The organism is Okibacterium fritillariae (genome assembly GCF_052783725.1).
This window is the reverse complement of sequence record NZ_CP199917.1, coordinates 2,679,387-2,736,027: the sequence shown is the minus strand read 5'-3', so window position 1 is coordinate 2,736,027 and position 56,641 is coordinate 2,679,387. Positions and strand designations below refer to the sequence as shown.

Sequence of the window (56,641 nt, the reverse complement as noted above, 5' to 3'; positions counted from 1 at the left end):
ACCGTCTCAAGCTGCAGAAGCACCTCGACTCCATGCTCGCGCTCTGCGAGACCGTCGACTGCCGACGGCAGAACCTGTTGCGTTACTTCGGCCAGGACGCCGAGCCGTGCGGCAACTGCGACACGTGCATCGAGAAGCCCGAGACGTGGGACGGCACGATTCCTGCCCAGAAGCTCCTCTCCACGGTCGTGCGCCTCAAGCGTGAGCGCAACCAAGAGTTCGGTGCGGGCCAGATCGTCGACATCCTGCGCGGCAAGCGCACGCCGCGCGTCGAGCAGTTCGGTCACGACCAGATCGCCACCTTCGGCATCGGCCAAGACCTCAGCGATCAGCAGTGGCGCGGCGTCGTGCGCCAGCTCCTCGCCGCCGATCTCCTGGCCGCGCGCGGCGAATACGGCACGCTCGTCATCACACCCGCGAGCGCCGAGGTGCTGAGCGGCAACCGCACGGTGCGCATGCGCAACGAGCCGCTGCGTCAGGCCTCCTCCGGCCGGTCTTCCTCGTCCTCCCGCCGGGCCGTCGTCGACCTCGCCGAGGCCGATATCCCGCTGTTCGAGGCACTGCGCGCTTGGCGTGCGGCCGAAGCGAAGGAGCAGGGCGTTCCCGCCTACATCGTCTTCGGCGACGCCACCCTGCGCGCCGTCGCCGAGCTGCGCCCGCAATCGCTCGCCGACCTCGACGGCGTCAGCGGCATCGGCGAGAAGAAGCTCGCCGCCTACGGCGAGGGCCTCTTGAGCGTCGTCGCCGAGCAGGCCTCCGCCTCGGCTTAGCCAACCGCCGGTATCGCCCGCATCCCTGTAGAAATCGACAGCGACGGCCGCGAGCGGCTCGCGCACCTTTGTGGCAATCCCACGCATCGCTTCACGGATCATTAGCGGACTCCTACTATCGACACAGATTTCAGTGTGGAAAGGCAGATCTCAATGAGCAACCGAACCGACGCAACCCCTAACGACCTCGCCGCGCAAAACACGGGCCCCGAGGCATCCGACCGCGCATCGGCCGAGCTGACCGCTCCCGGTGCGTCCGAAACCGTCGCCCCCGACGCGCTCGTCGACCCCGAGGCCGTCTCCCACCTCCCCGGCCCCGGCGGCGTCGACGCCGAAAGCCCGACGCAGGCCGCCACCGAAGCACCGCGCCCCGAACGCTCGCGTTCCGCGTCCGACGACGGCGATGGGCCGCGCGTCGACATCCCCTCGCTCGCCCACACCCTCCTCGGCAGCTGGCCCGAGGCGCGCCTCGCCTCGCGGGCCCTCGCCGGCCGCCCCGACATGCAGCGCGACGAAAGCCTCGGCATGGTCGAGCACCGCCAGCGCGTCTTCGAGCAACTGCACAAGCTCGTCGAGAACGGCCAAGTCCACCGCGCGTTCCCCACCCGTCTCGGTGGCCACGACGACCACGGCGGCAACATCGCCGGCTTCGAAGAACTCGTCCTCGCCGACCCGTCGCTGCAGATCAAGTCGGGTGTGCAGTGGGGCCTCTTCGGGGCAGCCATCCTGCACCTCGGCACCGAGAAGCACCACACGGCTTTCCTGCCCGGCGCCATGAGCCTCGAGGTGCCCGGCGCGTTCGCCATGACCGAGACGGGCCACGGCTCGGATGTCTCGAGCATCGCCACCACGGCCACCTACGACCCCGACACCCACGAGTTCGTCATCCAGACCCCGTTCCGCGCGGCCTGGAAGGACTACCTCGGCAACGCGGCCGTCCACGGCACCGCCGCCACCCTCTTCGCGCAGCTCATCACCAACGGCGTCAACCACGGCGTGCACTGCTTCTACGTGCCGCTGCGCGACGCCGACGGCGCCTTCCTCCCCGGCGTCGGTGGCGAAGACGACGGCCTGAAGGGTGGCCTCAACGGCATCGACAACGGCCGGCTGCACTTCGACGACGTGCGCATCCCGCGCGAAAACCTGCTCAACCGCTACGGCGACGTCGCCGAGGACGGCACCTACTCCTCGCCCATCGCGAGCCCCGGCCGCCGTTTCTTCACGATGCTCGGCACCCTGGTGCAGGGACGCGTCTCGCTTGACGGCGCGGCCACCGCGGCATCCGCCCTGGCCCTGCAGATCGCCATCACCTATGGCAGCGAGCGTCGGCAGTTCAACGCCGGCAGCGACACGCATGAGGAAGTCATCCTCGACTACCAGCGCCACCAGCGCCGGCTCCTGCCCCGTCTCGCCACCACCTACGCGCAGATCTTCGCCCACGACGACCTGCTCGTGAAGTTCGACGGTGTCTTCAGCGGCGCCGCCGACACCGACGACGACCGCCAAGACCTTGAAACGCTCGCGGCCGCGCTCAAGTCACTGTCCACGTGGCACGCGCTCGACACCCTGCAAGAGGCGCGCGAGGCCTGCGGCGGTGCCGGCTTCCTGGCCGAGAACCGGCTCACGGGCCTGCGCGCCGACCTCGACGTCTACGCCACCTTCGAGGGTGACAACAACGTGCTCCTGCAGCTCGTCGGCAAGCGGCTGCTGGGCGACGTCGCCAAGCGCTTCAAGGGCGCCGACGCCAAAGTTCTCGCCAAGTATGCCGCCGGTCAGGTCGCCGACCGCGCCGTCCACGGCACGGGACTCCGCTCGCTCGCGCAGACCGTCGCCGACCTCGGCTCCACGGCGCGCTCCGTCGGACACCTCCGAGACACCGACACGCAGCGCGAACTCCTCACCGGCCGCGTCGAGACCATGGTCGAGCAGCTCGCCGCCAAGCTGCGCCCCGCCGGCAAGCTCGGCCCCGTCGAGGCCGCCGCGCTCTTCAACGACAACCAGAACGAGCTCATCGAGGCGGCCCGCGCCCACGCCGAGCTCCTGCAATGGGAGGCCTTCACGGCCGGTCTCGACAAGATCGCCGACAGCGACACGCGCCAGGTGCTCACCTGGGTGCGCGACCTCTTCGGCCTCGGCCTCGTCGAGAAGCACCTCGCGTGGTACCTCATCGCCGGGCGACTCTCACCCCAGCGCGCCGGCGCCGTCGGGCCCTACATCGACCGGCTCATCGCGCGCCTGCGCCCCCACGCCGCCGACCTCGTTGAAGCCTTCGGCTACGGCCCCGAGCACGTGCGCGCACCCATCGCCACGGGCGCCGAGCAGGCCCGCCAAGAAGAGGCCGCGTCCTACTTCGCGCGCAAACGCGAAGCCGGTGAGCTGCCGATCGACGAGAAGACGCTCAAGGCTCGCGCGAAGAAGATCCAGGTGAGCTGACGTCGTCACGCTCTCGCGCCGGTCGACCCGACCCCAGCGAGAGCGTGGCGATGAAGCCGAGGGTCAAGAAGCCCGCGGCGGCGAACGCCGAGAACTTCGTTCCCTCGCTGAAAGCCTCGCGTGCGTCATCCGCAATCGCAGCGGTTCGAGGATTGTCCGCCAGACCGGGCAGGGCCGAACCCGCGCTATCGACCACGGCAGACACCACCTGATCGCGCTGCTCGGCCGGCACCCCCGCGTCGTCGAGCTTGCCGCCCAGGATGCCGCCCGTGCTCGTGAACAGGATCGTGCCGAGAATAGCGATGCCGAGAGCCGAACCCACCTGGCGCGCGGTGGACTGCGTGCCCGACCCCTGCCCGGAGCGTTCCACCGGCACATCGCGCAACACCACACCCGTCAGCTGAGCGGTCGCAAGACCCACGCCGAAACCGTAGACGAACAGGAACGGTACGAGCGCCGCCCACGACGTATCCACACCGATCACGAACCCGAGCCCCGCGACACCCACGATCTCGGCCGCCAAACCCACGCGCACGATCGTGACCGCCGCAACCTTGTTGCCGAACGCGCCCGCAAACCCGCTCGCCACGAACGACCCGATGGCCAACGCCAGCAGCACGAGACCCGTCTGCAAGGCGCTGTAGCCGATCACATTTTGCAACCACAACGGCAGCGACAGGATGATGCCGAACTCACCCAGCGACACGATCAGGGCCGCGATGTTGCCATTGCGGAACGACGGGATGCCGAACAGCCCGACGCTCAACATGGTCGGTTTGCCGGCCCGCTCCTTGCGCCGCTCGCTCCACACGAACAGGAACCCGGCCACGGCGGACACCACGAAGGCCAGCGGAATGGGCGACAACCAGAACGGCCACACCCAGTCCCCGAACGCGAGGCCGTCCTCCGCCCGCCACCACCCGAACGTGCGCCCCTCGATCAAACCGAACACCAGCGCGGCAAACGTGATCACCGACAGCAGTGCGCCCACCAGGTCGACCCGCGTCTGCCCCGAGCCCCGAGACTCCTTCACCGTGACGACCACGCCGATGACGATCAGGATGCCGAGAGGAATGTTGATGCCGAACGCCCACCGCCACGACGCATACGTCGTCAGGTAGCCGCCCAGCAGGGGACCGAGCGCCGTCATGCCGCCGATCGTCGACCCCCACACCGCGAACGCGATCGCGCGCTCCTTGCCGCGGAACGTTGCGTTGATGAGCGACAACGTCGTCGGCAGCACCATCGCGCCGCCCACACCCTGCACCACGCGCGTCGCGATGAGGACACCCCCGGTCGGCGCCAGGGCCGCGGCGATCGACGCCAGCGCGAAGATCGTCACGCCGATGAGCAGCATGCGCTTCCGGCCGATGCGATCGGCGAGCGTGCCGAACACGAGCAACAGGGATGCGAACACCAACGTGTACGACTCCTGCACCCACTGCACCTCGGTCGAGCTGATGCCGAGGTCGTCGACGATCGACGGGATGGCGACATTCACGATCGTGGAATCGACGATGATGAGCGCGACGGCGATGCTGATGAAAACCAACCCGAACCAGCGGGTGCGCGGAGAACTCACGGTGTGCCTTTCCGGCCGACGTGACGTCGACGTGAAAATAGTAAGCCTGCTGACTGTTTATTACCAGGAGTACATTAGTCCCATGACACCCGAGCCGCGCAACACCCCTCAACAGGGCGTTGCCGCGGGTTCTGCGCCCCACGACTCGGCTTCTGCTTCTGCTTCTGCGCATGCTTCAGCTTCTGCTTCGGCGTCCTCGTCGTCCACGGCATCGCCCACGCCGCCGGCCAGCGTGAACCCCGAGGGCGGCCCGATGGATGCCTGGCCCACCGGCCGTCTCCTGTCCACGGCCTCGCGCCTCGTGGAACACGCCTGGGCCGAGGCGCTCGAAAGCCACGGACTCACGCACGCGGGCCTCATCGTGCTGCACTTCCTCTCGACCGGACCCGCCAGCCAGATCGAATTGGCCCGCCGCGCCCGCGTGCAGACGCAGACCATGTCGCGCACCCTCGACCGGCTCGAGCGCGACGGTTATGTGGAACGCAGTGCCGACGCATCCGACCGTCGTCGCCACGTGGTCGTGATCACCCCCGAGGGTGCCGACGCCTTCCGCCGCGCGCACGACCTCGAGGCCACGATCTTCCCCGAGCTGCCGCAGCACGACGTTCTGCGTGAGGCGCTCCTCCACCTCATTGCGGCGACCGAGACCCGCCGCTGGGGCGACCTCGACGACTGAGATCACCGCGGAGCGCCGCTCGCCTCCCAGCGGTTTCTGAGTCCCTCCTGATTAGATTCGGTGAACGCACAACCGCGTCACCCCGCGCATCCCGCGCCACTTCAGTGAGGAATCCGCAATGAACTGCCCGGTCGACAATGTCCCCCTCGTCATGAGCGAACGCTCCGGCGTCGAGATCGACTACTGCCCCACCTGCCGTGGTGTGTGGCTCGATCGTGGCGAGCTCGACAAGATCCTCGACCGCGCCAGCCGCGAGTTCGGCGGAGCCGCCGCAGCCGCCTCGGCCGAGGCCGCGTCCGTGCAGCAGGGCCCGGCCAACGGGATGCCCGGCGGCCACACCGATGCACCCAACCCCTACACGGGCCTTCCGCGCGACGCCGACCGCCCCTTCCCGGGCCGCGGCTCCGACCGCTGGGACGACGGGGCCCGCGGCTACAGCAACGGTCGCGATAACCGCTCGCCGCGCGACCGCGACCGCGACGACCACCGCCGCCGCGACGACAGCGACGACTTCGGCCGCGGGGGACTGGGCGGCCTGCTCGGCGGCATCACCGGCAACCGCGACAACAACGGCTACGGCAGCCGCGACAGCGACCGCCGCTACGACGACGACCGCCGCTACAACAACGACAACCGCAACGGCCAGGGCCGCAAGCGCAAAGACAACTGGCTGAGCGAGCTCTTCGACTGATCGGCGTCTGCCTCGCACGACCCGCTTAACGAGAAATCCCCCGGCGCCGCGAGGCGTTCGGGGGATTTCGCATTGAGATTGCTTCGCTGTGGTGGCTCCGACGGGCGTCGATCCCGTGACCTCTCGATTTTCAGTCGAACGCTCTACCAACTGAGCTACAGAGCCGAAGGCTGTCGCCTCCATGGTGAAATGCCCCTCCAAAAGGAGAGGCATTCGACCTGGCGACCCTGACGGGACTTGAACCCGCGACCTCCGCCGTGACAGGGCGGCACGCTAACCAACTGCGCTACAGGGCCTCGATATTGTGTTGCTGTGTTTTCGTGCTTTTCGCACCTGACCATTATGCCGTATGTTTCGCTCCGTTTTTTACACGGGAGTTTCGAGCTGGTTTTGTGCGGTGTTGCTGTTCTTCAGTGTAGTAGTACCGTGACCCCAACGGGATTCGAACCCGTGCTGCCGCCGTGAAAGGGCGGTGTCCTAGGCCACTAAACGATGGGGCCGGTGTGCCCGAGGGCACTGAACTACCGACGACCAAGCATACGGATTCGGCGGCACTTTGGCAAAACGTATCGAGGCGGACCGGGAGCGACCTCGGAGTGACACGACGAGCCCGGTCAGGTGCGCCGCAACGGATCGGCGGGCAGATGCGACGCGGCCGGCGAGGCCGGCGAGGCCGTGCACCGTGAAAACCGGCGGGCGCAAAGACGGATGCCCCCGCCGCACACGCGAGCGAGGGCATCCCCAAATGAAAGCCAGCGACTAGTGGCCGCCCTCTTCTTTCAGCTTGGTGAAACCGTCTTGCACGATCTGCTCGGCCTCGGCCGCGTTGCCCCAGCCCTCGATCTTGACCCACTTGCCGGGCTCGAGGTCTTTGTAACGCGTGAAGAAGTGCTCGATCTCGTTGCGCGTCTGCTGCGGAACGTCGTCGATGTCCTGGATGTGGCTCCAGCGCGGGTCTTTCACGGGAACCACGACGACCTTGGCGTCGGAACCGGCCTCGTCGCTCATGTTGAGCACGCCGACGGGGCGAACCTTCACGCCCACGCCCGGGAACACGGGGTATTCGAGCAGCACGAGCGCGTCGACGGGGTCGCCGTCGAGGCCCAGCGTGTTCTCGAAGTAGCCGTAGTCGGTCGGGTAGACGAACGACGTGAACAGCACGCGGTCGAGGTAGACGCGACCGGTCTCGTGGTCGACCTCGTACTTGTTGCGGCTGCCCTTGGGAATTTCTACGACGACGTCGTAACCTGCCATGAGTTTCTCCTTGCTCGTGAAGTCTGGAATAACGTTACTGGATGCCTCCCTCCGCGCGCCCTGAACATCGCCGTCCCCTCGATCCGGCAACGGCCGAGGTGCGCGCGGCCGTGCGGCGTTCGCTCGCCGCACACGTGGCCGAAGAGGGCAGCCCTCTCGTCCTCGTCGCCCTGAGCGGTGGCCCCGATTCTCTGGCCCTCGCGGCGGCGGTCGCGTTCGAGGCGCCCAAGCTCGGCATCCGCGCCGGCGCCGTCATCGTCGATCACGCCCTGCAGTCCGGCTCCGAGGATGTCGCGGCCCGCGCCGCCGAGCAAGCCTCGGCTCTCGGCCTCGCCCCCGTCATCGTCAAACAGGTCGTTGTGTCGAGCGGCGCGGGTCCCGAAGAAGCAGCCCGTCACGCACGGTATGACGCCTTCGCGGAGGTGTTCGCCGAGACAGGGGCGTCCCACATCCTCATCGGTCACACGCTCGACGACCAGGCCGAAACCGTGTTGCTCGGTCTCGCCCGGGGTGCGGGACCGGCGAGCCTGCGCGGGATGTCTGAGCTCGCCGACCGTTACCTGCGACCACTCCTCGGGGTGCACCGTGAAACCACGCACGCCTCGTGCGACGCCCTGGGCCTCGACGCGTGGACCGACCCCCACAACGATGAACACCGCTTCAGCCGCGTGCGCGTGCGCAAGGCCGTGCTGCCCGTCCTGGAGCGCGAGCTCGGGCCGGGCGTGGCCGAGGCGCTCGTGCGCACCGCCGACATCCTGCGCGAAGACAGCGAGGCGCTCGACCGCATGGTCGACGAGATCATCGAGGAGATCTGCGAGCCGGCCGAGGCGGGCATCGCGGTCGACGTGCGCGCTCTGGCCGTGAACCCGGCGGCCCTGCGCAACCGGATCATCCGCGTGGTGGCCGCAGGCGAGTTCGGCCAATACCTGAACCGCGCCCACACCCTCGAGATCGCACGCCTCGTCACCGACTGGCGCGGCCAGGGCCCCATCGACGTGCCGGGCATCAGCGTCACGCGCGAAGGTGCACTCCTCGTCTTCACGGCGCGCACCTCCGAGGGGGCTGACGCGTAACCCAGGAGGCCCGAGACATCCGTACACTCGAATCATGGAATCGACGGACGTTCAGGGCGACCTCGCCCAAGTTTTGGTGACCGAGGAGCAGATCCACGACAAGCTGCGCGAGCTGGCGCGGCGCATCGAGGCCGACTACGAGGGCGAAGACCTGCTCCTCGTGGGTGTGCTCAAGGGCGCCGTCATGGTGATGGCCGACCTGAGCCGCGAGCTGCGCAACCACGTCGAGATCGACTGGATGGCCGTTTCGTCCTACGGCAACAGCACCAAGTCGTCGGGTGTCGTGCAGATTCGCAAGGACCTCGACACCCCGCTCGAGGGCCGCCACGTGCTCATCGTCGAGGACATCATCGACTCCGGGCTCACGTTGTCGTGGCTGCTCGAGAACTTCGCGGCGCGCGGTGCCGCCTCCATCGAGGTGTGTGCACTTCTTCGCAAACCGGATGCCGCCAAGGTCGAGATCGACTGCCGCTACGTCGGTTTCGACATCCCGAACGAATTCGTCGTGGGCTATGGCCTCGACTACGCGGAGCGTTACCGCAACCTGCGCGATGTGGCCGTGCTCGCGCCGCACGTCTACGCCTGATCCGGGCGCTTTACGCCCACGGGGAACACAGAGTGGGCGCTCAGACTGTTAGAGATACCCTGGTGCGACACGGGCGATTGTGGCCCTCTTCGACCCACCTGCAGAAAGGTGACGGGCTGCGGCCCGGAGCAACATGAATTTCAAGCGCATCTTCAAGGGACCGCTTCCCTACATCCTGCTCGCCGTCGTCGTGTTCTTCGTCGGTTCGAGCCTGCTCAACATCAACGGGTTCAAAGAGGTGTCCACCGAGCACGGTCTGCAGCTCTTGAAGGACGACAAGGTCAAGGAGGTCATCCTCACCGAGGGTGACAACCGAGCTGACCTCACGCTTGCGTCGGCCGATGGTGACAACGGCACCATGGTGCAGTTCTACTACCTCAATGCCCGCGCCGCCGATGTCGTCGATGCCGTCGACTCCGCCGCGCCCGCCGAGGGCTTCAACGACAAGGTGCCCCAGCCCAGCTGGTGGGGCAGCCTGCTGAGCCTGCTCATCCCGCTGCTGCTCATCGGTGTCTTCTTCTGGATCATGCTGTCGAGCATGCAGGGTGGCGGCAACAAGGTCATGCAGTTCGGCAAGTCCAAGGCCAAGCTCGTGTCGAAGGAGGCCCCCAAGGTCACCTTCCAAGACGTGGCCGGCAGCGACGAGGCCATCGAAGAGCTCGAAGAGATCAAAGACTTCCTGAAAGACCCGGCCAAGTTCCAGGCCGTCGGCGCCCGCATCCCCAAGGGTGTGCTGCTCTACGGCCCTCCCGGAACGGGTAAGACCCTGCTCGCGCGTGCTGTCGCGGGCGAGGCCGGTGTTCCGTTCTACTCCATCTCGGGTTCTGACTTCGTCGAGATGTTCGTCGGTGTCGGCGCCAGCCGCGTGCGCGACCTGTTCGAGCAGGCCAAGCAGAACGCCCCCGCCATCATCTTCATCGACGAGATCGACGCCGTCGGCCGCCACCGTGGCGCCGGCATGGGCGGTGGACACGACGAGCGCGAGCAGACGCTCAACCAGCTGCTCGTCGAGATGGACGGCTTCGACCCCAAGGCCAACGTCATCCTGATCGCGGCGACGAACCGCCCCGACATCCTCGACCCCGCTTTGCTGCGCCCCGGCCGCTTCGACCGCCAGATCGGCGTCGACGCACCCGACCTGCAGGGTCGCCGCCAGATCCTCGAGGTGCACGGCCGCGGCAAGCCGCTGTCGAAGAACGTCGACCTCGAGGTCGTCGCGCGCAAGACGCCCGGCTTCACGGGTGCCGACCTGGCCAACGTGCTGAACGAGGCCGCGCTTCTGACGGCCCGCTCCAACGCCCAGCTCATCGACAACCGCGCGCTCGACGAGGCCATCGACCGCGTCATCGCCGGCCCGCAGCGCCGCACACGCATCATGAACGACCGCGAGAAGCTCATCACGGCCTACCACGAGGGTGGCCACGCGCTGGCCGCCGCCTCGATGCGCAACACCGACCCCGTGACCAAGGTCACGATCCTCCCGCGCGGACGCGCCCTCGGTTACACGATGGTGCTGCCGCTCGAGGACAAGTACTCGGTCACCCGCAACGAACTGCTCGACCAGCTGACCTACGCCATGGGCGGTCGCGTGGCCGAAGAGCTCGTGTTCCACGACCCCACCACGGGTGCGTCGAACGACATCGAGAAGGCCACGGGCATCGCGCGCAAGATGGTCACCGAATACGGCATGACGACCGATGTGGGCGCCGTGAAGCTCGGCCAGTCCTCGGGCGAGATGTTCCTCGGCCGCGACATGGGCCACCAGCGCGACTACTCCGAGTCGATCGCCGAGCGCGTCGACCAGCAGACGCGCCGCCTCATCGAGCAGGCTCACGACGAGGCCTGGCAGGTCATCACCGAGAACCGCGACATCCTCGACCGCCTCGCCGCCGAGCTGATGGAGAAGGAGACGCTCGACCACACCCAACTGGCCGAGATCTTCACCGACGTCAAGAAGCTGCCCGAGCGCCCGCAGTGGCTGTCGAGCGACAAGCGTCCCGTGTCCGACCGCCCGCCCATCGTGGTGGCCGCGAAGACCAAGATCCCCGTCGACCCCGGTGTGACCGACGGCGGCGTGGAGTCCGAGGAACGCCCCGACCTGCGGACGAACCCCAACCCGCGTCCCGCGACGGCGTAAACCGCATGACGGGCGTCGACAGGCCCCGGATCGAGGCGGCCGTGCGCGAGCTCCTCGCCGCTATCGGTGAGGATGTCTCGCGCGAGGGTTTGGCTGAAACGCCACGTCGCGTGGGCGAGGCGTACGCTGAGTTCTTCGGCGGACTGCACGTCGACGCCGAGGCGTTTCTCGCCAACACCGTGCCGGTCGGCGACCGCGCTGGCGAGGTCGTGCTCGTGCGCGACATCGCGTTCCGCTCGATCTGCGAACACCACCTCCTGCCCTTCCTCGGCACGGCGCATGTCGCCTATGTGCCGGGTGAGCACGTGGTGGGGCTCGGCAGCCTGCCGCGCGTGGTCGACGCCATCGCGTCGCGCCCGCAGATGCAGGAGCGCCTGACCGAGGAGATCGCCGACACGCTCGAACGCGGGCTCCAGGCGCGCGGCGTGCTCGTGGTGCTCGACGCCGTGCACGGCTGCGTCGTGGCCCGCGGGCAGCAGCAGCGCGACAGCTCGACCGTGACGGTCGCGAGTCGCGGCACGCTGGGCGACCCGGCTGCCCGGGCCGAGATCTTCGCGCTGATCGGTGCGCGTCCAGCGCCGGATGCCGGGGCGACACCGTGATGACTTCCGAGACGCCGCATGTGATGGGCGTCGTCAACGTCACGCCGGACTCGTTCAGCGACGGCGGCCAGTTCATCGACGCCGATGCCGCCCTGTCGCACGCGCTCCAACTCGCGGCCGACGGCGCCGACATCATCGACGTGGGCGGCGAATCGACCCGCCCCGGGGCAGACCGCGTCACACCGGCCGAGGAACAGCGCCGCGTGCTGCCGCTCGTGCGCGCGCTGGCAGGCCGCGACATCGCCGTGAGCGTCGACACCATGAACGCCGAAACGGCGGCGAGGGCCGTGCACGAGGGCGCGGTCATCGTGAACGATGTGTCGGGCGGGCTCGCCGACGCGGGCATGGCCGCGGCCATTGCATCCACGCCGGCGATCTTCGTCATCGGGCACTGGCGCACGCACTCGGCCACCATGAACGCCTTCGCCGACTACGACGACGTCGTCACCGAGGTGCGCGACGAACTCTCGAAGCGGGTCGACGACGCCCGGGCCGCGGGCATCTCGGGCGACCGCATCGTGCTCGACCCGGGGCTCGGTTTCTCGAAGAACGGCTCGCACAACTGGGAGCTCCTGGCCCGCCTCGACGAGCTGCTCGAGCTCGGCTACCCCGTGCTCGTGGGCACGAGCCGCAAACGGTTCCTCGGCGCGCTGCTGCCCGACGACGCTCCCATGACCGAGCGGGACCTGCCGACGGCCGTCACGAGCGTGCTGGCCGCGCAGGCCGGGGCGTGGGGGGTGCGCGTGCACGACGCATCCGCCACCCGACTCGCCCTCGACACCTGGCGCGCATGGCAGAGTGGACGACGTGGCTAGCCTCGACACCATCCAGCTGACCGGCCTGCGGGTGCGCGCGCACCACGGCGTCTACGACTTCGAGCGCGAGAACGGGCAAGACTTCGTCATCGACGTGACGGTGTGGCTCGACCTGGCTCGGGCGGCTGCGAGCGACGACGTATCGACCACCATCCACTACGGCGAGCTGGCCGAAAGCATCGCGCGGGCCGTGGCCGGCGACCCCGTCGACCTCATCGAGACGGTCGCCGAACGCGTCGCGACCCTCGTGTTGAGCTACCCGGCTGCCGAGCGCACGCGCGTCACCGTGCACAAACCCGATGCGCCCATCTCGGTGCCCTTCGCCGATGTCGCGGTGAGCATCGAGCGTGAGCAGAGGGCGCCGTCCGCATCCGGCGATCACGCCACGCGCGACGATCAGGCCACCCGCGACGACCACGCCACGGGCGCGCGACCGGGCCGACACGGCTCAGCCGACCGAGCGGATGCCGACGCATGACGCCCATCGCCAAGCCACCCGTTCATCCGCCCGTCCGTCGGCCCTCGCAACTGTCTCTCGGCGTGACGAGCGCCGTCGTGGCCTTCGGCGCCAACCTGGGCGATCGCGAGACCACCATCCGCCACGCCCTCGCCGACCTCGACGCAACCGACGGCATCACGGTCACGCGCATCTCGCCGCTGCACGAATCGGTCGCGGTCAAACCCGACGGAGAAGACCCGGACGCGCCCGGCTATCTCAACGGCGTCGCCCTGCTCTCGACCACCCTCAGCCCGCGAGCGCTGCTCACCGAACTCAACCGCGTCGAACGCGAACACGGCCGCGTGCGCACCGAGCGGTGGGGCGACCGCACGCTCGACCTCGACATCGTGGCCTTCGGATCGCTGACCGTCGACGAACCCGACCTCACCATCCCGCACCCCCGCGCCGCCGAACGCGACTTCGTGCTCGCGCCCTGGCTCGACGTCGACCCGGATGCCGCGCTCCCCGGTCTCGGGCGCGCCGACGCCTTGCTCGCCGCCCTGCGAAAGGACCGCCCGTGACCCGCACGCGTGCCACGCCCATCATCGGTCTCGCCATCGTCGGCCTGGCGATCGGCTACCTCATCGAATACGCGTCCGCCGCTGGGGGGCGCCCGCTCGTCATCCCGCCCGTCACCTTCTCCGCCACGCTTCTCGCGGTCGCGGCCATCGTGGTCGGCTTCGCCATCCCGATCCGTCGCGCCGTCACGGGCAAGGCGCAGCGCATGATCGACCCGTTCCGGGCGATGCGCGTCGTCGTGCTCGCCAAGGCCTGCAGCCTGGTCGGTGGCCTGCTCATCGGGGTCACCCTCGGAGCGCTCGGCTTCCTCCTCACCCGGCCGGTGATGCCCGCGGTAGGCTCGACGTGGTTGACGATCGCCGCACTCGCAGCAGCCGCAATCCTGCTGGCGGCCGCCCTCGTTGCCGAGCACCTCTGCACGCTTCCAAAGGATGATGACGACGATGACACTGCCGGAGCCGCACCCTCACACTGAGCCCGCCTCGCGCGGCGAGTTCGCGCCGCAGCCTGCCGGGTCGCCCGACGAGTTCGCCCCACAGCCCGCCGGCGGCGCCGTCGACGAGGCCGCCCGAGAGGACCTCGCCGCGCACACGCCCGACGACCTCGGGCGCCTCGACCTGCCGCATGAGGGCTGGCAGCGCGTGTCGAAGCGCTTCATCGTCGTCGAACTCATCGGCTCGGTCATCACGCTCGCCGTGCTGGCCGCCGCCGCGATCTTCATCGCCGTCATCAGCGAGGCCGTGTGGCAGTGGTGGGTGGCGGGCCCGATCGCGCTCATCACCCTCATCTACATGATCTTCACGCCGCGCCGCGTGCGCTCGATCGGCTATCTGCTGCGCGACGACGACCTGCTGTTCCGCCGCGGCATCATGTGGCAGCGTTTCGTGGCCGTGCCCTACGGCCGCATGCAGCTCATCGACGTCAACCGCGGGCCCGTGGCCCGCGCCTTCGGGTTGTCCGAGCTGAAGTTCGTCACGGCATCCGCCACCACGGGTGTCGTGTTGCCGGGCCTGCCCGCCGACGAAGCCGACCGCCTGCGCGACCACCTCGTCGCGGTCGCCGAGACCCGACGGACCGGACTGTGACGAACGAGGCCCCCGAGCGACCGTCCTCCTCCCACATCCTCGCCGACGGCGAGTGGCACCGCCTGCACCCCGCAACACCCCTCCTGCGCGGCGGCATCTTCTTCATCGCTGTCGCCGGTTTCGTCATCGCCAACCTGCGCGAGCGCCTCGTCGAACTCTTCCTGCCGCAGTTCGGCGACGAGGAGTACCGCGAATACGGCGACCCCGTCTCGTTCGTCTGGGAGCAGGGCCTCGTCGGCTGGGCGCTCCTCGCGCTCTTGGTGCTCCTCCTGATCATCATCGGCACCTTCTTCCTGTCCTGGCGCATGCACACGTTCCGCATCACCAACGAGGCCGTGGAGGTGCGCTCGGGCATCGTGTTCCGCACCAACCGCAAGGCCAAACTCGACCGCGTGCAGGGCGTCAACATCAACAAGCCCTTCCTGGCCCGCCTGTTGGGCGCCGCCAAGATGGAGGTCAGCGTCGCGGGTCAAGACGCCAACGTCAAGCTCGAATACCTCTACGCACGTGACGCCGACGGCCTGCGTCGGGATGTCCTCACCCTCGCCTCGGGCGCCAAACTCGCCGAGCGGGGCAGCGCTCCGGTCGTGAGCGTGGGGCCGGCGGGCCTCGTGCGCAGCGACGATCCCGCCATCAGCCGCGTCGTCACCGAGCGCGTCAACGACTTCCTGTCGCCGGAGCTCGACCCCGACCAGGCGCCGCCCGAGTCGGTCGTGCGCATTCCGGTCGGCCGCCTCGTGGCCTCGACGATCATCGGATGGCCGACCCTCATCGGTCTGGCCGTCATCGTCGCCGCCGCCATCCAGATCGCGAACGACCAGTTCTTCACTCTCTTCTGGACCATCCCCGCCGTCTTGGGTGTGGCCGGCTACATCTGGTCGACCATCACCAAGTCGCTGCGCTACTCGATCGCGGGAACCCCCTCGGGCGTGCGCGTGGGCTTCGGCCTGCTCTCGACCAGCAATGACACGATCCCGCCCGGGCGCGTGCACGCCATCGAGGTGACCCAGTCGATCCTCTGGCGTCCGTTCGGGTGGTGGCAGGTGCGCATCAACAAGGCCGGCGTCTCGCTCACCGACGCCAACGCCGCCCGGGGTAACACCACCATCCTGCCCGTGGGAAAACTCGACGATGTGACCCGCGTTCTCGGCCTCATCGTCAACGACGCGCAGACGGATGGCCTGCTCACCGACTTGCGCGCGGCCATCACCGACCCCGCCTCCCACGGCTTCACCATCGCCCCCCGCCGCGCGCGCTGGCTCGACCCCTTCGCCTGGAAGCGCACCGGGTTCGCGCTGCGCGGGGGAGTGCTGCTGTTCCGCCGCGGCGTGGTCTGGCGCAAACTCGACGTGCTGCCGCTCGCGCGTCTGCAGTCCATTCAGGTGACCCAGGGGCCGCTCGAGCGACTCTTCCGGCTGTCGTCGGCGCAGGCCCACACCGTCATGGGGCCCGTCACGGCGACCGTTCCCACGATGTCGACGGCGAACGCCGTGCTGCTGCTCGAGACCGTCTCCGAGGCGGTCGTGCGCGCGGCCGCGGCCGACCGCAGCCATCGTTGGGGCGAGAGCGGCGAGCAGCGATGAGCGCACGCGCCGGGCGTCTCGGCGTCGGCATCATCGGCGCCGGCCGGGTCGGTCCCGTGTTGGGCGTCGCCCTCGCGGGTGCCGGCCACGCCATCGTGGGCGTCAGTGCCATCTCCGATGAGAGCCGCGATCGCGCCGAGGCCATGCTGCCGGGCGTGCCGGTGCTCGACATCCCGGTCATCGTCGAGCGCAGCGAGCTGGTCATCCTGGCGGTGCCGCAGAGCGAGTTGCCGCAGCTGGTGGCGGGTCTCGCCGCATCCGGAACCTGGCAGCCCGGCCAGCTCGTCATGCACACGGCGCCGCTCTATGGCATCGGGGTGCTGCAGCCGGCGTTGGCCGCCGGTGTGATCCCGCTCGCCATCCACCCGGCCATGGAATTCACGGGGTCGAGCATGGATGTCTCGCGACTCACCGAAACCTCGTTCGCCGTCACGGCGCCCGCCCCGGTTCTGCCGATCGCGCAAGCCCTGGTCGTGGAGATGGGCGGCGAACCGGTCGTCGTCGACGAGAAGGACCGCGCGGCCTATGCCGAGGCCGTCTCGATCGCCTCGGAGTTCTCGCGCTCGATCGTCACGCAGGCCACGGGCATCCTCGCCGAGATCGGCGTCGACAACCCCGGCGGGTTCCTCTCCTCCCTCGTGCGCTCGACGGTCGACAACGCCCTGCGGCGCGCCACGCCGCCCGGCGCGCTGCCGGGGCTCGACGAGCTGCGCTGAGCGCCTCGACTACGATCGGCCTGTGCCCCACTCCGATACCCCGCTCCTCCGCACCGCCCTCGACGCCGCCGAATCGGCCGCCGACCGGGGTCTCGACGCCGTCCTCGCCGCCGCGCAATCGGCCATCATGGGCGAGTCGCATGTCACGCTCACGCGCTTGGCCCTCGTTAACCCGGAGACGAACTCACCTCTCGACGACGGCTATCGCGGCGTGGTGCGTGCCGTCATCCAGCTCGCCGTCGGCGGGGAACGGGTCGACGGCTCCCGCGACTTCTACGTCAACTAAACTGTGGTGACCCCACAAGGAGACGCTTCCGCAATGAGTGACGACCGCCACGACGCCCCCCGCACCCCCGCCCAGGCCGACGCCGCCGCATCCGACCCGACGAGCGCCGCCGCGACCGCCGCCGGCGACAACGGTTTCACGGCCGACGAGGTCAGCGAGCAGAAGGCCGTGCGCCTGCAGAAGCGTGAGCGCCTCATTCGCGAGCGAACGGATGCCGCGGGCGGCGCTTATCCCGTGCAGCTGCCCATCACCACCACCATTCCTGCGGTCCGCGCCGAGTTCGGTCACCTCGAGGCCGACGCCACGACGGGTGTCACGGTCGGACTCGCCGGGCGCCTCGTGCACCTGCGCAACACGGGCAAGCTGTGCTTCGCGTCGCTGCAATCGGGCGACGGCAGCCGCATCCAGGCCATGGTCTCTCTCGCCAACGTGGGCGAAGAATCGCTGGCCGCCTGGAAGGAACTCGTCGACCTGGGCGACCACGTCTTCGTCACGGGCGAGGTCATCTCGAGCCGCCGCGGCGAGCTGTCGATCATGGTCAGCGACTGGGCCATCGCCTCGAAGGCGCTCCTGCCGCTGCCCAACCTGCACAACGAGTTGAGCGAAGAATCGCGCGTGCGCAGCCGCTACCTCGACCTCATCGTGCGCGACCAGGCCCGGCAGACCGTGCGCGCCCGCGCCAAGGCCGTGGCCTCACTGCGCGCCACGTTCGACGCGCACGACTTCCTCGAGGTCGAGACGCCCATGCTGCAGACCATCCACGGTGGTGCAGCAGCCCGCCCGTTCTCCACGCACTCCAACGCCTTCGACACCGAGCTCTTCCTGCGCATCGCGCCCGAGCTGTTCCTCAAGCGCGCCGTCGTCGGCGGCATCGACCGTGTGTTCGAGATCAACCGCAACTTCCGCAACGAGGGTGCCGACTCCACGCACAGCCCCGAGTTCGCCATGCTCGAGGCCTACCAGGCCTACGGCGACTACAACCAGATCGCCGACCTCACGCAGGAGCTCATCCAGAACGCGGCGTTCGCGGTCTCGGGTTCGCACGTGGTCACCTGGGCCGACGGCACCGAGTTCGACCTGGGCGGCGAGTGGGATCGCCTGTCGATGTACGAGTCGCTGTCCGAGGCATCCGGTCGCACCATCACGCCGCAGACGCCCCTCGACGAGCTGAAGGCCCTGGCCGACGAGGTCGAACTCGAGGTGGGCGTGCCCACGCACGGCAAATACGTCGAAGAGCTGTGGGAGCACTTCGTGAAGGGTTCGCTCGAGCGCCCCACGTTCGTCATGGACTTCCCGCTCGACACGTCGCCGCTGGTGCGCGAGCACCGCTCCATTCCGGGCGTCGTCGAGAAGTGGGACCTCTACATTCGCGGTTTCGAGCTGGCCACGGGCTACTCCGAGCTCGTCGACCCCGTCATCCAGCGCGAGCGCTTCGTCGAGCAGGCGAAACTCGGCGCCAAGGGGGATGTCGAGGCCATGCGTCTCGACGAAGAATTCCTCCGTGCGCTCGAACACGGCATGCCGCCGTCGGGTGGAATGGGCATGGGCATCGACCGCCTCATGATGGCGATCACGGGCCTCGGCATTCGCGAAACCATCCTGTTCCCCCTGGTCAAGTAGGCGAAGGAGCCTCAGCATGAGCTATCTGCCGAAGAACGAAACCGAGCCGGGCGACCCCAAGAAGCCCACCAACGCGCGCGTCATGATCTGGATCGTGGTGGGCGGCATCGGCCTCTACCTCATCGTCACGGGTGTCTACGGCGGCCTGACTGGCGGCAGCTAGCGCTGGCCTCGGCGCTGGCTGCGGTGCTTGCTGCGGTGCGGGTTGCTGCGCTCGGCTCGGCGTGTCCCCGCCACAGGGCGTATCCTTGAGGAGTCATGGATAACTTCTGGGTCGCAGCCATCTGGTCACTCACCCCCACGGTCCTCGTGGGCGGGGTGTTCTGGTTCCTCATGCGCGCCATCATCCGCTCCGACCGCAACGAGCGTAAGGCCTACGCCGAGATCGAGGCCGAAGAGCGCGTGCGCCTGGGCCTGCCGCCCGCGGGCAAATAGCGCCGCCCCAAGCATCCGTGCATTGTGCGCACGCTAGGCTAAGGCCGCAAACGGGCCGAGTCGAACGTGAGGAGAGTCGGTGACTACATACGGCTTCACGGGCTGGTTCGGCATCGCGCTGCTCATCCTCGACCTGGCGGTCCGCGTTCTCGCGGTCATCATCGTCCCGCGCAACCGCCGCCCGACGGCAGGCATGGCGTGGCTGCTCGCGATCTTCCTCATCCCGCTCGTCGGAATCGTCGTCTTCCTGCTCATCGGAAACCCGAAGCTGCCTCGCAAACGACGGCGCAAGCAGGATGACATCAACGTCTACATCCGGCAGACGACGCGCGACCTCGTGCGGGCCAACCTCACCGACGAGTCGCCGCCGTGGTTCGCGAGCGTCGTCGCGCTCAACCGCCGGCTCGGCTCCATGCCGTTGCAGGGCGGCAACGACGCCACGCTGATCGCCGACTACCAGGCCTCCCTCGACGCCATGACCGAGGAAGTGGGTCGCGCCACGCGTTTCGTGCACGTGGAGTTCTACATCCTCACGTGCGACCAGACCACCTACCCGCTGTTCGACGCGCTCGAGGCGGCCGTCAAGCGCGGCGTCATCGTGCGCGTGCTGCTCGACCACTTCGCCAGCTTCCGCACGCGCGACTACAAGAAGACCCTGCGCCGCCTCACCGAGATGGGCGCCGACTGGCACCTGATGCTGCCCCTCCAGCCGCTCAAGGGCAAGTTCCAGCGCCCCGACCTGCGCAACCACCGCAAGCTGCTGATCGTCGACGGCGCGATCGGTTACATGGGCTCGCAGAACGTGATCGACCGCAGCTACAACAAGTCGAGCAACATCAAGCGCGGCCTGCAGTGGCAGGAGTTGGTCACGCGCATCGAGGGCCCGACGGTGGCCGCTCTCAACGCCGTGTTCCTGAGCGATTGGTACTCCGAAACCGACCAGATCCTCACCAACGAGACGGGCATCCTGGATGCCGCCACCAACGCCGGCGACCTCGAACTGCAGGTGGTGCCCTCCGGCCCCGGTTTCGACGGCGAGAACAACTTGCGCCTCTTCCTCGCGCTCATCTACAACGCGCAGCACCAGATCAACATCACGAGCCCCTACTTCGTGCCCGACGAGGCCATGCTCTATGCCGTGACCACGGCCGTGCAGCGCGGCGTTCCGGTCAATCTGTTCGTCTCCGAGATCGGCGACCAGGCGCTCGTCTACCACGCGCAGCGCTCCTACTACGAAGAACTGCTGCGCGCGGGCGTGCGCATTTGGATGTACCCGGCGCCCTACATCCTGCACGCCAAGCACTTCACGATCGACGACGAGATCGCGGTCATCGGCTCGAGCAACATGGACATGCGTTCCTTCGGCCTCAACATGGAGGTCTCGCTCATGGTGCGCGGGGCGGACTTCGTCGACGAGATGCGCCAGGTCGAAGACCACTACCGCAGCGTCAGCCGCGAACTCACGCTCGACGAGTGGCTCACGCAGCCGCTCCGCTCCACCATCCTCGACAACATCGCCCGCCTCACCTCCGCCCTGCAGTAGCGGACGACACGCCCGAGTTATCCACAGGGGAGCCCTCCCCATGGCTTCGTCGTTATGGGCTCGATACCGTGGACACACGACGAACGAGAGGGGCGGGGCGTGGAGAAGGTTGTGATCGACGGGGCGTTGCTCGACGATATGGTGTCGAGCCTGGCCCGCATCCGTGCAGAGTTCGATGGAGCCAACGGTGAGAGCCACGACGTCGCCGTCGCGGTGGGCCATATGGCTTTGGGGGAACGCGTCCTTGCTTTCGCTGAAGGATGGGATCACCGCCGGTCCGAGCTGAGTGAACAGCTCACCTCCCTCGGCGAGCAGCTCACGAGCGTACGGGAGGGCTTCGAGAGCGTGGACAACGACCTCGCGGCGGCACTCACGGAGGAGAACTGATGGCACGCCCCACTGACTGGACGGCACTCAATTACGGCGCAGATCCCGTTCCCGGCGATCCGGCTGTCGTGACCAGCGCCGGCAACAATTATGTCGCGATGGCAGAGACTATCAAGCAGACCTCGCAAAACCTTCGCGCGCTGCTCGATGACAAGGCGACCGTGAGCGAGGCAGTAGATGCCTTCCGCGAGATCGCCGAACAGGTCGCGGGTCGCATCGACCGGGCCGAGCAGCGATACCGAGGCACGGGTGATGCCCTCCTCGTTTACGCGCCCGAGCTCACCTCGGCCCAAGAGACGAGTGTGACGGCCCTGACACAGGCGCAGACGGCTGTCTCGTCGACAGAGTCGTCGGGTTCGGAGGCCACGGCTTATGAGCGCCAGCTCGACGACCCGGCCCTCGAACCCGCCGACCGCACGCGCATCGAGGGATTGCGTGATGGCGCACGTTCGGAAGCCGACGGAGCCGCAGCGTCATTGCAGGCGGCCATCACCCTCTTGCAGGAAGCGATCGACGCGCGTGATACCGCTGCGACGACCGCGGAGAATGCGATCCACGACGTCGAGCAGGCGAGCGACCTCAACGACGGCTTCTGGGATGACGTCGACCAGTTCTTCGAGGAGAACCCGTGGGTCGATACGGTTTTGACGATCGCCGGTGTCGTCGCCGGCATCCTGGCCGTTGTCGCCATGTTCGTTCCCGGGCTCAACCTCATCGTGGGCGCGATCGTTGTGATCGTCGCCGTCGCTACCGTGCTGAACGCGACCATGCAGGCACTCACGGGAAACAAGTCCTGGGTCGATGCGATCACGGAGATCGCCCTGGCCGTCCTCCCCTTCGGTGCGGGCAAACTCATCAAGGGCGGGCTCGCGGCGACGAGGGGTGCCACGGCCAGCGCCGCCGCGACCTCCCAGATGGCCTCCGCCGCAGGAAGCGGTGTATCGGGTGTGACACGTTCTGTGGCCGTCGAGCTCGTCGAGACGGCCGCGCGCGAAGGTGTCGAGAACCTGCGGTTTGCGCCCGTCATCGGGTCCGAGGCGCGCGCGCTCGCCGAGACGGCGATCATCGCGAATATGACGCTGAGAAGTGGAGCCACCTCGGCGGCCGCCGTTGCCGCGAGCAACAGCCGGTTCCTGTGGGGCAGCGGCTACGTGGGCAATGCCGTCCTGCCGGCTGTCATCCCGCCGGCTATTTCGGCCATGACCCCCTCGACGATGCAAGAGGCGAGCACGTCGACCGTGCGAGACCTCAATTGGTGACGGCGACCGAGAGGGCGAGGGTGAGCCACGCTCCGGGGCGCCGCACCGCCGTCGTGGTCGCGCTCAACACCCTTGCCTATCTGCTCTACGGCCCCGTGCTCCTCGTGGTCAATCTCGTTCTGGCTCTCATATCGGGAGCACCTGGTCGTTCCTCCCTTCCCGACAACGCGGGGCGCATCGAACAAGTCGCCGGCGCACTTCCGCTCCCGGCTCCGTGGTGGCTCTTTCTCCTGTTCCCCGCGGTGATGGCGTTCGCGCTCGCCGTGGTGTGGAATCCGTGGCGGCAATACCGAGATTCGTTCACCAAACGACTGGTGCTGTGGGCGTCGCCCGGGTCGATCGGCGCTCTGACCCTGCTGCTCGGCGGTGCGCTCACCCTGCTTGCGGGTCTGTACTACTCGGCGGGCACTGGCTTCGGCCTGTGGGCGCTCCCCGTCCTCCTCAGTGTCGTCGTGGGCGGCGTCGGTCTCGCCCGCGCGTGGAAGACCCTCCCGGGTAACTCCGGGCGTAGCGCCCGTGCTGCAGGCAGGGGAGCGAAGAATGGTTGACCGATTGCCTTACTGGCTCGCGGTGCCCGAGGGGTGGCATCGCATCCCTCTCGACATCGCCACATCGGGGAGCGACCCCGCAGGGACTGCCGTGCGAGACCTCGTCCGGTCCGTCGGTCGCGAGCTCCCCCCTCACCAAGCGACACGGGCGCGTTCCATTGTTCGGGCCGCGCTCGATTCGGCGGTCGCTCAGGCGAGAGGTGCCGGCGGCGTCGACCTGTACATCCCGCTCGACCTGCTCGCCGGGGCACCCGTGCCGCTCGGGATCGTGGTCTCCGAGCCCGTTCCCCCCGCCGGTAGTGGCACACCCGAGGACGTCCTCCTCCAGTTCGCGGCCCGGGGCGAATCGCGCGCGACCGAGATCGGCGGGGTGCTCGCGGTGCGACGCGTGAGCGACGAGAAACCGCGCACGGGGCCCGAAGGCATCGACGTGCCGCCTACCCGTCGCATCTCCTACCTGGCCGCCGTGCCCGGTACCAGCCGCTGGTTGAGCGTGACGGCCAGCATCGCTCGATTCGATATGCCCGATGGCGAGCGGGTCTCAGCGGCCGTCGAGGAACTCTTCGATGCCATCGCCTCCACCCTGAGGTTCCGGCGCTATGCCCGCGACCACGGAGTCGATCACGGCAGCTCAGTCAGAAAGGCAGAACCCAGATTGTGAGCGTTTTCGTCACTCATCCCGACGCCTGGATCGGCATTCCCTCGGAGTGGCCGTTCGATCGATGGCCGACCGTGGCCGCTTGGGCCGACGATCTCATCGCCGAACTCGTGGCGCAGGGGCGCCTGTCATCGGCCGACGCGTCCGCCCATGCCGAGACGGCCCGCCTCGTCGCATCGACGCGCGCAGAACGTGGTGCATCGCGGAGCTTCCTCGCGTTCGCGGGGGGAGACGCCTACCTGGCCGATCTGGTGCTCGAAGCGCGTTCCGAGTTCGATGTGCGCGACCTGGCCGCTCTCGCGGGCGCGAACGATCCGACCTCCATCGAGAATCCGTCCGTCGAGTCGATCCACAACGCCGACGGGGTCGAGGGCGTGCGTGTCACCCGCTACCTGGACCTCGACGATGGCACCAGTGCCGTGGTGGCGCGCACGGACTACGTTTTCGCGGTGGGATCCGAGGTCGCTCGTCTCTACACGGCAAGCTACGATCTGGTCGTCTTCGAGCGCATGCGCCAGCTGCTCGACGACCTTGCACGCACCGTCACGTTCCGCTGAGGCATCCGCGACCCCGGCAGAATTACCACCCGGATGTCGGGGGTCACGCCCACGGCGAACAGCGGACTTTTTGGCAGATTCCGCGGTTACTCTCTTTGTATCGGAAGCCACCTCCCTGTCTGGCCTTCCCAAGGAGTGAACATGTTCGAGAGATTCACCGACAGAGCTCGGCGCGTTGTCGTTTTGGCCCAAGAAGAGGCCAAGATGCTCAACCACAATTACATTGGCACAGAGCACATCCTGCTCGGCCTCATCCACGAGGGTGAGGGCGTTGCAGCGAAGGCGCTCGAGTCGCTGAACATCTCGCTCGACGCCGTGCGCGAGCAGGTGCAAGACATCATCGGCCAGGGGCAGCAGCAGCCCACCGGCCACATCCCCTTCACGCCGCGGGCGAAGAAGGTCCTCGAGCTGTCCCTGCGCGAAGCACTGCAGCTCGGCCACAACTACATCGGCACCGAGCACATCCTGCTCGGCCTCATCCGCGAGGGTGAAGGCGTCGCCGCCCAGGTTCTGGTGAAGCTCGGCGCCGACCTCAACCGCGTGCGCCAGCAGGTCATCCAGTTGCTCTCGGGCTACCAGGGCAAAGAGACCGCTGCCGTCGGCGGTGCCCCCGCCGAGCAGCAGGCTCAGGGTGGTTCGCAGATCCTCGACCAGTTCGGGCGCAACCTCACCCAGGCCGCACGTGACTCCAAGCTCGACCCCGTGATCGGGCGCGAGAAGGAGATCGAGCGCGTCATGCAGATCCTGTCGCGCCGCTCGAAGAACAACCCCGTCCTCATCGGTGAGCCCGGTGTGGGAAAGACGGCCGTCGTCGAGGGCCTCGCCCAGGCGATCGTCAAGGGCGATGTTCCCGAGACGCTGAAGGACAAGCAGCTCTACTCGCTCGACCTCGGCTCGCTCATCGCGGGCAGCCGCTACCGCGGTGACTTCGAGGAGCGCCTGAAGAAGGTCACCAAGGAGATCCGCACGCGCGGCGACATCATCGTCTTCATCGACGAGATCCACACCCTCGTGGGTGCGGGTGCCGCCGAGGGTGCGATCGACGCCGCCTCCATCCTCAAGCCGCTTCTCGCCCGCGGTGAGCTGCAGACCATTGGCGCCACCACGCTCGACGAGTACCGCAAGCACTTCGAGAAGGATGCCGCGCTCGAGCGTCGCTTCCAGTCGATCCAGGTCGCCGAGCCGTCGCTCCCGCACTCGATCAACATCTTGAAGGGTCTGCGCGACCGCTACGAGGCCCACCACAAGGTGTCCATCACCGATGGTGCGATCGTGGCCGCCGCCAACCTGGCCGACCGCTACATCAGCGACCGCTTCCTGCCCGACAAGGCCATCGACCTGATCGACGAGGCCGGCGCCCGCCTGCGCTTGTCGATCCTGTCGAGCCCGCCCGAGCTGCGCGAATTCGACGAGAAGATCGCCACGGTGCGCGAGGCCAAGGAAGCCGCCATCGAAGACCAGGACTTCGAGAAGGCCGCATCGCTGCGCGACGAGGAGAAGAACCTCCTCGGCGAGCGTCTGCGCCTCGAGAAGCAGTGGCGTTCGGGTGAGGTCAAGACCACCGCGACGGTCGACGAAGGTCTGATCGCCGAGGTTCTGGCCCAGGCCACCGGCATCCCCGTGTTCAAGCTCACCGAGGAAGAGTCCTCGCGGCTCGTCTTCATGGAGAAGGCCCTGCACCAGCGCGTCATCGGTCAGGAGGAGGCCATCTCGGCGCTCTCCAAGACCATCCGACGCACGCGTGCCGGCCTGAAGGACCCGAAGCGTCCGAGCGGTTCGTTCATCTTCGCCGGCCCCACGGGTGTCGGAAAGACCGAGCTCGCCAAGGCGCTCGCCGAGTTCCTGTTCGACGACGAGGGCGCGATGATCTCGCTCGACATGTCCGAATACGGCGAGAAGCACACCGTTTCGCGTCTGTTCGGTGCCCCTCCCGGGTTCGTCGGCTTCGAAGAAGGCGGCCAGCTCACCGAGAAGGTGCGCCGCAAGCCGTTCAGCGTCGTGCTGTTCGACGAGATCGAGAAGGCCCACCCCGACATCTTCAACTCGCTGTTGCAGATTCTCGAAGAGGGCCGTCTGACCGATGGTCAGGGTCGTGTCGTCGACTTCAAGAACACCGTCATCATCATGACCACGAACCTCGGTTCGAAGGGCATCGCTGGCGGGCCGGTCGGCTTCCAGGTCGAGGGCGACTCCTCCACCGGGTACGACATCATGCGCGGCAAGGTCAACGAAGAGCTGAAGAAGCACTTCAAGCCCGAGTTCCTCAACCGTGTCGATGACACGATCGTGTTCCCGCAGCTCTCGAAGCCCGAGTTGCTGCAGATCGTCGATCTGTTCATCAAGCGTCTGGGCGAGCGCATGCTCGACCGCGACATGACCGTCGAACTCACGCTGCCCGCCAAGGAGCGCCTGATCGAGGTCGGCTTCGACCCGTCGCTCGGTGCCCGGCCGCTGCGTCGCGCCATCCAGCACGAGGTCGAGGACTCGCTGTCCGAGAAGATCCTGCACGGCGAGCTCGGTGCGGGCGACCACGTCCACGTCGACTTCGTCGATGGCACGTTCGTCTTCACGACGAGCCAGCGCGAAGGCTACGCGTCGACCAACGTCAACGCCGGTGCGGCGCTCGGCACGGGGGCATCCACCCCCGACCTCGCGATCACCAGCGACTAGTCGGCACGGTCGGCGTTCACGTCGACTGCCCGTAACGTCGAATGCGGCGACCGAACCTCAGGGTTTGTGTCGCCGCATTCGGCGTTTAAGAGGGTGTTAGGGCGGCGGGCTTACTTCTCCTCGAGGCCGTTCAGGTCGGGGTCGGCGTCGCGGTCAGCCGCATCGCGTTTCGCCGGGGCATCCTGCTCGCCGGCGGGCTGGTCGGCCACGAGGTCGGTGTCCTGGGGGATCGAGAAGTCGGAGTAGGGGTCGTTTTCGGTGGGCTTGTCCTGTGCATCGCTCATGCGGCAACGGTACGCCCGGGCCCGCGCCGCCGCCACCGGTTGCGCACAACCCCGGACTGGCAGTGCGGCCCCGGGTCTAGGCTGGATGGCGGCCACCGGCGCACGAAGGGTGCATCACGGTGACGCCGGCGAGGCGGATGGAGGCAGCAGATGGCGGAACACGTGGTGCGCACCGAGTACACGGTGCGACGGGCGCGCACGAGCGACGTGCCGAAGATCCAGGCGCTCATCGAACCCCTCGTGCAGGAGCGCATCCTGCTCGGCAAGGAGCGCGTCGTTTTCTACGAGGCCGTGCAAGAGTTCCGCGTGGCCGAGACGCCCGAGGGCGAGCTCATCGGATGCGGCGCGCTGCATGTGATGTGGGAGGACCTCGGTGAGGTGCGCACATTGGCCGTCTCGCAGAAGCACCTGCGCGCGGGCGTGGGCGGAGCCATCCTGGCCCGGCTTGAGGAGGACGCGCTCGAGCTCGGCGTGACCCGCCTGTTCTGCCTCACGTTCGAGGTGCCGTTCTTCGAGCGCCACGGCTTCCTGCCCATCGGCGAGACCGTCGTCGACCCCGAGGTCTACTACGAACTCATTCGTTCTCGGGATGAGGGTGTGGCCGAGTTCCTCGACCTGGCCCGGGTCAAGCCCAACACGCTCGGCAACACCCGGATGATGAAAACCATCGTCTGACGCTGCGGTTCTCGCCCGCAACATCCGCTTGCTGCTCTTTAGTGGCACCCTTAGCGCGTGTCGCTGCTCATCTGTTGCAGCCCCGTTGGAGTGTCACCCGTTGGGGTTACTTTTTTACCAACTGTTCATCTGTCAGACGCAGAGCGGTTATGGCGGCTTCCTAGCCTGACTAGGTCGCCGCCCGAGTTGGGTGCGCGATGGCGCGCACCCTCGACTCGCGTGCTCACCCGTCGCATCATCCCCAGGGAGACCCATGTCCGAGCCCCAACGCCGAGGAAGACTCCTCGCGTTCGCGACCCTCATCGGCCTCGCCGCCGCACCACTGTCGGTGCTTCCGGCGCAGGCCGCCCCAGACGGAACGGGGGTGGTGATCAACGAGGCTTATCTCAGCGGTGGAAGCCGCGGCGCCGCGTTCACCAACAAGTTCGTCGAGCTCTACAACCCGACCGACGCCCCCATCGACATCAGCGGCTGGTCGCTCCAATACCGCAAGGCCACCGGCACCGAGGCCGACAGCTTCGGCGGCGTGACGCCCCTCACGGGCTCGATCGCCCCCAAGGGCTACTTCCTCGTCTCGGGCAACAGCAACAGCACGACGGCCCCCGTCGGCGCGGCGCTCCCCACCCCGGATGTCGTGGGCACCATCGCCCCGAGCGGCACCACCGGCACGCTCGCCCTCGTCAAGAGCACCACCCCCGCAACGGCCCCCGCCGGCGACACCTCGGCCAACCCGCTCTTCGCCGACGTGCTCGGCTACGGCGCGTCGCAGACGTTCGAGAAGGCCGTCGCCACGGCGCCCGCCAGCAACACCGACGTCAAGTCCCTCAACCGCACGGGCTTCGCCGATAGCGACGACAACGCCGCCGACTTCACCCTCTCGGCCACCATCACGCCGACGAACGCCGCCGGCGAGACCGCGGCACCGACGCCGACCGACCCGGCACCCACTCCCACGCCGACGGTCGCGCCCACGGGCACGCCCACCCCGGGCCCCACCGAGACCCCGGCTCCCGGCACACCCGCCGAGCTCACGGCGATCAGGGACATCCAGGGCACCACCGACGCCAGCCCCCTCGTGGGCAAGCGCGTCGCGGCGCGCGGTGTCGTCACGGCCGCTTACTCCGACGGCGGCTTCAGCGGCTACTACATCCAGACGCCCGCCACGGGCGGCAAGCTCGACCTGACGAAGCACCTCGCCTCCGAGGGCCTGTTCGTCTACTCGCCGTCGACCGTCGCCTCCGTCACCATCGGTGACTACGTCGAGGTCACGGGCGCCGTCTCCGAGTACTTCGGCCTGACGCAGGTCACGGTTGCCGCGGCATCCGACCTGAAGCAGCTCGACAAGGCCGGTGTCGTCGCCCCGACACCCGCCGAGGTCGCCTACCCCGCCACCGACGCCCAGCGCGAGGTGCTCGAGGGCATGATCATCAAGCCGCAGGGTGCCTACACGGTCACCGACAACTACGCCGCCAACCAGTACGCCGAGATCGGCCTGATGGTCGGCACGACGCCCGCGATCAACCCGACGGTGCTCGGCAAGCCGGGTTCGGCCGCCTACGACGCCGAGGTGGCCCGCACCAAGGCCGGCCTCGTCAAGCTCGACGACGCGTCCACGATCAACTTCCTGCCGCGCGACGACCAGCCGCAGATCGGCGAGAGCATCCCGCTGCCCTACCTGTCGACCACCAACCCGGTGCGCGTCGGTGCGGCCGTGACGTTCACGAAGCCCGTCATCCTCGACTACCGCAACAGCTCGTGGAAGTTCCAGCCCACGTCGCAGCTGACCGACGCCAACGCGGCGACCGTCCAGCCCGTCACGTTCGCCAACACGCGCGAGGCCGCCCCCCGCAACGTCGGTGGCAACGTGCGCCTCGGCACGTTCAACGTGCTGAACTACTTCTCGACCACGGGTGACGAGGTCGCCGGCTGCACCTTCTACAAGGACCGCGCCGACAAGCCCGTCACCGTCAACGGCGGCTGCAACGTGCGCGGGGCGGCCAACGACGCCAACCTCGAGCGCCAGCAGGCCAAGATCGTCGCGGCCATCAACGGCCTCGGCGCCGACGTGATCTCGCTCGAAGAGATCGAGAACTCCGCGGCCGCCGCCGGCAAGCCCCGTGACGAGGCGCTCGGCGTTCTCGTGGCGGCGCTCAACAAGGCAGCCGGCTCGGATGTCTGGGCGTTCGTCCCGTCGCCCGCCAAGCTCCCCGCCAAGGAAGACGTCATCCGCACGGCCTTCATCTACAAGAAGGCCGTCATCGAGACGGTCGGCGAGTCGACCATCCTGACCGATTCGGCCAACTTCTCGAACGCTCGCCAGCCCAACGCCCAGGCCTTCAAGCCTGTCGGTGACCCGGCATCCAGCACCTTCGTCGTCATCGCCAACCACTTCAAGTCGAAGAGCTCCTCCGATGCGGCCACCGGTGACAACGCCGACAAGGGTCAGGGCGCCTTCACGGGCGACCGCACCCGCCAGGCCACCGACCTCGTCGCCTTCGCCGAGAAGATGAAGACGCAGGCCGGCACCAAGAAGGTCTTCCTCGTCGGCGACTTCAACGCCTACGCGGCCGAAGACCCGATCGACGTCATCAAGAAGGCCGGCTACATCAGCCAGGAGGCCAAGACGGGCGAATACACTTACGCCTACGGCGGTGCCGTCGGCTCGCTCGACCACGTGTTCGCCTCGCCCGAGGCCGACCAGACCGTGACGGGTGCGGATGTCTGGAACATCAACTCCGTCGAATCGGTCGCCCTCGAGTACTCGCGTTTCAACTACAACGCGAAGAACCTGTACGACGCCTCGCCGTTCCGCTCGAGCGACCACGACCCGGTCGTCGTCGGTATCAACACGGGAACGTCGGCCACGACGAGCATCAACCTGCTGAACATCAACGACTTCCACGGACGCATCGACGAGAACACCGTCAAGTTCGCCGGAACCGTCGAGGGTGCCAAGTTCGGTTTCGGCGACAGCCGCTCGCTGTTCCTCTCGGCCGGTGACAACATCGGCGCCTCGCTGTTCGCCTCGGCGGTCGACAAAGACCAGCCCACCATCGACGTGCTGAACGCCCTGGGCCTCGCCGCCTCGGCCGTCGGCAACCACGAGTTCGACGGCGGCTTCGCCGACCTCACCGACCGCGTGATCGACGGCGGCAAGAACGCCTCCTGGCCCTACCTCGGCGCCAACGTCTACAAGAAGGGCACCACCACCCCGGCGCTCGACGAATACACGGTCATCGACGTCGACGGCGTGAAGGTCGGTGTCATCGGTGTCGTCACCGAAGAGACCGCAACGCTCGTCTCGCCCGGTGGTATCGCCGACCTCACCTTCGGTGACCCCATCGAGGCCGTCAACCGTGTCGCCGCCCAGCTGAGCGACGGCAACGCCGCCAACGGCGAAGCGGATGTCATCGTCGCCGAGTACCACGAGGGTGCCGGAGCCGGCACGCCCGAGAAGGCCACGCTCGAGCAGGAAGTCGCCGCAGGCGGCGCCTTCGCCGACATCGTCACGAAGACGAGCCCCGAGGTCGACGCCATCTTCACGGGCCACACGCACAAGCAGTACGTGTGGGACGCGGCCATCCCCGGCAAGCCCGGCAAGACCCGCGCCATCGTTCAGACCGGCAACTACGGCGAGAACATCGGCCAGATCACGCTCGACGTCGTCAAGGCGACCGGTGAAGTGACCGCGCACACGGCAAAGAACATCGCCCGCGTGACCACCTCTGACGCCGCCCTCGTCGCCGCCTACCCGCGCGTGGCCGAGGTCAAGAAGATCGTCGACGCGGCCCTCGCGTCCGCCAAGGAGGTCGGCGAACAGCCCATCGGTTCGATTACGGCCGACATCACCCGCGCCTTCGCGGGTGGCAAGACCGACGACCGCGCCTCGGAGTCCGCCCTCGGCAACTTCGTCGCCGACTCGCTCGTGTCGTCGCTGTCCTCCGCCGAACGCGGTGGCGCCGAGATCGGCATCGTCAACCCGGGCGGCCTGCGCGCCGACCTGATCTACGGCACCGACGGCATCATCACCTACGCCGAGGCCAACGCCGTGCTGCCGTTCGTGAACAACCTCTGGACCACGTCGCTCACGGGCGCGCAGTTCAAGACCGTGCTCGAGCAGCAGTGGCAGACGAACGCCGACGGCACCGTGCCGAGCCGGCCGTTCCTCAACCTCGGCCTGTCGAAGAACGTGACCTACACCTACGACGCCTCGCGCGCCGCGGGTGACCGGGTCACGAGCATCTCGGTGAACGGCGCGGCAATCGACCCCGCCAAGAGCTACCGGATCGGCTCCTTCAGCTTCCTGCTGCAGGGTGGCGACAACTTCCGTGAGTTCGGCAACGGCACCAACACGCGCGACTCGGGTCTCGTCGACCGCGACGCGTGGATCAGCTACCTGAGCGCCAACAAGGGTGCGTCCCCGTCGTTCGACCGCCGCGCGGTCGCCGTCACGGGTGTTCCCACCGCGGCCGTCGAGCCGGGCTCCACCGTGACCTTCGAGGTCTCGAAGCTCGACCTGACGTCGCTCGGCGCCCCGGTCAACACCGAACTGGCCGTCACGGTCGGCGACACCGCCGTGGCAACCGTCCCGGTCACCGCCGGTGCGGCAACCGTCACCTTCACGGTGCCGGCCACTGCGTCCGGAGCCCAGACGGTCACGCTGACCGCTGCCGAGAGCAAGACCGTCGTGCGGGTGCCCCTCCAGGTCACCGGCGCGACCGTTCCGGGCGAGCCGACCACGCCGCCTGTTCCCGCCGGTGTCGACGCTCTGATCGACGCGCTCAAGGACCTCATCACCACCGTGAAGGAGTTCCTGGCCGGCAAGACGATCGTCATCAACGTCGGCAGCGACTGGATCGGCAAGTGGGTCTCGGTTTGGCTGTACTCCGAGCCCGTGCTGATCAGCGACGGCTGGACGCAGGTCGACGCCGACGGCAACGTCACGGTCACGGTTCCGGCTGGCACCGAGCCCGGTGCGCACCGCATCGCCGTGCAGGATGCCTCCGGCGCGGTCATCGGCTGGACCGATGTGACCGTGCTGGCTCCGACCCCCGGCACCGATCCCGGCGCAGACCCGGGAACGGGCGCCGGTAACGGCACGGGAACCGGCTCGGGAACGGGCGTCGGCGGAACGGGTGCCGGCACCGGCACCGGTTCGCTCAGCAACACCGGTGGCGAACTGAGCCAGGGTCTGCTGGCCGGTCTGCTCCTGCTCCTGGCCGGAGGCGGAGTCTTCGCCGCGGCGCGCGTGCGACGCACCCGCCAGAACGGCTGACGCGACGTCGTAACACCCGGCGGGGTTTCCCGCCGTCATAACTGAACACACATCGGAGGGCCGTCGATCTGACGACCCTCCGATGTCGTGTTCCGGGGCAGTCGATGCGCCTCGTTACGATGCGAGTATGACTTCCTCCGAGCACCCCGGCGGGGCCACGAACGACCGGCTGCCGGCATCCGTCTACCGTCGTCGTCGCCTGTTCGTCCTGCTCGGAGTGCTCGCGATCATCGGCATCATCGCCCTCGTGATCTGGAAGCCCGGCTCGAGTTCGGGCCGCTCGACCGACGTCACCGCCGTGACGTCAACGCCGTCCCCCAGCGCTCCTGCAGCCGGCGCCGCCGACTCGGGCACCGACGCCGCGGCGACCCCGACGCCGACCCCCGCAGAGACGGGCGTGAACGACGACGGCACGTGCAAGCCATCCGCCGTGAAGGTCGAAGCGCTCACGGATGCATCCACCTACGCCGCCGGAGTGAACCCGCAGCTCTCGCTCTCCGTCACGAACACGGGAACGCAGCCGTGCCGCCTGAACGTGGGCACGTCGCAGCAGGTCTTCACGATCACGAGCGGCAGTGACCAGTACTGGACGTCGACGGACTGCCAGAAGGATCCGGCCGACGCCGAGGTGGACCTCGAGCCCGGTAAGACGGTCACGTCGAGCACGCCCATCTCCTGGGACCGCACGCGGTCATCGGCAGAATCGTGCGACGGCGAACGCGACCAGGCACCCGCCGGGGGAGCGTCCTACCATCTGAAGACGTCGGTCGCCGGTGTCGAAAGCACCACGTCTAAGCAGTTCATCCTGAACTAGCGGCTCGTGGAGAGCAGCCAGAGCGTGCGGCAGGCATTCTGCCGACATCGTGCGGCGCACAACAGACGATCAACCCGCGGCGTGCGGCGTACGGCGTGCGGCGTGCGGCGTGCGGCGTGCGGTAGGCGAGCAGCGGGCGGCGCATTCCGAGCGGCAGGCGATCCCAGGCCTGAAGCCTGAGAGCTCATGCCTGAAAGCCGAGCCCGGAAGCCGTCTGCGCTCCGAGGGGACCGGACGACTCGGGGCCCTAGAACTCGTCGGAGAACTGAACGGGCAGAGCCTCTTCCGGCTTGACGGGCACCGCCGTGGTCGACCAGTTGCTGATGCGGCCGCGGATGTCGCGCAGCGCTGCCTCGACGGCCTCGTCATTGGCCGAGTCGTCGTCGATGTCGAGGTCGACCGGAATCGCGACCAATTCGCTCGATGCATCGAGCGTCATCTTCGCCTCGACGCGCGTGCCGGTTTCGGTGTAGGCGGGCACATTCACTGCCTCCGAGTGGGACGCCCGACCGATCGACGTGACGAGGTCGAGCAGGGCATCGGAGATGGCGTCCGTGGTGACGAAGGTCTTGGACGCGTAAGTGATTTCTTGCATTCTCCTAGTGTGTTCGTCCGCGTTCTCGATGAAAAGGCGTTGCCGATTCATGCCGAGACCGGTATGTGCTCCTGGTGTGCACTGGCGGTTCGTCGGGTGCGCGGCAGCGCGACCTCGATTCAGCCCTCAGCGAGGTCGGATGTCGTGGCCGCCGCTCTTTGGCAGAATGCTGTCATGGCCAAGAAACCTTCCGTGTCGTTCCGTTCCGATTTGCTCGCCGAGGCGCTCGAGAAGCAGGACATGGCTCAGGTGGCGCTGGCGCTGCGCAACGACCGCCTGGTGGTCCCGCTCGCGAAGCCGGCCCCCCGTGACAAGCCCACGGCCCCCGGCGAGGTGTGGATGTATCGCCGCCCCGAGGATGGGCGTCTCGCGCTGCTGGTCTTCTCTGACGCGAAGAATAAGCCCGAGGCGCTGCCGCCATTCGTCGCGGCGCAGGACGGCGCGTGGCTGCACGAGTTCCTGCGCGTGCACGGGGACGAGATCGAGACGGTCTTCTTCGACATCGCGGGACCGCACCCGATGCAGGCTGATCCTGCCGAATTGTTGCGCGTGCTCGATCTCGACGGCGGTTCGCCGCCGATCGATCCGGGCGTCGTCGCGCCTTAGCCCAGAGTGGTCAGCACGTCGGCGCGGTCAGCACGTCGGCGCCATGAGCGCTGTCGGCACGTTCTGCGCCGGGGTGCCTCGACCCAGGAGAGCCGTGCCGCCTTCAGCACCGCCTGTGGCGCCCCTAGAACGCCGCGTCGAGCTCTCGCTCGCGGGGTGTGGATGCGGCGCTCTGGGCCAACCTCAGGGCCTCGCGCAGCGTGGATGCCTCGGCGTCGATGATGGTCTTGTAACCGAGTCGCTGCGCCTCTGACCGCCTTTGCCGCGCCCCGTTGACCGGCCGCACCTCGCCCGCGAGGCTGATCTCGCCGAATGTGGCGACATCGTGGGGGATGGCGAGGTCCTTCACGGCCGAGGCCACCGCGATGGCGATCGCGAGGTCGGCCCCCGGCTCGGCCAGGCGCACCCCGCCGACCGTCGACACATAGACGTCTTTGTCGGCCAGCTTCACACCGGCTCGCCGTTCGAGCACGGCCAGCAGCATGGCGAGTCGCGAGCCATCTACCCCGTTGGTGACGCGACGCGGGTTGGGCGTGGAGCTCGGGGCCACGAGCGCCTGAACCTCAACGGGAAGAGGCCGCTTGCCCTCGAGCGCGATGGCCACGGCCGTGCCCGACACGGCGAGCCCCCGGCTGAGGAACAGGCTGCTGGGGTCGGGGACCTCTTCGATGCCGTCGCCCGTCATCTCGAAGCATCCGACCTCGTCGGTGGGGCCGAAGCGGTTCTTGAGCGCGCGCACGAAGCGCAGCGAGGTCTGGCGGTCGCCCTCGAAATGGCACACCACATCGACCAGGTGTTCGAGCAGGCGCGGGCCGGCCACGGTGCCGTCTTTCGTCACGTGCCCGACGATGAGAACGGGCAGGTTGCGCTCTTTCGCCACGCGGATGAGTGTGGCCGCCACTTCGCGCACCTGCGCCGGCTGGCCGGCCAGACCGTCGCTCATCGACGACGACACGGTCTGCACGGAATCGACGATGAGCAGGCTGGGCTCGACCGCATCTACCTGCCCGAGGATGGTGGCCAGGTCGGTTTCGGCGGCCAGGAACAGGTTGGGGGTGAGCGCCCCGGTGCGGCTGGCGCGCAATCGCACCTGGCCCACCGACTCTTCGGCGCTCACGTAGAGCACGCGTGCGCCTTGGGCCGCCCGCGCGGCGACCTCGAGCAGCAGCGTCGACTTGCCCACGCCCGGCTCTCCCGACAGCAGAATGGCCGCGCCGGGAACGATGCCGCCGCCCAGAACGCGGTCGAACTCGCCGATGCCACTCGCCCAGCGCAGAAACTCGGTCTCGGGTAGATCGGTGATGGGCCGCGCGCTGCGGGCGTCGCTGACCCGCACGGGCGCCAGCCGGGCGAGCTGGCCGATGTCGTTGGTGCTCTCGACCACGGTGCCCCAGGCCTGACATTGGCCGCACCGGCCGACCCACTTGATCGTCTTCCAGCCGCACTCGGTGCAGGTGAATTGGGAGCTGGGTTTGGCCATACGAGGAGCCTAACCGGCACCACCGACAACGGGCGGATGTCGCCCAGCCACCTCGATTCGCGCTCGACCGCCTCGGTCAACTACACTCTTTCTCGGTGGCGTGTCCGAGCGGCCTAAGGAGCACGCCTCGAAAGCGTGTGAACGTGAAAGCGTTCCGTGGGTTCAAATCCCACCGCCACCGCCACGAGCCCCTGACTCTTCCGAGAGTCAGGGGCTTTTTGCATGCGGCGGCCGAATCCCGGCGACGCGGTTCGGACACCACTCCTCACTGAGCTAGTCAGAACTCTGATATATTGCACGTCAGAGTCGTCCACGCATTCCCGTCCCTCGGGCGGGCTCAGCTTCAGAAGGAACCCCATGCCGCTTCCCACATCTCCCGCCCGCGCGCGTCGACGAGGCTTCCCACCCACGCCACCGCAACGGTTCTCGCAGAGCGGTCGGGTCCCCGCTGCGGCCGCTTCGGCCGCCCTGGTGTGCGGATTGGTCTTCGCGCTGGCATCGCCCGTGGTTGCTGCAGGCGCGCCGTCACTCGATACGACGGCACCGAACGTCGAAGAGGCCCGGCTGAACAATGTCGTAGCCGGTTCGTCTGAGCCGACATCGAGCCAATTCATCCAATCGAGCGGGCTTCAATCACCCCTCGTCGAGCTCGACGATCGTTTGATGACCGCATCGTCGGCACAGGCACCCCAAGTCGTGGCCGATGCAGGTGCCGCCCTCTGGACGCGCGCGGTCGCCGGAGCTCAGGGTAAGAACCCCGAGGCGAGTGGCGACAGATATGACGATCGCGGGCTCTACTGGGCTCGGTTGGCGGCACGCATGTCTGTGAAGAACTGGGTTGCCGCCGATCCCGCTCGCGCTCCACAACTTGAGGCCCTCCTCCTCTCGCTGGAGAGGTCGTCACGCGGCTTCGGGGATGCCGCGCATACCGACGACCCGACCGTGCGGCGCATCCTCACCACGGGGTTCGATCCCTTCCTCCTCGACGATGTCGGGCAACGGTCCAACCCCTCGGGTTCCGCCGCCCTCGTTCTCGACGGAACCACGATCGACACCCCCACCGGTCCCGCGGTCGTGCAGGCCGTCGTCTTGCCCGTCAACTGGTCCGCTTTCGACACCGGCATCGTCGAGGATGTCTACGGCCCCGGCCTGCGCTACGGTGCGCGGAGCATCGACATGCTGGTGACCCTCAGCCAGGGGCGCGAGGATGGCTTCGACATCGAACGTTTCGCGGGGGTGTGGCGAGGGGGAGACCCCGACAACCTCCGGCAGGGAGTGGCCGAGGGATATCGGCAGGAGGCGCCGGTGGCGCCCGCCGACCTCGGCTGGCCTCAGCCCACGACATCGCCCCAGTTCATCGAGACGTCCCTTCCGTGGCAAGCGATGGTCGATGCGTCAACGGGGCCCGCTCCTGTTCGCTTGAACGGGAGCGTCTGTGCAGCGCCGACGGCGCTCCGTGACCCCGCGATCACGCAATGCGGCACGGTCACGGCGATCGACCCGACGTGGTTCGCCGTGCAAGGCGGGGGCGGCGATTACCTCTCGAACGAGAGCTTCTATCGTGCGAACCGGCTGCGTCTTCAGATGGGGCGAACCGATGTTGCGGGCGGTCACCTGCACACGAAGTCGCTCAGCTACGCGTCGATTCCCGCGGGGCAGGTTACCTCTCCCGCCTTCGAATCCGACCGGGCCGCCGTGGTCGACCAAACGGTCGCTATCCTCGGGTCGGCGGCCCAGGCGCTGCGCCGCCCGGCTCGGGCCAATGCCACCGTCACCCCTGCCGAGGCCGGCCGGGGCGACGAGCTGTCGGTCGCGATCACGGGGTTGATCCCGCGCGAACCGTTCCACTTCAAGCCACCCGTGGGTCCCACGCAGGATCTCGTTGCGGACGATGAAGGTGCGGTGACCGCGACGTGGGCCGTGCCCCAGGATGCACCGGCGGGCAGCCAGACCCTGACGTTCGTCCGCCAGGACGGCTCGAGCTTCTCGTCCCCGGTCTTGATCCGCGGAGGGGCGACCCCCACCCCCACCCCCACCCCCACTCCCACACCGACCCCCACGCGCACACCGACCCCCACGCCCACACCGACGCCCACACCGACACCGACCCCGACACCGACCCCGACACCGACCCCGACCCCCACACCGACCCCCACACCGACCCCGACCCCGACCCCGACCCCGACCCCCACACCGACCCCCACCCCGACCCCCACACCGACCGGCACTCCGTCGTCGACGGCGGCACCCACACAGGCGGCGGGCACCCCAGGGAACGTCTCGGGTGATGCAGGGCCGACGGGCTCGAAACTCGACCCGGACGACCACCGGCCGTCGTCGGAGGCACTCTCGCTCGCCCAGTCCGGACCCTCGGATGTGCGGGTGCCCCTCGTCCTCGCTGTCGCCTCGGCCCTTCTCGGCCTCGTGTTGGCGGTCCGACGCCGTCGTTCGCGTGGCATCGGCCGACGCTAACCACGGATAGAGACAGGAGGGGGTTCTCGTGACTACGAGAACCCCCTCCTGTCATGCCGCTGACGACTAGACGACCACTCCGCGCGCGCGCAGGTAGGTGGCCGGGTTGGTGTGGGCCCCGCCGATGAGAACCTTGAGGTCGAGGTGGCATCCCGTCGCAACACCCGTGCGACCGATGGCCGCGATGGCCTGACCCCCCGAGACCTGTTGGCCGACGCTGACGCGGGTCGATCCGCCGAGGATGTGACCGTAGACCGTCTGCACTCCGCCGCCGTGGTCGATGATGACGCGGTTGCCGAACGCGCCGGCGTTGCCCACGAACGAGACGCGCCCGCTCGTGGCCGCCTTGATGGTCGAGCCACAGCCGCCACCGAAGTCGATGCCCTGGTGGAACGACGTGGAGCAGCCGGTGCCGCCGCAGAGAATCTGACGGGGGCCGTACCACGAGGTGATGCCGCCCGCAGCGGGACGCCACCAGCCCTGTGCCGAGGGCGAGAAGAAGGTTCCGGTGCCGCTTCCGACTCCGCCGCCCGGTGCGGGGGCGGGAGCAGCGCCTCCGCCGCCTCCACCTCCTCCTCCGCCGCCACCGGCGTTGGCCTGGGCAGCAGCAGCTGCGGCTGCGGCGCGACGGGCTTCGGCGGCGCGAGCGGCTGCTTCGGCTGCGGCGCGGGCGGCAGCTTCTGCGGCCGCCTTACGTGCGGCGACGCCGTCCTGGTAGCCCTTTTCAACCTCGGCCGTCGTGCCCTTGAGGCTCGCGAGCTGCTCGGTGAGTCGGTCTTCGTTCTGTTCCTGCTCGCTCAGTGCATCCTGGGCGGCCGAGGCGGCGTCGTTGGCCGCTTGAAGTTTCGTTTCGGCGTCGGCGCGGAGGGCTTCGAGCTCGGTGGCCGCGACCTTCGCCTGGTCGGTCAGCGCCGTGACCTGGTTGGCATCTTTCTTGGCGTTCTCGAGAACATCGGCGCTGCGGCTCGTCAGCTGCGAGAGGGCGCCGAGCTTGTAGAGGGTCTGGTCGGCATTCTTGGCGTCGACGAAGATTCCGGCGCTGGAGTCGCCGTTGTTCATGCGGCCGAGGCGGGCGAAGAGCGAACCCGCCTGTTTCTGCGACGCGGCGGCTTTCTCGGTCGCGGCGGCGAGCTGCGTCTCGAGGGTGGCCTGGGCCTCCTCGGCGGCCGTGGCCTTGTCGAGGGCTTCCTGATACGCGTTGGCCGCGACGACGGCCGCGGACTGGGCCTCGGCGACGCGGGTCGAGAGTTGGTCGATGAGGCCGTTGATCTTGTCGATCTCCGCCGCTTTCGAGGTTTCGTTCTGGCGCGCTTTCTGCACGTCGTCCCAGCTCGGGTAGTCGTCGGCGAATGCCGGTGACGCGATCCCCATCGAGCTGAAGACGAGTGCGAATGCTGCGATCGCCACGACGGCACGCCTGCGTAGACTCATCAAATAATCCCTAACCTTCGAGCTTTCGTTTAATCTTCCCATGCGAAGGGGTCGTCTGTCGCATTTGTCGGGCGCGCCGTTCGAGCCCTCATCACACGGCACGAGGTCTCTGCAACCCCCTGGGTGGCTTTTGGACGACGTTCTCGGCGGGTGAATAGTGGAGGTCATGCCTCTTCTCATCGCACTCATCGTCATCGGAATCATCTTGCTCATCGTCGGCGGCGTCGTCGCCACGTTGAAGTTCCTGATCTGGCTGGGTCTCGCGCTGGTGCTCATCGGCGCGATCATCTGGCTGCTGCGCTACATCCGCAGCCGCGCCTAGTCTTCCCGGCGGAAGCCGTGGCCCGACGGCCCTCGACGTTCGCGTCGGGGGTCGTTTCGCGTGCGCCCGTAAACTGGCGGCATGACGACACCTTCGCCCCTCGGTCTGCTGCTCGATGTCGATGGCCCTCTCGCCAGTCCGGTGACCCGCACTCTCGCCGTTCCGAGCATCGCGGCCGATCTGGTGGCCCTGGCCAATGCGGGGGTGCCCGTCGCTTTCAACACGGGCCGGTCGGATGCTTTCATCCGCGAGGTCGTCGTGCCCGAGTTGCGCCGGGCCGGCCTTGCCGAGACGGCTCGCGTTTATGCGATCTGCGAGAAGGGTGCGGTGTGGTTCCGCATCCCGGCGGCGAGTGAGCACATTGCCGATGAGGACATCTTCGTCGACGCATCCCTCGCCCTTGATGAGGATTACTCACACGAGATCGAGCAGCTCGTTGCCGATCGGTTCGCGGACAGCATGTTCTTCGACCGCACCAAGCGCGCGATGGTGTCGGTCGAGCAGCATGTCGGTGTCGACTCCGCTGACTATCTGGCGGTGCAGCCCGTCTTCGACGAAGAGGCGATGCAGCGGTTGTCGGCACGGGGGATCGGCGTCATGCGCACTGATGATCACCGCCCGGATGCCGAGGGGCTCGTCACGGTCAGGGTCGACCCGACGATCATCTCGACCGATATCGAGTCGGTGCGGGTCGGCAAAGACCTGGGGGCGGCGCGTCTGGTCGAACTGCTCGAGCAGGATGGCGTGATGATGCCCGCTTCGTGGCGCACCATGGGGGATTCGCGCAGTGATTATGCGATGGCCGATTGGCTGCACGAACACGGTCACGACGTGGCGCACATCGACGTCCGTCCGGCGGACGGTGTGCCCGAGAAGCCGTACCCGATCTATCACCATGAGTCGCTCATTCACGACGAGGCGGGCGCCGTCATCCTGACGAAGTGGGTAGCGCTCGTGCAGGGCGAAGACATCCGCGACGCCTAGAGAAGCCTGGGCGCGGTCTTATCAGCGCAGAGCGCCTGGGCGCGGTCTTATCAACGCAGAGCGCCTGGGCGCGGTCTTATCAACGCAGAGCGCCTGGGCGCGGTCTTATCAGCGCAGAGCGCCTGGGCGCGGTCCCATCAGCGCAGAGCGCCGACGGAGGCGAGGGCCGCGCGCACGAGTGCCCCGCGGCCGCCCTCCATCTCGGAGGCGACATCGTCGGAGGCCGCCTCTTCGGGTGTCATCCAGGTGATCTCGAGGGCGTCCTGTCGCGGTTCGCACGTGCCGGTCACGGGCACGACGTAGGCCAGCGACACGGCGTGCTGCCGATCGTCGGTATAGGCGCTGACACCGGGAATCGGGAAGTACTCGGCCACCTGGAAGGGCACCGACGAGGCCGGCAACAGCGGGAAGGCCATGGGGCCCAGGTCTTTCTCCAGGTGACGGAAGAGTGCGTCGCGCAGCGTTTCGCCGTAGAGCACGCGGCCCGAAACGATCGTGCGGGTCATTTCGCCGAGCGCGGTGGCGCGCAGCAGCACGCCCACCGACGTGACGTTGCCGAGACCGTCGACGCGCACGGGCACGGCCTCGACGTAGAGCAGGGGCAGACGCCGGCGGATCTGCTCGAGTTCGACATCGCTCAACCACCCGGCGTTGGTGTTGCCACCGGGATCGGGCGTGGGGTCGGGGTCTGGGGTGCGAACGGCCATGGTCCATTCTTACCCCCTCGGGCGAGCGGAAGCGACGTATGCAGTGTCGGTGTGGATGGATATGCTGCCTGACAGGCTGTGGAGAACGATGTGGAGGCGGCATGGACGACGTACGGATCGATGAGAGTGCCGTGCTGTGGTCGGCGGGCCCTCAGCAGCGCGCGGGCCGACCGTTGCTCGTCATCCTGCACGGTTACGGGTCGAACGAAGCAGACCTCTTCTCCCTGTCGCCCTATCTCCCCCTGTCCCCGGTCATCGCCTCGCTGCGCGCCCCGTTCACGGCGCCCTGGCCCGTCGACGGCTACTCCTGGTTCCGCCTGAGACAACGAGCGGATGTCTCCATCCCGGGTCTCCCCGCAGACGATGCCGTCGACCCGGCCGTGCATGCTGACTCCGTTGCAGCCGACCACGCGGCGGCGCTCGACATCGACGGCGGCGCGCCCCGGGTGCCCGTCGTTGCCGCTGACGCCACGCCCGAAGCATCCATCGACGCGGTCATGGCCTGGCTCGATGCGCTCGAGACGCCTCCCGCGCAGATCGGCCTGCTGGGGTTCTCGCAGGGTGGCGTCATGGCGATCGAATTGATGCGCCGCCAACCCGAACGCTTCTCGTTCGTCGTGAATCTCTCGGGTTTCGTCTACGAGGGCGAACACGAGGGGGATGTCGCGCTCGCCGAGTCGCTCCCGCCCGTGTTCTGGGGCCGCGGCACCCTCGACGAGGTCATCACCGAGGCCGCGATCGTGCGCACGACCGACTGGCTCCCGGCGCACAGCACCTTGAGCGGCCGCATCTACGAGGGGCTCGGGCACGCCGTTTCGCCGCAGGAGCTCACCGATGTCGCCGGGTTCGTGGAGCGTGGTTTCGCCGCCTGAGTCGCTACTGCACGACGGTGTCATCCACAAGGTGCCCAGCGCTCCCCGATGAATGTCAGTGGTCGGGGGCAGGATGGTGACATGGGCGACGTTCTGCAACGGTTCTCTCCCGCGACCAGGGAATGGTTCAGCGGGGCCTTTCCCGCGCCCACGGCCGCCCAGGCCGGCGCGTGGGATGCGGTGTCCCGCGGTCACAACGCGCTCGTCGTCGCCCCGACGGGTTCGGGCAAGACGCTGTCCGCCTTCCTGTGGTCGCTCGATCGCCTGATGGCCGAGCCGCGCGAGCAGCCCGGCACGCGCGTCCTCTATATTTCCCCGCTCAAGGCCCTCGGTGTCGATGTCGAGCGCAACCTCCGGGCGCCGCTCGTCGGCATCACGCAGACGGCCAAGCGCCTGGGCCTCGAGCCACCGTCGGTCACGGTCGGCGTGCGCTCGGGCGACACGGCGGCCAACGACCGGCGGGCGCTGCTCAAGCATCCGCCCGAGATTCTCATCACCACGCCCGAGTCGCTCTACCTGATGCTCACGAGCCAGGCACGAGAAACGTTGACGGGCGTCGAGACAGTCATCATCGACGAGGTGCACGCGGTCGCGGCCACCAAGCGTGGGGCGCACCTGGCGCTATCGCTCGAGCGGCTCGACCGGCTGCTCGAGAAGCCCGCGCAGCGCATCGGGCTGTCGGCGACCGTGCGGCCGCGCGAAGAAGTGGCGCGGTTCCTGGGCGGCCGGGCCGAGGTCGAGATCGTGGCGCCGCCCTCCAACAAGAAGTTCGACCTGCGCGTCGTGGTGCCGGTCGACGACATGACCAACCCCGGCGTGGTCGACACGTCCCCGCGCGAGGGTTCCGCCGGGGGCGTGTTCAGCCCCGAAGAGAACACGGGGTCGATCTGGCCGCACGTCGAAGAGGCCATCGTCGATCGCATCCTCGAGCACCGGTCCACCATCGTGTTCACCAACTCGAGGCGTCTGTCTGAGCGCCTGACTGCGCGGCTCAACGAGATCTATGAAGAACGCCTGGCGCTGGCCGCTGAGGCGAGCGGTGGGGCTGACACGCATGCCGCGGGCTCTGTTTCCTCACCCACAGACGCGCTGACCGCGTCCGTCGCATCCGATGCCCTGGTCGCCGCGGGCGCCCCGCGTCGTGCTCCCGCCGAGATGATGGGCGGCAGCGGCCAGACCCGCGGGTCGGGTGCCGCAGCATCCACCGCCACGGCCGAGGCCGACGATGCGCCCGTGCTCGCCCGCGCCCACCACGGCTCCGTGTCGAAAGAACAGCGTGCCGTCATCGAAGACGACCTGAAGACAGGTCGCCTGCGCTGCGTGGTCGCCACCTCGAGCCTCGAACTCGGCATCGACATGGGCGAGGTCGATCTGGTCGTCCAGGTCGAGTCGCCGCCGTCGGTCGCCAGTGGCCTGCAGCGCGTCGGTCGCGCCGGCCACCAGGTCGGCGAGACCTCGCGCGGCATCCTCTTCCCCAAGCATCGCGCCGACCTCGTGCACACGGCCGTGGCCTCCGAGCGCATGGTCGACGGTCTGATCGAGTCGCTGCAGGTGCCCACGAACCCGCTCGACATCCTGGCTCAGCAGACCATCGCGGCGGCCTCGGTCGACGACCTCGATGTCGAGGAATGGTTCGAGACCGTGCGGCGCAGCGCGCCCTTCCAGAATCTGCCCCGATCGGCCTACGAGGCCACCCTCGATCTCCTGGCCGGCCGCTATCCGTCCGACGAGTTCGCCGAGCTGCGCCCGCGCATCGTCTGGGATCGCGACGCCGGCAGCATCTCGGGTCGCCCCGGTGCGAAGCGTTTGGCCGTCACCTCGGGTGGCACCATCCCCGACCGCGGTCTCTTCGGCGTGTTCATGGTCGGCGAGGCCGTGCCCGGCGAGAAGAGCACGACGGGCGTCGGCCCGGGCGCGCGCGTCGGCGAGCTCGACGAGGAGATGGTCTACGAGTCCCGGGTGGGGGATGTCTTCGCCCTCGGTGCCACCAGCTGGCGCATCCAAGAGATCACCCACGACCGCGTGCTCGTCACACCGGCGTTCGGGCAGCCCGGTCGGCTGCCGTTCTGGAAGGGCGATGGCCTGGGGCGACCTGCTGAGCTCGGCCGAGCCGTCGGAGCCTTCATCCGAGACATCGACGGGGCGAAACCCGAGGAGAGCGCGCTGCGCCTGCAGGCTGCCGGCCTCGACGAGAAGGCCATTGGCAACCTCACCACCTTCCTCAGCGAGCAACGCGCCGCGACGGGGCACGTGCCCACCGACAAGACGCTCGTCGTCGAAAGGTCTCGCGACGAGCTGGGCGACTGGCGCGTCATCCTGCACTCGCCGTTCGGCATGCAGGTCCACGCTCCCTGGGCCCTCGCCATCGGGGCGCGTGTGCAAGAGCGCTTGGGCGTCGACGGGTCGGCGGTCGCCAGCGACGATGGCATCATCGTGCGCATCCCCGATAGCGACCAAGAACCCCCGGGCGCCGATCTGTTCGTCTTCGAGCCCGACGAGCTGCAGCAGATCGTCACCGAGGAGGTCGGTGGGTCGGCGCTCTTCGCCTCGCGCTTCCGCGAGTGCGCCGCGCGGGCGCTGCTCCTGCCCAACTATTCGCCCGGCAAACGGTCGCCGTTGTGGCAGCAGCGTCAGCGCAGCGCCCAGCTGCTCGACGTGGCGCGAAAATACCCCACGTTCCCGATCATTCTCGAGACGGTGCGCGAGGTGCTGCAAGACGCTTACGACCTGCCGTCGCTGCTCGGTATCGCGCGCGAGATCGCGAGCCGCGCCATCCGCATCGTCGACACCACCACCGACGACCCCTCGCCCTTCGCCCGCTCGCTCCTCTTCGGCTATGTCGGCGCCTTCATGTACGAGGGCGACAGCCCCCTGGCCGAGCGCCGCGCCGCCGCGCTCACCATCGACAGCACCATGCTCGGCGAGCTTCTCGGCCGGGTCGAGCTGCGCGAGCTCCTCGACCCCGGGGTCATCGAGCAGACCGAGCTCGAGCTGCAGCGGCTCGCCCCCGAGCGGCAGATGCACGGCGTCGAAGGCGTGGCCGACCTCATGCGCCTCCTCGGCCCGCTCGGCCTCGGCGAGATCGAGGCGCGGCTGACCGAAGAAGACCGGCCGAACGCGCTGCAGCACCTCACGGCCCTCGCCTCGAGCAAGCGGGCGCTGCCCGTCACGTTCGCCGGGCGAGACTGGTGGGTGGCCATCGAAGACGCCTCCCGCCTGCGCGACGCGCTCGGTGTTCCGCTGCCCATCGGCGTGCCCGTGGCCTTTATCGAACCCGTCGCCGATCCGGTGGGCGACCTCGTCGCCCGTTATGCCCGCACCCATGCGCCCTTCACCACGCACACGGTGGCCGAGCGCTTCGGCCTCGGGTCGGCCGTCGTGCAGCAGACCCTCAACCGTCTCGCCGCCGACCGCCGCGTCATCAGCGGGGAATTCCTCCCCGGCGGGAGAGCCGGGCTCACGGCCGACGCCGCCGGTTCCACCGAATGGTGCGACGCCGAGGTGCTGCGACGGCTGCGGCTGCGCTCGCTCGCGGCCCTCCGACACGAGGTCGAACCCGTCGATCAGCAGGCGTTCGGCCGTTTCCTCCCCGCCTGGCAGCACACGGGTGGGCGCCTCAAGGGCGTCGACGGGGTCGCGGCCGTCATCGAGCAGCTGGCCGGCGTGCCCATTCCCGCATCCGCCTGGGAGTCGCTCGTTCTTCCCGAGCGCGTCGCCGACTACTCGCCGACCATGCTCGACGAACTCACGTCGACGGGCGAGGTCGTCTGGTCGGGCGCGGGAACGCTCGCCGGCAATGACGGATGGGTGAGCCTGCACCTCGCCGACACGCTGTCACTGACCCTCACCGACCAGCCCGAACACACGCCCAGCCCCCTGCAGCAGGAAATCCTCGGCACGCTCGGGGGAGGCGGCGCCTACTTCTTCGGGCAGCTCGCCGAGGCCACCGGCTCGACCGATGACAAGATGCTCGTCGAAGCGCTCTGGGACCTCGTCTGGGCCGGCCTGATCACGAACGACACGTTCTCGCCACTGCGCACGTTGCTCGGCGGCGGGGGAGCGCATCGAACGGCGCGTCGCACACCGCGCGCCCGCATGTATCGCGGGCGCAGCGTGCCTCGGCCGACAATGGCCACACGCATCGGCGGCCCGACCCTCGGGGGGCGCTGGTCCATCCTGCCCCTCGCTGAACAAGACACCACCGTTCGCGCCGCCGCCACGGCGGACTTCCTGCTCGAGCGCTACGGGGTCGTCACGCGCGGCTCGGTCGTGTCCGAGGGCGTGCCCGGCGGGTTCGCCCTCACCTATCGCGTGCTCTCGGGGTTCGAAGAATCCGGGCGCTGCCGCCGCGGCTACTTCGTCGAGAAACTCGGCGCGGCCCAATTCGCCTCCTCCGGCACCATCGATCGCTTGCGCAGCTTCTCGCGTCCCGTCGACAGCACGACCGAGAAGCCCGAACTCCAGGCGCTCACCCTCGCCGCCACCGACCCCGCCAACCCCTACGGCGCGGCGCTCGCCTGGCCCGGCAGCGAAGCCACGGGTGTGAAACACCGACCGGGCCGCAAGGCCGGCGGCCTCGTCACGCTCGTCGACGGCGACCTCGTGCTCTACCTCGAGCGCGGCGGCAAGACCATGCTCGCCTTCACCGACGACGCCGACGTCCTGCACGCTGCCGCGCTGTCACTCGGACGCACCGTCACCTCGGGCCGAGTCGACAAGCTCGCCATCGAAAAGGTCAACGGCGACTTCGCGCTGGGCGCCCCCATCGCCGTCCCGCTGCGCGAGGCCGGATTCACCGAGACGCCGCGAGGATTGCGGATCCGACGTGCCTGAGGGAGATACCGTCTACCGGTCTGCACGCAGCCTCGACCGGGCACTCGCCGGGCGCACCGTCACCGGCTTCGACCTGCGCGTGCCGCGGTTCGCCACCAGCGACCTCACGGGTGACACCATCCATAACGTCGCCAGCCGCGGAAAGCACCTGTTGCACCGCATCGGCACGCACACGCTGCACAGCCACCTCAAGATGGAGGGTGAGTGGCACCTCTACCATCCGGGCACGGCGTGGAAACGCCCCACCTATCAGGCCCGCGCCATCATCGAGACCGACGAGTGGGTCGCGGTCGGCTTCGACCTCGGCATCGTCGAACTGCTCGAGACGCGCGACGAAGACGAGGCCGTGGGATATCTCGGGCCCGACCTGCTCGGCGACGACTGGGACGCTGCCGAAGCCCGGTCCCGCCTCGCCGCCGAACCCGAGCGGCCCTCGGCCGTCGCGCTGCTCGACCAACGCAACCTCGCCGGAATCGGCAACGAGTACGCCAACGAGATCTGCTTCATCCGCGGCATCCTGCCCACCCGGCCCATCGGCGAGATCGACATCGCGGCGGCCGTCGAGCTGTCCTACCGCCTCCTGCACGCCAATCGCGACCGGCCCCGGCGCATCACGACCGGCAACCAGCGGCCCGGTCAAGAGACCTGGGTCTACGGACGCAAGGGGCGCCCGTGCCGCCGCTGCGGAACGCCGATCCGCAAGGGTGAACTCGGCGCCACCGAACTCGAACTGCGCGTCACCTACTGGTGCCCGCGCTGCCAGACCTGAGCCACGCCTCCGACGTCGGGCCCACCAGTGTCGCCGCGCCCGAACCAGATGTTCACCGCCATCCGGGTACGAAAAAGCGGGCCCCGGCAAAAAACCGAGACCCGCTCTTCAGGAGTGCTTAGCGGCGACCCGAACCGCGCGTGTTCACGACCTGGCCGACGCCGAGACCGCCGCTGCGGCCACCGGAGTGGCTGGCGCGACGCGAACCCGTGGGGCGGCTACGCGTGGCAGAAGCATCCGATGCGCCGTCGTACTGGCGAGCCGAACCCGAACCAGCGCCCGCACCATTCGCGGGGGCACCGGTGGACGTGCTGTAGCTCTGCGTCGCGGCACGACCACCGCGACCCGAGCCTGCGCCCTGGCCGGCGGAAGCGCCGGAACCCGAACGCGCCGGGCGACCCGAACGGTCACGACGCGGCTCACCCGAACGAGCGGAGCCGCCACGCGACTCGCCGCCGCGCGAACCGGCGCCGGCCGTCGCACCATCACGGGCGCCACGAGCGGCACGCTTGCGCTGCGCGTTCGCACCGTTCGACGAGCCACCACCCTGAGAGGTCGACGCCGCACGCGGCGCGGGCTTCACATAGGCCGCGACATCGCCGACGAGGGCGGTGACCTCGGGAGAGGTGGGCGTGACCTGCTGCGGAACGACCTGGATGTCGGCCTTACGCATGAGGGTCTTGAGGTCGCTGCGCTGAGCGGGCGTGATGATCGTCAGAACATCTCCCGCGCTGCCGGCACGAGCCGTGCGGCCCGAGCGGTGCAGGTAGGCCTTGTGCTCGGTGGGCGGGTCGACGTGGACGACCAGCTCGACGTTGTCGACGTGCACACCGCGCGCCGCGACATCCGTTGCCACGAGAACGCGCACCTTGCCCTCGCCGAAAGCGGCGAGGTTGCGGTCACGGGCGGCCTGCGACAGGTTGCCGTGCAGGTCGACGGCGGGGATGCCCGAGTCGGTCAGCTGCTTGGCCAGCTTCTTGGCGTGGTGCTTGGTGCGCATGAAGAGGATGCGGCGGCCGGTGCCCGAGGCGACGGCCTGCACGAGGTTCTTCTTCTGGTCGAGGTCGCTGACCTCGAAAACGTGGTGGGTCATGGCGGCGACGGGGGAGTTGGCCTCGTCGACCGAGTGCAGGACCTCGTTGTGCAGGTAGCGCTTGACGAGCTTGTCCACACCGTTGTCGAGCGTGGCCGAGAACAGCAGACGCTGTCCGTCGGTCGGGGTCTTGTCCATGAGGCGCGTGACGACGGGCAGGAAGCCCAGGTCGGCCATGTGGTCGGCCTCGTCGAGCACGGTGATCTCGACGGCGTCGAGCGACACGAAGCCCTGCTTCATGAGGTCTTCGAGGCGGCCGGGGCACGCGACGACGATATCGACGCCGGCCTTGAGGGCGGCGACCTGGCGGCTCTGGTTGACGCCACCGAAGATGGTGGTGGTCTTCATGCTGTAGGCCGCGGCGAGCGGTGCGAGCACGGCGTCGATCTGCGTGGCGAGCTCGCGCGTCGGGGCCAGGATGAGGCCGACGGGGCGACCCGGGCGACGACGGCCACCCGAGAGGGTGGTGCCGAGGCGGGCGGCCATCGGGATGCTGAAGGCCAGCGTCTTGCCCGAGCCCGTCTTTCCGCGGCCCAGCACATCGCGACCCGACAGCGTGTCGGGAAGCGTGTCGACCTGGATGGGGAAGGGCGTGGTCTTGCCATCGGCGATGAGCGCGTTGACGAGGGCGGTGGGAACGCCGAGAGCGGCGAAGGTGGTGTCGGTTTCTGTCATGGGGTTGTGCCTTTCAGGCAGGCACCCTGTTCGTGACGCACGCACACCTCGGCCACGCCGCCTTCGGTGCCTGTTCGAATGAACCGGTGCACGGCGAAGAGGTGGGGCAGTGGTCGAACGGCAGAAAGAACTGCCGGGCGATCCGGTGATGCGTGCTCTGGCACGACGGGTGGATGTGGCGAAAGCGTCGGAAGACGCATCCGTTCGCCGTATGAAATCCGTGAACCGGCCGAGCCGGTGTGAAAGCGTTCTACGACGCAAGGGGCACCGTAGCGCCCACAAGTCCTCCCAGACTACAGCTTCGAGCCGTCGCCGTCGAATCTGGTGTCGTCGCCGGCGGGTGCATCGGATGCGGCATCCCCCGTATTCGCGTCGGGATCGTCCTCGTTCTGCCGTTCGGGATCGAACGCCCACGTCGGCGCCATCTGCACCATTCGGGCACCGCGCCACTGCCACAGCGACCACAGTGGGTACCACAGCGCGGGCGCGACGGCCCCAGAGATCTCGAGCCGGTCGCGATACAGCGTCTTGGTGGGGTCGCCCGGCGCCGGCGCGATGGCCATGCGGTGATCCCAGCGGGTCAGAAGCGTGAGTGGCCCGCTCAACGGCGCGCCGCTGTCGTGCATGATGCGCACGCCGTCGGGCCGCTTCTCCTGAAAGTCGAGACGGATGTCTTGGCCGCCGACCGGCACGAGCCCGAGCGCCTTGAGCGTGACGGCGTGCGACCCGGGCCCCCAGATCGTCGGGAACGCGCCCTCTTGCGACTCGGGCTGAAGCAGCGGGCCATACAGCTCGGTCAGAACCGTCGGCGACTTGATCGCGCGCCAGGCGGCATCGGGGTCGCAGTCCAAGATCAACTTCAGCTGTACATGCATACCCCCATACTCCTCCGCCGGATGCGCTCGCGCAGGGCCTTGCGCCCGGACATCCTGCGCGTCCCCAGTTTTTCTCGGCCGCCCATCCTTCCTCCCGTCCCTCTTCATCACTCGCCGCGCGTGTTCGGCAAGCGCGCCGTGGACGCGCGGCCGCCCCGGTGCGGTAAACAGGTCACGTGGCGATCCGATACTGGCTGGTGGTCGCGCCCCTCGACCGGGTGCGACGCCTGCGCGCGGCCGGCGTCGTCGAGATGACGTTCGGCGGCCGAGACGGTCTCGAGGATTTCTCCGAGGCCGACGGCATCGTCTTCTACTCCCCGCGCTACGAAGCGCCCGAGGGCGAGCGTCTGCGCGCCTTCACGGCCATCGGCCGCATCTCCGACGGTCGGATGTTCCTCGCCGACCAGTCCGAGGGCTCGCGCTCGTGGCGGCGGCGCGTCGATTTCATGGACGACACGGTGTTCCAGCCCGTGCGCCCGCTCGTCGGCCTGCTCGAGTTCACGCGCGATCGGCGCACGTGGGGCCAGCAGTTGCGTCGAGGCATCCTCGAGATTTCGCGTCTCGATTTCGAGACCATCCGTGACGGGATGCGGCTGCCGTCGGCCGATGAGAGGCACCCACGTTCCCTCACAGACAGGGTGTGGTACTGACGCCGGTTCGCGGGCATGTTTCGGCGGGGTTACGATATCCGGATGAGCGTTCAGCAGACCGTCGTATCCCCCCTCACACAGACGAAGTACCAGGTGCGCCTCGACTTCGGCAAGCCGGGGCTGAAGCGCATGACCGATGCCGACGTGATCATCTGGGTCGACTCGCTCGGTCAGTTCGAGACCATGAGCGTTCAGGCGTGCGCCGTCGAAGACGCCACGATCATTGCCGCCGACCTCACGAACCGCACGGCCGCGGCCCAGTGGGTGCTCGAGCACCAGGTGCGCCTCGGCCGTCGCGTTACCATCGCGGTCGTCGCCGCGGGTCGCGAGGGCGCTTTTGCCAGCCATGACGCGCTCGCCGCCGGTGCCGTCATCGACGCACTCGCAACGGCCGGTATCGACTTCACGTCGCCCGAAGCGGCCGTCGTATGCGCGGCCTTCGAGGGTTTGCAGAAGGCGGTCGGTCACCTGTTCACCGCCTCGGTCGTCGGCCAAGAGATGATCGTCGCCGGTGAGCGCGAGAAAGTCGTCCGAGCCGCGCAGGTCGACACACGCACCGATGTGAAGGTTCTTCGTCTGGCATCCTGACGAGTCGCGGGCCCGCGCCGAGCGATTCCTGTGTGAGGGTGCTGAGAGCGTTGTCCAGGCCCTCGCATTCGTGCGGGCGTCGGCGTAGTCTCGCGCCATGAAAGCAACTCTGAATGACACGGTCCTCGCCGAAGCCGAGCAGGACGACCTGATCAAAATCGAGGGCAACTGGTACTTCCCGCCGGCCAGCCTGAAGAAGGAACTCTTCGAGAGCTCCGACACCCCGTACACCTGCCCGTGGAAGGGCGAGGCCCAGTACTGGAACGTGCGCGTCGGCGACGACGTCCACGCCGACAAGGCGTGGAGCTACCCGACCCCCTACGACGGCGCCGCCTCGCGGGTCGGCAAGGACTTCGCAGGCTACGTCGCGTTCGACCCGTCGGTCACTGTCGCTCCGTAACCGACTGTCTGACGCAGACGCCCGCGTTGGCGGTATCGAGAAAGGCTCCGGTTCGACACAGAACCGGAGCCTTTCTGCATGTCGGCCGCCAGCCCGCTACCAGGCCAGCTTGCGCAGAGTTCTCAGATTGCGTGTCGTGATGACCTCGGCACCGGCGCGATACCGGGCCCGTGAGGAGATCTTCGCGAACGGGCTGTTCGTGCTCGAGCCCTTCGCGACCTCCCAATAGATGACGCCGTCGCCCAGGGCGAGTCGTTCCGATCCGGAAGCCGAGGTCGCGGCGAGCAGCCCCGCGGCGTCCTCGGCGAGCGCGGCGATGACGTCCCGGTCGGTGGCGAACGTCACGTACGCATGCCTGTCGGCCACCTCTGCGAACGGATACGCATCGATCACGGCCTGCATCTCGTCGAGACGCACAACCGCCACCTGGACCCCATAGCCGTAGCGCGCATCGATGGCGGTTTCGAGCCGTCGCCGAACCTCAGCGCGCCCGCGGGTGAGGCCCGCTGATAGTCCGCCAACGCCGCTATTGGTGTCCGGGCCAGCACCCATGTCCCCATTGTTGCCAGCGCCCGTGCCCGTCTCCTGGTCGCCATCGTCATCGTCAACCAAGACGTTGCCCGAAGCCAAGACGGCCTTCACCCGCGAAAACCCGACTTCCCGAATCGCCGCGACCAGATCGGCAGACTTGATGGTGTTGCCACCCACGTTCACGCCGCGCAACAACGCCACCCAGGTGTTCGGCATCAGTCGCCCATCCCAGCTGCTGCCGCACGCCGCCGGGTGGCCGCGGAGATCTCACGCCTGCTCCACGAAATCTCGAAAGCCGGATCGAAGCGCTTCGAGCACACCGCGCACGAGCTCTGCCGGGTCGGTTTGCGGTGGCGATATAGCGTGTGCCCGTTGGGGCAAGTGCCCACCCAGGGGGCCAATTCGTCTGCCGTCTCGCCGGAGTGCAGCCGAGAGCCCTCGTAGCCGAGGTCGGCGGCCACCGCGCGCCACTGAGGCCCGTGCCCCGCCCGCGACCCGGCCACGGCGTGCGCGACCTCGTGCAAGAGGATCTGGTGGATCTCGTCGTCGTCGTATCGGGACGCCAGATAGCGGGAGACGGTGATGCGCTTATCGGTGTAGTTGCAGAGACCCGCGCGGCGCTTGGCGTTGTCGAAGTCGAAGGACCAGGCCGCATCGAGGTGCAGAGCAATCAGGGCATCGGCCCACACGCGCACCCGGGCGAGATCAGACATGGCAAAAGGCTACCTCTCGCTTCCGACATCCGCGCATCGAGAGTGTCGAGCGATTCGGGTCATTCCGGCGACCCGGGCGTTTCGAGCACCCCGACCACCCCGAGCACCGCGTGCACCCCGAGCGCCCCGGACACCCCGAGCGCCCCGGACACCTCGATCCAGGGTCGCGGTTGGGCGGTCAGGCGCTTTCGCTGAGAAACGATTCCGTGACGGCGATGGCGATCAGCGACGGCTCGAGCTCGGCCTCGCTGGCGCCCGCCTGATTGCGCAGGAAGACGGCGGCCTTGAAGTCGGCCAGCGCGGCCGCGTACTCACCGGCGTCGAACAACACGCGCCCGCGGTGTTGCAGGGCGACCGACTCGAGGGTCGGCCAGTTCTGGGTGCGGGCATCGTCGGCGCAGAGGGTCAATTCATAGATCGCCTCGTCATAGCGCCCCAAATATTGCAGCACCTGGGTGCGCAGGATGCGGGGCAGCAACAGATCGCGACGGTTGCCGGTGAAGCGGGCGAGGCGCACGGCCTGGCTGGCGACATCCAGTGCCTCATCGAGCTGACCGGTGACCTTCAGCAGCCAGGCTCGCTCACTCAGGGCCTGCAGATTGCGCATGTCGCCGAGTTCGGCCAGACGTTCGCCGGCGGCGCGCAGGTCGACTTTTTCGCGAAGGGTGACGGCGTCCCAGCCGAGCAGGATCTTCATGGGTGCCCCCGGGTGTGACTGAAATGGCGGTGTTGCGTGCCGCTGGGTTGCGGTGTTCCGACCCTAACTCGGTGGGCGTCCAGCGCCCCGCATCCGCTCCCGCCTGTCGCTTTTGACCGACCGATTTCTCAGACGAGCGGATGTCGCGCCGCCAGGTTGCGCCCGGGCCTGTCGATGGCGGCCCGGCCCGCGGCGCGGCGATGAGGCCGACACGCCGTCTGCCACGAACCCGCCGTGATCCGAGCTGGGAAATCCCCGGTAGTCGTCGCGCCGGCCGGGAAGGCCGCTACTTCGCCAGGAAGACCGAACGGTTCGGGGGAGGCGACGGGACCGCGGTCTGGTCGGTCACGATGGGGGCGCTGCGCGTGAATTCGGCGAGTGCGGCGCCGTGTACCGCCTGCGCCGGGTGGGGGCCGCCCGCGAGCAAACGGGGGATGTAGTCGAGCGGCAACGGGTGGGCCGAGGCCACGAGCACGACGTTTCCGAAGCGGCGCCCCTTGAGCACCTGGGCCTCGGCCATCGCGGCGACGTGGGGGAGGACGGAGGCCACGGTGGCTGCTTGCCCACGCGCGAATGCCAACCCCGGGCCATCCGCGATGTTGATGGCGAGGATGCCATCGGGGGACAGCAGCTTCGCGGCCTGCGCGTAGAACTCCTGGCTCGTGACGTGGGCGGGTGTGCGCGAACCGGCGAAGATGTCGACGACCACGATGTCGGCCGTGCCGAACAGGCCGGCCGGCAGTTTCGCGAGGCTCTCGCGGGCGTCACCGTAGCGGACCTTGATGTTCGCGCGGGCGGGGAGTGGCAGGTGTTCGCGCACGAACGGCACGAGATCGGTCTCGAGTTCGAGCACCTGCTGTCGGCTGTTGGGTCGGGTCTCTGCGATGTATCTCGGCAGGGTGAGAGCGCCCGCGCCGAGGTGCACGGCCGTGATGGGGGTTCCCGGTTCGCGCAGCTCGTCGATCACGTGGCCGATGCGCTGGATGTATTCGAAGTGCAACTGCGCGGGATCGTCGAGGTTGACGTGCGATTGAGGTGTGCCGTCGACGACGAGCTGGTAGCTGCCCGGCACGAAGCGGTCGGGCTCGATGACGGCGCGGTAGCCGCTGATGCCGAGGGTGATGGCCGGGTACGTCGTCATGGTAGCGAGCCTAATCGTTTCCTCGGTGGGGTCACGTGAGCTCCCCATTGTGCGCCTCACCGGCTACATGTATCTTGATATATTGATGTTGCATAAGCCGCATCTGGCCGGGTGCGGTCAATCCGAATCTCGACCGAGGTCGACTCGGGCGTCAGTCATCCCCCGCCTTTCACGA

General features: G+C 68.2%; 52 protein-coding genes and 4 tRNA genes (1 of these 56 running past the window's edge). 40 read left to right on the top strand and 16 right to left on the bottom strand.

The window, feature by feature from the left end; all coding sequences use genetic code 11:
* Both recQ and ACUWEX_RS12545 read left to right on the top strand, forming a co-directional pair.
* A protein-coding gene (recQ, locus tag ACUWEX_RS12550; protein ID WP_445996447.1) for a DNA helicase RecQ crosses the window boundary here: on the top strand, positions 1-770 show its final stretch. It extends 1,087 nt beyond the left edge of the window; only the last 770 of its 1,857 coding nucleotides appear in the window; its start codon lies beyond the left edge, outside the window; it ends in the stop codon at positions 768-770.
* 153 nt (positions 771-923) lie between these two features.
* Entirely contained in the window at positions 924-3,203 is a 2,280-nt protein-coding gene (locus ACUWEX_RS12545; protein ID WP_445996446.1) for an acyl-CoA dehydrogenase family protein, read from the top strand.
* Here ACUWEX_RS12545 and ACUWEX_RS12540 read toward each other — a convergent pair.
* Positions 3,169-4,785, bottom strand: coding sequence for an MFS transporter (locus ACUWEX_RS12540; RefSeq protein WP_445996445.1), 1,617 nt, complete (start codon positions 4,783-4,785; stop codon positions 3,169-3,171). The two genes, ACUWEX_RS12545 and ACUWEX_RS12540, sit on opposite strands and share 35 nt — an antisense overlap.
* 82 nt (positions 4,786-4,867) lie before the next feature.
* On the opposite strand from ACUWEX_RS12540, the gene ACUWEX_RS12535 reads away from it, so the two are divergent.
* Together ACUWEX_RS12535 and ACUWEX_RS12530 are read left to right on the top strand one after the other, a co-directional pair.
* Positions 4,868-5,461: a MarR family winged helix-turn-helix transcriptional regulator gene (locus ACUWEX_RS12535; protein WP_445996444.1), complete on the top strand. Its 594-nt coding sequence runs from the start codon at positions 4,868-4,870 to the stop codon at positions 5,459-5,461.
* Positions 5,462-5,612: 151 nt separating this feature from the next.
* Positions 5,613-6,152, top strand: a complete 540-nt coding sequence (locus tag ACUWEX_RS12530) for a TFIIB-type zinc ribbon-containing protein (RefSeq protein WP_445996443.1) — start codon at positions 5,613-5,615, stop codon at positions 6,150-6,152.
* An 89-nt stretch (positions 6,153-6,241) separates the two neighbouring features.
* Here ACUWEX_RS12530 and ACUWEX_RS12525 read toward each other — a convergent pair.
* The 4 genes from ACUWEX_RS12525 to ppa form a co-directional block, all read right to left on the bottom strand.
* Positions 6,242-6,317, bottom strand: a tRNA-Phe gene (locus ACUWEX_RS12525).
* A 54-nt stretch (positions 6,318-6,371) separates the two neighbouring features.
* A tRNA-Asp gene (locus ACUWEX_RS12520) sits at positions 6,372-6,448 on the bottom strand.
* A 131-nt stretch (positions 6,449-6,579) separates the two neighbouring features.
* Positions 6,580-6,652: transfer RNA gene (locus ACUWEX_RS12515), tRNA-Glu, on the bottom strand.
* 259 nt (positions 6,653-6,911) lie between these two features.
* Positions 6,912-7,406 carry an inorganic diphosphatase gene (gene ppa / locus ACUWEX_RS12510; RefSeq protein WP_077055020.1) on the bottom strand — a complete coding sequence of 165 codons (495 nt, stop codon included), beginning with the start codon at positions 7,404-7,406 and terminating at the stop codon, positions 6,912-6,914.
* Positions 7,407-7,447: 41 nt separating this feature from the next.
* Here ppa and tilS point away from each other — a divergent pair, with 41 nt between their 5' ends.
* The 22 genes from tilS to ACUWEX_RS12400 all read left to right on the top strand — a co-directional run bounded on the left by tilS (position 7,448) and on the right by ACUWEX_RS12400 (position 26,984).
* Positions 7,448-8,479 (top strand): tRNA lysidine(34) synthetase TilS, encoded by a 1,032-nt coding sequence (gene tilS / locus ACUWEX_RS12505; protein WP_445996442.1) that lies wholly within the window; start codon positions 7,448-7,450, stop codon positions 8,477-8,479.
* Between the two features lie 34 nt (positions 8,480-8,513).
* On the top strand, positions 8,514-9,065 hold the full coding sequence (hpt, locus tag ACUWEX_RS12500; protein ID WP_079728523.1) for a hypoxanthine phosphoribosyltransferase: 552 nt from the start codon (positions 8,514-8,516) through the stop codon (positions 9,063-9,065).
* A gap of 133 nt (positions 9,066-9,198) precedes the next feature.
* The gene (gene ftsH, locus ACUWEX_RS12495) at positions 9,199-11,202 is read left to right on the top strand and encodes an ATP-dependent zinc metalloprotease FtsH (RefSeq protein ID WP_445996441.1); all 2,004 of its coding nucleotides are present in this window, start codon (positions 9,199-9,201) and stop codon (positions 11,200-11,202) included.
* A 5-nt stretch (positions 11,203-11,207) separates the two neighbouring features.
* Positions 11,208-11,804 carry a GTP cyclohydrolase I FolE gene (gene folE / locus ACUWEX_RS12490; protein WP_079728521.1) on the top strand — a complete coding sequence of 199 codons (597 nt, stop codon included), beginning with the start codon at positions 11,208-11,210 and terminating at the stop codon, positions 11,802-11,804.
* Positions 11,804-12,619, top strand: a complete 816-nt coding sequence (folP, locus tag ACUWEX_RS12485) for a dihydropteroate synthase (protein ID WP_079728520.1) — start codon at positions 11,804-11,806, stop codon at positions 12,617-12,619. The genes folE and folP overlap by 1 nt, the downstream gene beginning before the upstream one ends.
* The gene (gene folB / locus ACUWEX_RS12480) at positions 12,612-13,097 is read left to right on the top strand and encodes a dihydroneopterin aldolase (protein ID WP_445996440.1); all 486 of its coding nucleotides are present in this window, start codon (positions 12,612-12,614) and stop codon (positions 13,095-13,097) included. The genes folP and folB overlap by 8 nt, the downstream gene beginning before the upstream one ends.
* Entirely contained in the window at positions 13,094-13,639 is a 546-nt protein-coding gene (gene folK / locus ACUWEX_RS12475; protein WP_445996439.1) for a 2-amino-4-hydroxy-6-hydroxymethyldihydropteridine diphosphokinase, read from the top strand. The genes folB and folK overlap by 4 nt, the downstream gene beginning before the upstream one ends.
* Positions 13,636-14,112, top strand: a complete 477-nt coding sequence (locus ACUWEX_RS12470; protein WP_079728518.1) for a DUF3180 domain-containing protein — start codon at positions 13,636-13,638, stop codon at positions 14,110-14,112. Before folK ends, ACUWEX_RS12470 begins: the two co-directional genes overlap by 4 nt.
* Entirely contained in the window at positions 14,081-14,722 is a 642-nt protein-coding gene (locus ACUWEX_RS12465) for a PH domain-containing protein (RefSeq protein ID WP_445996438.1), read from the top strand. Before ACUWEX_RS12470 ends, ACUWEX_RS12465 begins: the two co-directional genes overlap by 32 nt.
* A complete protein-coding gene (locus tag ACUWEX_RS12460) occupies positions 14,719-16,305 on the top strand; it encodes a PH domain-containing protein (protein ID WP_445996437.1) in 1,587 nt (528 codons plus the stop codon). The genes ACUWEX_RS12465 and ACUWEX_RS12460 overlap by 4 nt, the downstream gene beginning before the upstream one ends.
* Positions 16,302-17,021: a Rossmann-like and DUF2520 domain-containing protein gene (locus ACUWEX_RS12455; RefSeq protein ID WP_079728516.1), complete on the top strand. Its 720-nt coding sequence runs from the start codon at positions 16,302-16,304 to the stop codon at positions 17,019-17,021. Before ACUWEX_RS12460 ends, ACUWEX_RS12455 begins: the two co-directional genes overlap by 4 nt.
* A gap of 22 nt (positions 17,022-17,043) precedes the next feature.
* The gene (locus ACUWEX_RS12450) at positions 17,044-17,307 is read left to right on the top strand and encodes a hypothetical protein (RefSeq protein WP_445996436.1); all 264 of its coding nucleotides are present in this window, start codon (positions 17,044-17,046) and stop codon (positions 17,305-17,307) included.
* Positions 17,308-17,340: 33 nt separating this feature from the next.
* On the top strand, positions 17,341-18,927 hold the full coding sequence (gene lysS / locus ACUWEX_RS12445) for a lysine--tRNA ligase (RefSeq protein WP_445996435.1): 1,587 nt from the start codon (positions 17,341-17,343) through the stop codon (positions 18,925-18,927).
* Positions 18,928-18,943: 16 nt separating this feature from the next.
* Entirely contained in the window at positions 18,944-19,090 is a 147-nt protein-coding gene (locus tag ACUWEX_RS12440) for a hypothetical protein (RefSeq protein WP_179100270.1), read from the top strand.
* A gap of 95 nt (positions 19,091-19,185) precedes the next feature.
* A complete protein-coding gene (locus ACUWEX_RS12435; RefSeq protein ID WP_179100271.1) occupies positions 19,186-19,362 on the top strand; it encodes a hypothetical protein in 177 nt (58 codons plus the stop codon).
* A 79-nt stretch (positions 19,363-19,441) separates the two neighbouring features.
* Positions 19,442-20,905, top strand: a complete 1,464-nt coding sequence (gene cls, locus ACUWEX_RS12430; protein ID WP_079728513.1) for a cardiolipin synthase — start codon at positions 19,442-19,444, stop codon at positions 20,903-20,905.
* Positions 20,906-21,004: 99 nt separating this feature from the next.
* Positions 21,005-21,292, top strand: a complete 288-nt coding sequence (locus ACUWEX_RS12425; protein WP_445996434.1) for a hypothetical protein — start codon at positions 21,005-21,007, stop codon at positions 21,290-21,292.
* Positions 21,292-22,551, top strand: a complete 1,260-nt coding sequence (locus ACUWEX_RS12420) for a putative T7SS-secreted protein (protein WP_445996433.1) — start codon at positions 21,292-21,294, stop codon at positions 22,549-22,551. Before ACUWEX_RS12425 ends, ACUWEX_RS12420 begins: the two co-directional genes overlap by 1 nt.
* A gap of 20 nt (positions 22,552-22,571) precedes the next feature.
* Positions 22,572-23,099, top strand: coding sequence for a hypothetical protein (locus ACUWEX_RS12415; protein ID WP_445996432.1), 528 nt, complete (start codon positions 22,572-22,574; stop codon positions 23,097-23,099).
* Positions 23,092-23,760 (top strand): hypothetical protein, encoded by a 669-nt coding sequence (locus ACUWEX_RS12410; RefSeq protein ID WP_445996431.1) that lies wholly within the window; start codon positions 23,092-23,094, stop codon positions 23,758-23,760. The genes ACUWEX_RS12415 and ACUWEX_RS12410 overlap by 8 nt, the downstream gene beginning before the upstream one ends.
* Positions 23,757-24,314 (top strand): hypothetical protein, encoded by a 558-nt coding sequence (locus tag ACUWEX_RS12405; protein WP_445996430.1) that lies wholly within the window; start codon positions 23,757-23,759, stop codon positions 24,312-24,314. The genes ACUWEX_RS12410 and ACUWEX_RS12405 overlap by 4 nt, the downstream gene beginning before the upstream one ends.
* Positions 24,315-24,455: 141 nt before the next feature.
* Complete coding sequence (locus tag ACUWEX_RS12400) at positions 24,456-26,984, top strand: ATP-dependent Clp protease ATP-binding subunit (RefSeq protein ID WP_445996429.1); 2,529 nt, start codon at positions 24,456-24,458, stop codon at positions 26,982-26,984.
* Positions 26,985-27,094: 110 nt separating this feature from the next.
* On the opposite strand, the gene ACUWEX_RS12395 is transcribed toward ACUWEX_RS12400, so the two are convergent.
* Positions 27,095-27,268, bottom strand: a complete 174-nt coding sequence (locus ACUWEX_RS12395) for a hypothetical protein (protein WP_445996428.1) — start codon at positions 27,266-27,268, stop codon at positions 27,095-27,097.
* 150 nt (positions 27,269-27,418) lie between these two features.
* Between ACUWEX_RS12395 and ACUWEX_RS12390 the strand changes: the two genes are divergently transcribed.
* The 3 genes from ACUWEX_RS12390 (at position 27,419) to ACUWEX_RS12380 (ending at position 34,032) form a co-directional block, all read left to right on the top strand.
* Positions 27,419-27,943 (top strand): amino-acid N-acetyltransferase, encoded by a 525-nt coding sequence (locus tag ACUWEX_RS12390; RefSeq protein WP_079728506.1) that lies wholly within the window; start codon positions 27,419-27,421, stop codon positions 27,941-27,943.
* A 253-nt stretch (positions 27,944-28,196) separates the two neighbouring features.
* Positions 28,197-33,218, top strand: coding sequence for an ExeM/NucH family extracellular endonuclease (locus ACUWEX_RS12385; RefSeq protein WP_445996427.1), 5,022 nt, complete (start codon positions 28,197-28,199; stop codon positions 33,216-33,218).
* A gap of 127 nt (positions 33,219-33,345) precedes the next feature.
* Positions 33,346-34,032 (top strand): hypothetical protein, encoded by a 687-nt coding sequence (locus ACUWEX_RS12380; RefSeq protein WP_079728504.1) that lies wholly within the window; start codon positions 33,346-33,348, stop codon positions 34,030-34,032.
* Positions 34,033-34,279: 247 nt separating this feature from the next.
* Here ACUWEX_RS12380 and ACUWEX_RS12375 read toward each other — a convergent pair whose 3' ends face one another.
* On the bottom strand, positions 34,280-34,627 hold the full coding sequence (locus ACUWEX_RS12375; RefSeq protein ID WP_079728503.1) for a hypothetical protein: 348 nt from the start codon (positions 34,625-34,627) through the stop codon (positions 34,280-34,282).
* Positions 34,628-34,636: 9 nt separating this feature from the next.
* On the opposite strand from ACUWEX_RS12375, the gene ACUWEX_RS12370 reads away from it, so the two are divergent.
* On the top strand, positions 34,637-35,233 hold the full coding sequence (locus ACUWEX_RS12370) for an SseB family protein (RefSeq protein WP_445996426.1): 597 nt from the start codon (positions 34,637-34,639) through the stop codon (positions 35,231-35,233).
* Between the two features lie 124 nt (positions 35,234-35,357).
* On the opposite strand, the gene radA is transcribed toward ACUWEX_RS12370, so the two are convergent.
* A complete protein-coding gene (radA, locus tag ACUWEX_RS12365) occupies positions 35,358-36,713 on the bottom strand; it encodes a DNA repair protein RadA (protein WP_079728501.1) in 1,356 nt (451 codons plus the stop codon).
* Between the two features lie 94 nt (positions 36,714-36,807).
* On the opposite strand from radA, the gene ACUWEX_RS12360 reads away from it, so the two are divergent.
* Both ACUWEX_RS12360 and ACUWEX_RS12355 read left to right on the top strand, forming a co-directional pair.
* Positions 36,808-36,897, top strand: a tRNA-Ser gene (locus ACUWEX_RS12360).
* A gap of 479 nt (positions 36,898-37,376) precedes the next feature.
* A complete protein-coding gene (locus tag ACUWEX_RS12355; RefSeq protein WP_445996425.1) occupies positions 37,377-39,185 on the top strand; it encodes a hypothetical protein in 1,809 nt (602 codons plus the stop codon).
* A gap of 66 nt (positions 39,186-39,251) precedes the next feature.
* Here the strand turns inward: ACUWEX_RS12355 and ACUWEX_RS12350 are convergent, their stop codons facing one another.
* Positions 39,252-40,616, bottom strand: coding sequence for a M23 family metallopeptidase (locus ACUWEX_RS12350; protein WP_143785432.1), 1,365 nt, complete (start codon positions 40,614-40,616; stop codon positions 39,252-39,254).
* 166 nt (positions 40,617-40,782) lie between these two features.
* Here ACUWEX_RS12350 and ACUWEX_RS12345 point away from each other — a divergent pair, with 166 nt between their 5' ends.
* Together ACUWEX_RS12345 and ACUWEX_RS12340 are read left to right on the top strand one after the other, a co-directional pair.
* Complete coding sequence (locus ACUWEX_RS12345; protein ID WP_179100273.1) at positions 40,783-40,938, top strand: hypothetical protein; 156 nt, start codon at positions 40,783-40,785, stop codon at positions 40,936-40,938.
* Positions 40,939-41,019: 81 nt separating this feature from the next.
* Positions 41,020-41,922 carry a hypothetical protein gene (locus tag ACUWEX_RS12340; protein ID WP_445996424.1) on the top strand — a complete coding sequence of 301 codons (903 nt, stop codon included), beginning with the start codon at positions 41,020-41,022 and terminating at the stop codon, positions 41,920-41,922.
* Between the two features lie 137 nt (positions 41,923-42,059).
* Here the strand turns inward: ACUWEX_RS12340 and ACUWEX_RS12335 are convergent, their stop codons facing one another.
* On the bottom strand, positions 42,060-42,629 hold the full coding sequence (locus ACUWEX_RS12335) for an NUDIX hydrolase family protein (RefSeq protein WP_079728009.1): 570 nt from the start codon (positions 42,627-42,629) through the stop codon (positions 42,060-42,062).
* Between the two features lie 101 nt (positions 42,630-42,730).
* Here ACUWEX_RS12335 and ACUWEX_RS12330 point away from each other — a divergent pair, with 101 nt between their 5' ends.
* The 3 genes from ACUWEX_RS12330 to ACUWEX_RS12320 all read left to right on the top strand — a co-directional run bounded on the left by ACUWEX_RS12330 (position 42,731) and on the right by ACUWEX_RS12320 (position 49,103).
* A complete protein-coding gene (locus ACUWEX_RS12330) occupies positions 42,731-43,501 on the top strand; it encodes an alpha/beta hydrolase (protein ID WP_445996423.1) in 771 nt (256 codons plus the stop codon).
* 81 nt (positions 43,502-43,582) lie between these two features.
* Positions 43,583-48,334 carry an Lhr family ATP-dependent helicase gene (locus ACUWEX_RS12325; RefSeq protein ID WP_445996422.1) on the top strand — a complete coding sequence of 1,584 codons (4,752 nt, stop codon included), beginning with the start codon at positions 43,583-43,585 and terminating at the stop codon, positions 48,332-48,334.
* On the top strand, positions 48,327-49,103 hold the full coding sequence (locus ACUWEX_RS12320) for a DNA-formamidopyrimidine glycosylase family protein (RefSeq protein ID WP_445996421.1): 777 nt from the start codon (positions 48,327-48,329) through the stop codon (positions 49,101-49,103). The genes ACUWEX_RS12325 and ACUWEX_RS12320 overlap by 8 nt, the downstream gene beginning before the upstream one ends.
* Positions 49,104-49,221: 118 nt before the next feature.
* On the opposite strand, the gene ACUWEX_RS12315 is transcribed toward ACUWEX_RS12320, so the two are convergent.
* A complete protein-coding gene (locus ACUWEX_RS12315; RefSeq protein ID WP_445996420.1) occupies positions 49,222-50,871 on the bottom strand; it encodes a DEAD/DEAH box helicase in 1,650 nt (549 codons plus the stop codon).
* A 293-nt stretch (positions 50,872-51,164) separates the two neighbouring features.
* Entirely contained in the window at positions 51,165-51,746 is a 582-nt protein-coding gene (locus ACUWEX_RS12310) for a hypothetical protein (RefSeq protein WP_445996419.1), read from the bottom strand.
* 176 nt (positions 51,747-51,922) lie between these two features.
* Between ACUWEX_RS12310 and ACUWEX_RS12305 the strand changes: the two genes are divergently transcribed.
* From ACUWEX_RS12305 to ACUWEX_RS12295, 3 genes are all read left to right on the top strand, one after another.
* The gene (locus ACUWEX_RS12305; RefSeq protein WP_445996418.1) at positions 51,923-52,396 is read left to right on the top strand and encodes an EVE domain-containing protein; all 474 of its coding nucleotides are present in this window, start codon (positions 51,923-51,925) and stop codon (positions 52,394-52,396) included.
* 42 nt (positions 52,397-52,438) lie between these two features.
* The gene (locus tag ACUWEX_RS12300; RefSeq protein ID WP_159449514.1) at positions 52,439-52,984 is read left to right on the top strand and encodes a 2-phosphosulfolactate phosphatase; all 546 of its coding nucleotides are present in this window, start codon (positions 52,439-52,441) and stop codon (positions 52,982-52,984) included.
* A gap of 97 nt (positions 52,985-53,081) precedes the next feature.
* Entirely contained in the window at positions 53,082-53,384 is a 303-nt protein-coding gene (locus tag ACUWEX_RS12295; RefSeq protein ID WP_079728016.1) for a DUF427 domain-containing protein, read from the top strand.
* 96 nt (positions 53,385-53,480) lie between these two features.
* Here the strand turns inward: ACUWEX_RS12295 and ACUWEX_RS12290 are convergent, their stop codons facing one another.
* The 4 genes from ACUWEX_RS12290 to ACUWEX_RS12275 form a co-directional block, all read right to left on the bottom strand.
* Positions 53,481-54,131, bottom strand: coding sequence for a DUF1697 domain-containing protein (locus ACUWEX_RS12290; RefSeq protein ID WP_079728017.1), 651 nt, complete (start codon positions 54,129-54,131; stop codon positions 53,481-53,483).
* Positions 54,131-54,628, bottom strand: coding sequence for a SprT-like domain-containing protein (locus ACUWEX_RS12285; RefSeq protein WP_079728018.1), 498 nt, complete (start codon positions 54,626-54,628; stop codon positions 54,131-54,133). The genes ACUWEX_RS12290 and ACUWEX_RS12285 overlap by 1 nt, the downstream gene beginning before the upstream one ends.
* A gap of 178 nt (positions 54,629-54,806) precedes the next feature.
* Positions 54,807-55,325 carry a hypothetical protein gene (locus tag ACUWEX_RS12280; protein ID WP_200811538.1) on the bottom strand — a complete coding sequence of 173 codons (519 nt, stop codon included), beginning with the start codon at positions 55,323-55,325 and terminating at the stop codon, positions 54,807-54,809.
* 286 nt (positions 55,326-55,611) lie between these two features.
* On the bottom strand, positions 55,612-56,466 hold the full coding sequence (locus tag ACUWEX_RS12275; protein ID WP_445996417.1) for a spermidine synthase: 855 nt from the start codon (positions 56,464-56,466) through the stop codon (positions 55,612-55,614).
* Between the last annotated feature and the right edge of the window lie 175 nt (positions 56,467-56,641).

What these genes read in the sequence shown, in the direction of transcription:
- ACUWEX_RS12400 (WP_445996429.1), top strand. Translation starts at nt 24,456, where the DNA reads ATGTTCGAGAGATTCACCGACAGAGCTCGGCGCGTTGTCGTTTTGGCC.
- folE (WP_079728521.1), top strand. Translation starts at nt 11,208, where the DNA reads ATGACGGGCGTCGACAGGCCCCGGATCGAGGCGGCCGTGCGCGAGCTC.
- radA (WP_079728501.1), bottom strand. Translation starts at nt 36,713, where the DNA reads ATGGCCAAACCCAGCTCCCAATTCACCTGCACCGAGTGCGGCTGGAAG.
- ACUWEX_RS12545 (WP_445996446.1), top strand. Translation starts at nt 924, where the DNA reads ATGAGCAACCGAACCGACGCAACCCCTAACGACCTCGCCGCGCAAAAC.
- ACUWEX_RS12420 (WP_445996433.1), top strand. Translation starts at nt 21,292, where the DNA reads ATGGCACGCCCCACTGACTGGACGGCACTCAATTACGGCGCAGATCCC.
- ACUWEX_RS12310 (WP_445996419.1), bottom strand. Translation starts at nt 51,746, where the DNA reads ATGCATGTACAGCTGAAGTTGATCTTGGACTGCGACCCCGATGCCGCC.
- ppa (WP_077055020.1), bottom strand. Translation starts at nt 7,406, where the DNA reads ATGGCAGGTTACGACGTCGTCGTAGAAATTCCCAAGGGCAGCCGCAAC.
- ACUWEX_RS12535 (WP_445996444.1), top strand. Translation starts at nt 4,868, where the DNA reads ATGACACCCGAGCCGCGCAACACCCCTCAACAGGGCGTTGCCGCGGGT.
- ACUWEX_RS12345 (WP_179100273.1), top strand. Translation starts at nt 40,783, where the DNA reads ATGCCTCTTCTCATCGCACTCATCGTCATCGGAATCATCTTGCTCATC.
- ACUWEX_RS12280 (WP_200811538.1), bottom strand. Translation starts at nt 55,325, where the DNA reads ATGAAGATCCTGCTCGGCTGGGACGCCGTCACCCTTCGCGAAAAAGTC.
- ACUWEX_RS12290 (WP_079728017.1), bottom strand. Translation starts at nt 54,131, where the DNA reads ATGCCGAACACCTGGGTGGCGTTGTTGCGCGGCGTGAACGTGGGTGGC.
- ACUWEX_RS12395 (WP_445996428.1), bottom strand. Translation starts at nt 27,268, where the DNA reads ATGAGCGATGCACAGGACAAGCCCACCGAAAACGACCCCTACTCCGAC.
- ACUWEX_RS12410 (WP_445996431.1), top strand. Translation starts at nt 23,092, where the DNA reads ATGGTTGACCGATTGCCTTACTGGCTCGCGGTGCCCGAGGGGTGGCAT.
- ACUWEX_RS12340 (WP_445996424.1), top strand. Translation starts at nt 41,020, where the DNA reads ATGACGACACCTTCGCCCCTCGGTCTGCTGCTCGATGTCGATGGCCCT.
- ACUWEX_RS12440 (WP_179100270.1), top strand. Translation starts at nt 18,944, where the DNA reads ATGAGCTATCTGCCGAAGAACGAAACCGAGCCGGGCGACCCCAAGAAG.
- ACUWEX_RS12355 (WP_445996425.1), top strand. Translation starts at nt 37,377, where the DNA reads ATGACCGCATCGTCGGCACAGGCACCCCAAGTCGTGGCCGATGCAGGT.
- ACUWEX_RS12350 (WP_143785432.1), bottom strand. Translation starts at nt 40,616, where the DNA reads ATGAGTCTACGCAGGCGTGCCGTCGTGGCGATCGCAGCATTCGCACTC.
- hpt (WP_079728523.1), top strand. Translation starts at nt 8,514, where the DNA reads ATGGAATCGACGGACGTTCAGGGCGACCTCGCCCAAGTTTTGGTGACC.
- ACUWEX_RS12325 (WP_445996422.1), top strand. Translation starts at nt 43,583, where the DNA reads ATGGGCGACGTTCTGCAACGGTTCTCTCCCGCGACCAGGGAATGGTTC.
- ACUWEX_RS12315 (WP_445996420.1), bottom strand. Translation starts at nt 50,871, where the DNA reads ATGACAGAAACCGACACCACCTTCGCCGCTCTCGGCGTTCCCACCGCC.
- ACUWEX_RS12300 (WP_159449514.1), top strand. Translation starts at nt 52,439, where the DNA reads ATGAGCGTTCAGCAGACCGTCGTATCCCCCCTCACACAGACGAAGTAC.
- ACUWEX_RS12275 (WP_445996417.1), bottom strand. Translation starts at nt 56,466, where the DNA reads ATGACGACGTACCCGGCCATCACCCTCGGCATCAGCGGCTACCGCGCC.
- folP (WP_079728520.1), top strand. Translation starts at nt 11,804, where the DNA reads ATGACTTCCGAGACGCCGCATGTGATGGGCGTCGTCAACGTCACGCCG.
- ACUWEX_RS12295 (WP_079728016.1), top strand. Translation starts at nt 53,082, where the DNA reads ATGAAAGCAACTCTGAATGACACGGTCCTCGCCGAAGCCGAGCAGGAC.
- ACUWEX_RS12380 (WP_079728504.1), top strand. Translation starts at nt 33,346, where the DNA reads ATGACTTCCTCCGAGCACCCCGGCGGGGCCACGAACGACCGGCTGCCG.
- ACUWEX_RS12530 (WP_445996443.1), top strand. Translation starts at nt 5,613, where the DNA reads ATGAGCGAACGCTCCGGCGTCGAGATCGACTACTGCCCCACCTGCCGT.
- ACUWEX_RS12375 (WP_079728503.1), bottom strand. Translation starts at nt 34,627, where the DNA reads ATGCAAGAAATCACTTACGCGTCCAAGACCTTCGTCACCACGGACGCC.
- lysS (WP_445996435.1), top strand. Translation starts at nt 17,341, where the DNA reads ATGAGTGACGACCGCCACGACGCCCCCCGCACCCCCGCCCAGGCCGAC.
- ACUWEX_RS12335 (WP_079728009.1), bottom strand. Translation starts at nt 42,629, where the DNA reads ATGGCCGTTCGCACCCCAGACCCCGACCCCACGCCCGATCCCGGTGGC.
- ACUWEX_RS12390 (WP_079728506.1), top strand. Translation starts at nt 27,419, where the DNA reads ATGGCGGAACACGTGGTGCGCACCGAGTACACGGTGCGACGGGCGCGC.
- ACUWEX_RS12435 (WP_179100271.1), top strand. Translation starts at nt 19,186, where the DNA reads ATGGATAACTTCTGGGTCGCAGCCATCTGGTCACTCACCCCCACGGTC.
- ACUWEX_RS12385 (WP_445996427.1), top strand. Translation starts at nt 28,197, where the DNA reads ATGTCCGAGCCCCAACGCCGAGGAAGACTCCTCGCGTTCGCGACCCTC.
- ACUWEX_RS12455 (WP_079728516.1), top strand. Translation starts at nt 16,302, where the DNA reads ATGAGCGCACGCGCCGGGCGTCTCGGCGTCGGCATCATCGGCGCCGGC.
- ACUWEX_RS12285 (WP_079728018.1), bottom strand. Translation starts at nt 54,628, where the DNA reads ATGTCTGATCTCGCCCGGGTGCGCGTGTGGGCCGATGCCCTGATTGCT.
- folK (WP_445996439.1), top strand. Translation starts at nt 13,094, where the DNA reads ATGACGCCCATCGCCAAGCCACCCGTTCATCCGCCCGTCCGTCGGCCC.
- ACUWEX_RS12330 (WP_445996423.1), top strand. Translation starts at nt 42,731, where the DNA reads ATGGACGACGTACGGATCGATGAGAGTGCCGTGCTGTGGTCGGCGGGC.
- ftsH (WP_445996441.1), top strand. Translation starts at nt 9,199, where the DNA reads ATGAATTTCAAGCGCATCTTCAAGGGACCGCTTCCCTACATCCTGCTC.
- ACUWEX_RS12465 (WP_445996438.1), top strand. Translation starts at nt 14,081, where the DNA reads ATGACACTGCCGGAGCCGCACCCTCACACTGAGCCCGCCTCGCGCGGC.
- tilS (WP_445996442.1), top strand. Translation starts at nt 7,448, where the DNA reads ATGCCTCCCTCCGCGCGCCCTGAACATCGCCGTCCCCTCGATCCGGCA.